The sequence below is a fragment of the Nocardia sp. BMG51109 genome (genome assembly GCF_000526215.1).
GTDB lineage: Bacteria > Actinomycetota > Actinomycetes > Mycobacteriales > Mycobacteriaceae > Nocardia.
The window spans coordinates 6,429,915-6,487,585 of sequence record NZ_JAFQ01000004.1 but is presented as its reverse complement, the minus strand read 5'-3'; the positions used below and the strand labels follow the sequence as shown (position 1 = coordinate 6,487,585).

General features: G+C 70.2%; 44 protein-coding genes (2 of these 44 cut by a window edge). 28 read left to right on the top strand and 16 right to left on the bottom strand.

Going from position 1 to position 57,671, the window contains the following annotated elements:
* Positions 1–2,302 carry the 5' portion of a hypothetical protein gene (locus D892_RS0130645; RefSeq protein ID WP_024804908.1) on the bottom strand. 38 nt of this gene lie to the left of the window's left edge, so 2,302 of the gene's 2,340 nt are visible here — the first part of the coding sequence; the start codon lies at positions 2,300–2,302; its stop codon lies beyond the left edge, outside the window.
* Positions 2,303–3,036: 734 nt separating this feature from the next.
* Here D892_RS0130645 and D892_RS0130640 point away from each other — a divergent pair.
* From D892_RS0130640 to D892_RS0130610, 7 genes are read left to right on the top strand one after another with little or no spacing between them, the layout of a single operon-like run.
* Positions 3,037–3,309, top strand: a complete 273-nt coding sequence (locus D892_RS0130640) for an acyl carrier protein (protein WP_024804907.1) — start codon at positions 3,037–3,039, stop codon at positions 3,307–3,309.
* Complete coding sequence (locus D892_RS0130635; RefSeq protein ID WP_024804906.1) at positions 3,306–4,307, top strand: acyl-CoA desaturase; 1,002 nt, start codon at positions 3,306–3,308, stop codon at positions 4,305–4,307. The genes D892_RS0130640 and D892_RS0130635 overlap by 4 nt, the downstream gene beginning before the upstream one ends.
* On the top strand, positions 4,304–5,968 hold the full coding sequence (locus tag D892_RS0130630) for an AMP-binding protein (protein ID WP_024804905.1): 1,665 nt from the start codon (positions 4,304–4,306) through the stop codon (positions 5,966–5,968). Before D892_RS0130635 ends, D892_RS0130630 begins: the two co-directional genes overlap by 4 nt.
* On the top strand, positions 5,965–6,996 hold the full coding sequence (locus tag D892_RS0130625) for an SDR family oxidoreductase (RefSeq protein ID WP_024804904.1): 1,032 nt from the start codon (positions 5,965–5,967) through the stop codon (positions 6,994–6,996). The genes D892_RS0130630 and D892_RS0130625 overlap by 4 nt, the downstream gene beginning before the upstream one ends.
* 17 nt (positions 6,997–7,013) lie before the next feature.
* Positions 7,014–7,955 (top strand): SDR family NAD(P)-dependent oxidoreductase, encoded by a 942-nt coding sequence (locus tag D892_RS0130620; RefSeq protein ID WP_024804903.1) that lies wholly within the window; start codon positions 7,014–7,016, stop codon positions 7,953–7,955.
* Positions 7,952–8,824, top strand: a complete 873-nt coding sequence (locus D892_RS0130615) for a cyclopropane-fatty-acyl-phospholipid synthase family protein (RefSeq protein ID WP_024804902.1) — start codon at positions 7,952–7,954, stop codon at positions 8,822–8,824. The genes D892_RS0130620 and D892_RS0130615 overlap by 4 nt, the downstream gene beginning before the upstream one ends.
* Before the next feature lie 19 nt (positions 8,825–8,843).
* Positions 8,844–9,842: a 3-oxoacyl-ACP synthase III family protein gene (locus tag D892_RS0130610; protein WP_024804901.1), complete on the top strand. Its 999-nt coding sequence runs from the start codon at positions 8,844–8,846 to the stop codon at positions 9,840–9,842.
* Positions 9,843–9,853: 11 nt separating this feature from the next.
* Here D892_RS0130610 and D892_RS44090 read toward each other — a convergent pair whose 3' ends face one another.
* Entirely contained in the window at positions 9,854–10,666 is an 813-nt protein-coding gene (locus tag D892_RS44090; protein WP_024804900.1) for a MaoC family dehydratase, read from the bottom strand.
* Positions 10,667–10,725: 59 nt separating this feature from the next.
* On the opposite strand from D892_RS44090, the gene D892_RS0130600 reads away from it, so the two are divergent.
* The 6 genes from D892_RS0130600 to D892_RS0130575 are packed head-to-tail and all read left to right on the top strand — an operon-like array spanning position 10,726 to position 23,689.
* Positions 10,726–11,922 (top strand): acyl-CoA dehydrogenase family protein, encoded by a 1,197-nt coding sequence (locus D892_RS0130600; protein ID WP_198037015.1) that lies wholly within the window; start codon positions 10,726–10,728, stop codon positions 11,920–11,922.
* Between the two features lie 21 nt (positions 11,923–11,943).
* A complete protein-coding gene (locus tag D892_RS0130595) occupies positions 11,944–13,323 on the top strand; it encodes an FAD-binding oxidoreductase (protein ID WP_024804898.1) in 1,380 nt (459 codons plus the stop codon).
* 41 nt (positions 13,324–13,364) lie between these two features.
* Positions 13,365–18,998 carry a type I polyketide synthase gene (locus D892_RS0130590; protein WP_024804897.1) on the top strand — a complete coding sequence of 1,878 codons (5,634 nt, stop codon included), beginning with the start codon at positions 13,365–13,367 and terminating at the stop codon, positions 18,996–18,998.
* Positions 18,999–19,013: 15 nt separating this feature from the next.
* Positions 19,014–22,241, top strand: coding sequence for a type I polyketide synthase (locus tag D892_RS42480; RefSeq protein WP_024804896.1), 3,228 nt, complete (start codon positions 19,014–19,016; stop codon positions 22,239–22,241).
* A 4-nt stretch (positions 22,242–22,245) separates the two neighbouring features.
* Entirely contained in the window at positions 22,246–23,253 is a 1,008-nt protein-coding gene (locus tag D892_RS0130580) for an acyl-ACP desaturase (RefSeq protein ID WP_024804895.1), read from the top strand.
* A complete protein-coding gene (locus D892_RS0130575) occupies positions 23,243–23,689 on the top strand; it encodes an SRPBCC family protein (protein ID WP_036567574.1) in 447 nt (148 codons plus the stop codon). The genes D892_RS0130580 and D892_RS0130575 overlap by 11 nt, the downstream gene beginning before the upstream one ends.
* Here the strand turns inward: D892_RS0130575 and D892_RS0130570 are convergent.
* Positions 23,677–24,564 carry a MaoC/PaaZ C-terminal domain-containing protein gene (locus D892_RS0130570; RefSeq protein WP_051499212.1) on the bottom strand — a complete coding sequence of 296 codons (888 nt, stop codon included), beginning with the start codon at positions 24,562–24,564 and terminating at the stop codon, positions 23,677–23,679. The genes D892_RS0130575 and D892_RS0130570 overlap by 13 nt on opposite strands.
* 936 nt (positions 24,565–25,500) lie before the next feature.
* The gene (locus D892_RS0130565) at positions 25,501–26,697 is read right to left on the bottom strand and encodes an epoxide hydrolase family protein (RefSeq protein ID WP_036567573.1); all 1,197 of its coding nucleotides are present in this window, start codon (positions 26,695–26,697) and stop codon (positions 25,501–25,503) included.
* 103 nt (positions 26,698–26,800) lie between these two features.
* On the opposite strand from D892_RS0130565, the gene D892_RS0130560 reads away from it, so the two are divergent.
* The 3 genes from D892_RS0130560 to katG all read left to right on the top strand — a co-directional run bounded on the left by D892_RS0130560 (position 26,801) and on the right by katG (position 30,449).
* Entirely contained in the window at positions 26,801–27,376 is a 576-nt protein-coding gene (locus D892_RS0130560; protein WP_024804891.1) for an ABATE domain-containing protein, read from the top strand.
* Positions 27,377–27,731: 355 nt separating this feature from the next.
* Positions 27,732–28,172: a Fur family transcriptional regulator gene (locus D892_RS0130555; protein ID WP_024804890.1), complete on the top strand. Its 441-nt coding sequence runs from the start codon at positions 27,732–27,734 to the stop codon at positions 28,170–28,172.
* Positions 28,173–28,214: 42 nt separating this feature from the next.
* A complete protein-coding gene (gene katG, locus D892_RS0130550; RefSeq protein WP_024804889.1) occupies positions 28,215–30,449 on the top strand; it encodes a catalase/peroxidase HPI in 2,235 nt (744 codons plus the stop codon).
* Between the two features lie 246 nt (positions 30,450–30,695).
* On the opposite strand, the gene D892_RS0130545 is transcribed toward katG, so the two are convergent.
* Positions 30,696–31,565, bottom strand: a complete 870-nt coding sequence (locus tag D892_RS0130545) for a P1 family peptidase (protein ID WP_024804888.1) — start codon at positions 31,563–31,565, stop codon at positions 30,696–30,698.
* Positions 31,566–31,721: 156 nt separating this feature from the next.
* On the bottom strand, positions 31,722–32,465 hold the full coding sequence (locus D892_RS0130540; protein ID WP_024804887.1) for a hypothetical protein: 744 nt from the start codon (positions 32,463–32,465) through the stop codon (positions 31,722–31,724).
* A 276-nt stretch (positions 32,466–32,741) separates the two neighbouring features.
* Between D892_RS0130540 and D892_RS0130535 the strand changes: the two genes are divergently transcribed.
* The 3 genes from D892_RS0130535 (at position 32,742) to D892_RS0130525 (ending at position 36,342) form a co-directional block, all read left to right on the top strand.
* Positions 32,742–34,991: a serine/threonine-protein kinase gene (locus D892_RS0130535; protein WP_024804886.1), complete on the top strand. Its 2,250-nt coding sequence runs from the start codon at positions 32,742–32,744 to the stop codon at positions 34,989–34,991.
* A 40-nt stretch (positions 34,992–35,031) separates the two neighbouring features.
* The gene (locus D892_RS0130530; protein ID WP_024804885.1) at positions 35,032–35,742 is read left to right on the top strand and encodes a metal-dependent hydrolase; all 711 of its coding nucleotides are present in this window, start codon (positions 35,032–35,034) and stop codon (positions 35,740–35,742) included.
* Between the two features lie 105 nt (positions 35,743–35,847).
* Positions 35,848–36,342 carry a phosphoribosyltransferase gene (locus D892_RS0130525; protein WP_024804884.1) on the top strand — a complete coding sequence of 165 codons (495 nt, stop codon included), beginning with the start codon at positions 35,848–35,850 and terminating at the stop codon, positions 36,340–36,342.
* A 79-nt stretch (positions 36,343–36,421) separates the two neighbouring features.
* Here D892_RS0130525 and D892_RS0130520 read toward each other — a convergent pair whose 3' ends face one another.
* From D892_RS0130520 to D892_RS0130505, 4 genes are all read right to left on the bottom strand, one after another.
* Complete coding sequence (locus D892_RS0130520) at positions 36,422–36,913, bottom strand: peptidylprolyl isomerase (RefSeq protein ID WP_024804883.1); 492 nt, start codon at positions 36,911–36,913, stop codon at positions 36,422–36,424.
* A gap of 235 nt (positions 36,914–37,148) precedes the next feature.
* Positions 37,149–37,535, bottom strand: coding sequence for a VOC family protein (locus tag D892_RS0130515; protein WP_024804882.1), 387 nt, complete (start codon positions 37,533–37,535; stop codon positions 37,149–37,151).
* A gap of 168 nt (positions 37,536–37,703) precedes the next feature.
* The gene (locus tag D892_RS0130510) at positions 37,704–38,570 is read right to left on the bottom strand and encodes a fructosamine kinase family protein (protein ID WP_024804881.1); all 867 of its coding nucleotides are present in this window, start codon (positions 38,568–38,570) and stop codon (positions 37,704–37,706) included.
* 31 nt (positions 38,571–38,601) lie between these two features.
* The gene (locus tag D892_RS0130505; RefSeq protein WP_024804880.1) at positions 38,602–39,387 is read right to left on the bottom strand and encodes a helix-turn-helix domain-containing protein; all 786 of its coding nucleotides are present in this window, start codon (positions 39,385–39,387) and stop codon (positions 38,602–38,604) included.
* A gap of 162 nt (positions 39,388–39,549) precedes the next feature.
* Here D892_RS0130505 and D892_RS0130500 point away from each other — a divergent pair, with 162 nt between their 5' ends.
* The 6 genes from D892_RS0130500 (at position 39,550) to D892_RS0130475 (ending at position 43,582) form a co-directional block, all read left to right on the top strand.
* Positions 39,550–40,401, top strand: coding sequence for an SDR family NAD(P)-dependent oxidoreductase (locus D892_RS0130500; protein WP_024804879.1), 852 nt, complete (start codon positions 39,550–39,552; stop codon positions 40,399–40,401).
* Positions 40,402–40,461: 60 nt separating this feature from the next.
* Complete coding sequence (locus D892_RS0130495; RefSeq protein WP_024804878.1) at positions 40,462–40,971, top strand: GtrA family protein; 510 nt, start codon at positions 40,462–40,464, stop codon at positions 40,969–40,971.
* 80 nt (positions 40,972–41,051) lie between these two features.
* Entirely contained in the window at positions 41,052–41,840 is a 789-nt protein-coding gene (locus D892_RS0130490; RefSeq protein ID WP_084161796.1) for an SGNH/GDSL hydrolase family protein, read from the top strand.
* Positions 41,841–42,122: 282 nt separating this feature from the next.
* Positions 42,123–42,401, top strand: coding sequence for a hypothetical protein (locus D892_RS0130485; protein ID WP_024804876.1), 279 nt, complete (start codon positions 42,123–42,125; stop codon positions 42,399–42,401).
* A complete protein-coding gene (locus D892_RS0130480; RefSeq protein ID WP_024804875.1) occupies positions 42,398–42,727 on the top strand; it encodes a hypothetical protein in 330 nt (109 codons plus the stop codon). Before D892_RS0130485 ends, D892_RS0130480 begins: the two co-directional genes overlap by 4 nt.
* A 138-nt stretch (positions 42,728–42,865) precedes the next feature.
* On the top strand, positions 42,866–43,582 hold the full coding sequence (locus D892_RS0130475; protein WP_024804874.1) for a 5-formyltetrahydrofolate cyclo-ligase: 717 nt from the start codon (positions 42,866–42,868) through the stop codon (positions 43,580–43,582).
* A gap of 25 nt (positions 43,583–43,607) precedes the next feature.
* Here D892_RS0130475 and D892_RS0130470 read toward each other — a convergent pair whose 3' ends face one another.
* Complete coding sequence (locus D892_RS0130470) at positions 43,608–43,958, bottom strand: hypothetical protein (RefSeq protein ID WP_024804873.1); 351 nt, start codon at positions 43,956–43,958, stop codon at positions 43,608–43,610.
* Between the two features lie 322 nt (positions 43,959–44,280).
* Here D892_RS0130470 and D892_RS0130465 point away from each other — a divergent pair, with 322 nt between their 5' ends.
* Entirely contained in the window at positions 44,281–45,267 is a 987-nt protein-coding gene (locus D892_RS0130465) for a glycosyltransferase family 9 protein (protein ID WP_024804872.1), read from the top strand.
* A 69-nt stretch (positions 45,268–45,336) separates the two neighbouring features.
* On the opposite strand, the gene D892_RS0130460 is transcribed toward D892_RS0130465, so the two are convergent.
* Entirely contained in the window at positions 45,337–45,645 is a 309-nt protein-coding gene (locus D892_RS0130460; RefSeq protein ID WP_024804871.1) for a helix-turn-helix transcriptional regulator, read from the bottom strand.
* 183 nt (positions 45,646–45,828) lie between these two features.
* Here D892_RS0130460 and D892_RS0130455 point away from each other — a divergent pair, with 183 nt between their 5' ends.
* Positions 45,829–46,497: a M23 family metallopeptidase gene (locus D892_RS0130455; RefSeq protein ID WP_084161294.1), complete on the top strand. Its 669-nt coding sequence runs from the start codon at positions 45,829–45,831 to the stop codon at positions 46,495–46,497.
* 462 nt (positions 46,498–46,959) lie between these two features.
* On the opposite strand, the gene D892_RS0130450 is transcribed toward D892_RS0130455, so the two are convergent.
* A complete protein-coding gene (locus D892_RS0130450; RefSeq protein WP_156960018.1) occupies positions 46,960–47,310 on the bottom strand; it encodes a hypothetical protein in 351 nt (116 codons plus the stop codon).
* A 245-nt stretch (positions 47,311–47,555) separates the two neighbouring features.
* Here D892_RS0130450 and D892_RS0130445 point away from each other — a divergent pair, with 245 nt between their 5' ends.
* Positions 47,556–47,891, top strand: coding sequence for an RNA polymerase-binding protein RbpA (locus tag D892_RS0130445; protein ID WP_024804868.1), 336 nt, complete (start codon positions 47,556–47,558; stop codon positions 47,889–47,891).
* Positions 47,892–47,975: 84 nt separating this feature from the next.
* Here D892_RS0130445 and D892_RS0130440 read toward each other — a convergent pair whose 3' ends face one another.
* From D892_RS0130440 to D892_RS0130430, 3 genes are all read right to left on the bottom strand, one after another.
* A complete protein-coding gene (locus D892_RS0130440; RefSeq protein WP_024804867.1) occupies positions 47,976–48,758 on the bottom strand; it encodes an ABC transporter permease in 783 nt (260 codons plus the stop codon).
* Between the two features lie 122 nt (positions 48,759–48,880).
* Positions 48,881–49,867 (bottom strand): daunorubicin resistance protein DrrA family ABC transporter ATP-binding protein, encoded by a 987-nt coding sequence (locus D892_RS0130435; RefSeq protein WP_024804866.1) that lies wholly within the window; start codon positions 49,865–49,867, stop codon positions 48,881–48,883.
* Positions 49,864–57,671, bottom strand: partial view of a non-ribosomal peptide synthetase gene (locus D892_RS0130430; RefSeq protein ID WP_084161293.1) — the 3' portion only. 6,091 nt of this gene lie beyond the right edge of the window; the window shows 7,808 of its 13,899 coding nt (coding positions 6,092–13,899); its start codon lies beyond the right edge, outside the window; it ends in the stop codon at positions 49,864–49,866. The genes D892_RS0130435 and D892_RS0130430 overlap by 4 nt, the downstream gene beginning before the upstream one ends.

The following is a 57,671-nucleotide window of genomic DNA, read 5'->3' as shown; positions in this document are numbered from 1 at the left end:
ACAATGCGCGGCTGGACAGTTCGTCACGTTGCCAGCTGAACGCCGACATCATGCTCAGGCCGTCGCCCTCGTTGTTGTGACCGAGGACCACGCTGTACAGATCGATGCTCTGCGGCCGGGTCAGCCGGGCGAGGTCGATGTCGTCGAAGGACAGCACGCGGCGGTGACCGACGGTGAGCGGTCCGATGGATCGTTCCCAGTTGTCGCCGAGGAAACCGAGGACGCCGGTCTGGGTGCCGACGGCCGACAGCCGGTGGCTCTCGCGATACGTGCGGATCACCGAATGGCCGCCGTTGACGAAGCGGAAGATGCTCAGGTTGTGCGGGAACGGCGACCCGTCGACCGCGATCTGCTGGATCAGGGTCGGCACGATGTCGGCGGTCAGCGCGGCCGCGCCGTCACCGATGAACGCCAGGACATTGGTGCCGCGCCGGGTGATCACGCCCGGCAGTGCCTGCAATCCGTCGCCCATCAGCGCCCGGCCGAACCACCCCGAGTACCCGACCGTGGTCCGGGGCAGATTGCAGGTCGCCGACAGGCCCGCGCGGCCGACGTCGTAGACCCCGACGTAGTCGTATCCGTCGTTCTCGATGAGTTCGACCAGTGCGGTGCGGAGCCGGCGGACGAAGTAGTTGATCGTCATCGGCCGGATCGGCAGCAGCCCGACCACGTCGGATCGGGAATCGGACGTGGCGTCGATGGCGGCCCGGCGCAGGTCGAGGACCGCGGGATCCACCTCGAGCCGGTCCAGCAGGGCGCGCAGCACCTTTTCGGCGTGCCCGGACACGACGGTGCCGGCGAACGGCGCGCGATCGCGCGCGTCGGACACGATCTGCGCGGGCGCGAGCCGGCGCAGCGTCGGTTCGGAGAAAGGGGTGTCGATCTCGGCGATCGGCGTGTCGACGAACAGCAGTGCCTGCTCGGCGGCGGGACGCACCCGTCCGTCGGAATGCAGGTACTCGTAGACCCGCGCCGAGTATCCGTAGAGGCTCATCGTGCCGAGGAACTCGGGCACCGGCGCCCCTCGGTGATAGCCGCAGACCGTTCCGGGGCGCGCCAGCGAGTCCGCCAGGGCCACACCGGCTCTGGATGCGAGGGCGTACATCAGGTCGCGGCCGGTGCCGGTCAGCTCGGCGGGCTGGCACAGTATCCGCTTGGGTGCGGAATTGAGTAGGCCCACGAGATCCTCGAATGCGCTCGGGCGGACCTCCACCGGGTCGTGCGGCTGCGCGGGCGGGGTCGCGATCGGCTCGAGCTCACCGGTGACCCCCAGTGCGTCGCGGGAGGCGAGGATCATCACCGGGCCGCGCCCGGCCCGGTAGTGTGCGAACGCCTCGGCCAGGCCGCGCGGGACGTCGGCGGCGACCGCGATGTGAACCAGAGCGATCCCCTTGGCCCGCAGCGCTTCCCGCGAGTCCTCGTGATGATGGATCGTCCCCTGGAACGGATACCACTGCCCGGGGCGCGAATCGGCGCAGACGATGAACCCGGATGCGGCGGCGCGCTGCAGGTTGGCCAGCGTGCCACGGAACTCGTCGTGCATACCACTCGTCGTGACGATGAGGAAGGGTGCGCGATCCAGCGACCAGCGTGCCAGCGCGGAGCAGGCCAGACTGTGCTCGCTCGGTCCGCGTACGACCGGGTTGCCCTGGCGCCGTGCGTGTTCGGCGAGATCGTCGATGAAGGAGGCGACAACCGACCCGGTGTAGTAGTGCAGCCCCCATTCCCGGCCGGCCCGGTCGTCGAGGAACCGCGCCAAGGCGCCGGCCACGGCGCTGGATCCCAGATCCGGGCGGAATCTGTCGGTGCGGTGCGCCTGTACCGAATCGACTACGGCGCAGACGATGTCGGCGGTGATCACCCAGTCCGACTCGGGCCGCCACCGTGGCGTGAACCGTTCCAGTGCGACGAAGGGATCGACGTCCGGGTCGGTGTAGACCTGCACAGTGGTCGGAGAGGGCTCGAACTCGATCGACTCGGGCAGGACGGCCGCGAGCCCGGCCAGCCGCCGTTGCAGGGCTGCTGGGTCGGTGACCCGATAGCGGTGCTCGTCGTGATCGATGATCAGCAGCGTGAGCACGCACGGGCCGGGCAGCCCGGCCGCGGCCACCGACCGCGGGACCGCATCGAGCGAGGGTGCGGTGACGAGCCGGAACTCGTCGTCGGGGGTCGTCAGCGCCAGGAACCGGCGGGCCCGCGTGACGACCTGGCGGTACTCGTCGTGGTCCGGTGCGTCAGGGGCCGGCCGGCGGTCCGCCGATCCGGTGAGGTCGCGCAGTGCCTGCGCGGCGGCAGAGGTCACGGATTTGCGATCGGTGACAACGACGATCAGACGGCTGTGGGGTGGGGGCGACGGCGACAACAGCGACCTCCCCGAAATCTGTCCGTGGAACGAAGAACCTTCGCGCCATCCGGTACGAGTGAACCAGTCCGATCGGTTCGGAGTCAACCGGTCCTGCGCGCCGCCCGAGCTTCATTCTTAAGTGAAATTTATACGTTTAAACAATACGCCTATACGTTCGAACAATACGTCCAAATTGGACCTCACCGCACCGGATTCCAGCTTCAGAGATTGTTTTCCGGACCGTGCCCGGCGACGTTACCAGCGTTAGCTTCTGGCGGGCAAACAACTCGGGCACCCCCGGGGAACCCAGGCCGGTGAACAACTTTGTTCTGGTGCTATCGAAATGCGCTCACAGGCGCCCGGGGAACGCGAGAGGTGATGCACATCACCGGTTCCGTGCGCCTGGCAAAGTTCCAGATACCGGCAAAACAAGATCGTCGTTATACAGCAGATGCTCGTGGCGTGTCCAGCGTTGACACGTTCTTTCGTGCGCCAGTACCGTAGTTTTCGTCCGGCGTCACATTGTCCCGGGGGAGAATCAATGGCGGATATCGAATCTCCCGTTCGGCCTCTGCACTGAGGCGATCGTTCTCATCCGCGTCTGCAGACAACGCGGTCGGCAAATCCTCCGAGCCATATCGGCGTGCGTCACGATTCACGAATATTTCACGTACCTTCAAAGGGGCTGCTCAGTGATTACTCTGGACGAAGTCGAGACCAAGATCAAGAAGAAGCTCAAGGGGAACTACCCGGCCGGCCTGGTGCTGACCGAGGCGACCGCGCTGGAGGATCTGGGCCTGTCGAGCCTGCAGACGGCGGAGATCGTGTTCGAGATCGAGGAGGACTACGAGATCGAGTTCGATCCGGCGCGGGCCGCCGACGTGACCACGCTGGGTGCGCTGATCACGCTCGCCAACGAAATCCTCGCCGAGAAGTTCCCCTCGGAAGAGGAGGTACCTCGATGAACGGGCGCGAGCACTACATCTACATTCTCGTCGCCTCGATGCTTCCTTTCGTCGGTGTCGTCGGCGCTGTGGTGTTGCTGTGGAACTCACTGGTCGGACCGTCGGATGTCGCGGTATTCGTCATCATGAGCGTTGTCGGTGGTCTGGGCGTTTCCATCGGCTATCATCGCCTGCTCGCGCACCGCGCCTTCAAGACGTATCGGCCGATCAAGATCTTTTTCGCGACGGCGGGCGCCATGGCCGGTCAGGGCCCGCCACTCATCTGGGTCGCGCATCATCGCCGGCACCACCGAGTCGCCGACAAGCCGGGCGATCCGCATTCTCCGTACTTCGATGATCAAGCGGGTTTACGCGGTGTGCTGAAAGGTCTGTGGCATTCCCATCTGGGATGGCTTTTCGACAAGGACCTCAGCTCGGATCCGGTGCGATATTGCCCGGACCTCTGCCGGGATCCCGACATTCGCTTCCTGTCGATTCGGTTCGTGCCCGTCGTGCTGGCCGGGCTACTCCTTCCGGGTATTCTCGGATTCGCCTTCACCGGCACGCTCACGGGTTTTCTCACCGGAATTCTGTGGGGCGGCCTGGTCCGGATGTTCGTCGGCAACCACGTCACCTACGCGGTCAATTCCGTCGGCCACTACTTCGGCCGTCGGCGGTTCGACACCGCCGACGAGTCCCGCAACGTGTCCTGGTTGTCGATCCCCTCGTTCGGCGAGTCCTGGCACAACAACCACCACGCCTTCCCGCGCTCGGCGCGGCACGGGCTGCGCTGGTGGGAGATCGATCTGAGCGCGATCACGATCTACACCCTGGAAAAGATGCGGCTGGCCTGGGATGTCATTCGCATCGACCCGGTGAAGCTGCAGATGCGCGCCGACGGGCTCAGCCGGGTCGGCAGCGGTCGTGCGGCACCGCACGAGCCGTCCCGCCCCCTGGCCGAACGGGGCCGGGCGAGCACGAGGGACCAGGCCCCCATCGGCGTGGCGGATGTCGAATGAACCTGTGGCAGAAACTGATCGCCGATGCGCGGTCCTACGATTCATGCGCCAGATTCTGGGTCGACAACGACTATGTCTCGGCGACCTGGGGCGACCTGGTCGCCGAGGCACAGCGGACGGTGCCGGCGCTGCGCCGGTTGGGGGTGGGCCCGGGCTCGCGCATCGCGGTGGTCCTGGCGAACGGCCCGGGCGCGGCCCGGGCGCTCGCCGCGGGCTGGATGGCCGGCGCCGCGGTGGCCTCCCTGCCGGTGCGCGTGGCCGGCACCGACGCCGCCGCCTACGCGGAGCAACTGCGGTCCATCTGCGATCATCTCGAACCCGTTGTGCTGCTGGCAGATTCGGCAACACTGGCGGCCCTGCCGCAGCCGCTGCACCACACGGTGCCGGCGTACTCGTTCGAGTCGTTGCCGGCCGACGGCACCGCCGCGGATCCGACGCCACCGGGCGACGACGATGTGGCGTTCATCCAGTACTCCTCGGGCAGCACCGGAACGCCGAAGGGCTGCATGCTGACACCGCGGGCGATCGCGGCGCAGCTGGACATGCTGGCACAGCTGACCGCCGCCGAACCGGGGGAGACCGGAGCCACATGGTTGCCGTGGTCGCACGACATGGGACTGTTCGGCGGCCTGCTCAGCGGCTGGTGGAACGACGTCACCACGTATTACTCCACGCCGCAACGGTTCCTGATGTCGCCACGCACCTGGTTCGAGGACATCGCCCGCTACGGCGCCCACTACACGGCGGGCAGCCCGACGGCCCTGCAGGTCGCCGCGCGCGTGACCGCGCTGCGCGCCAAACATCTGCCCGGCTCGCTCGGGCAGCTGAAGGCGGCCATCATCGGCGCCGAACGGGTGCACTGGGAGGTCCTCGAGGACGCGGTGGCCAACCTCGGCCGTTTCGGGCTGCGCCGGCAGGCCCTGATGCCGGCCTACGGCCTGGCGGAGGGCACGCTGGCGGTCACCGCCACACCGATGGACGAGGAGCCGCGGTTCGTCGCCATGGACTCGGTGGCCCTGGCCGCCGGTCGGCTGCGGCGAGCCGCACCGGATGATCCCGCCGCGACCCGAGTGGTCAGCGCCGGCCCCGTCTGCCGGGGCATGGAACTGATCGAACCGGAGCCCGGTGGGGACCGGCTGGCGCCCATCAGGTTCCGGTCGCAGTCGCTGGCGACCGGCTACTACGGTGACCCCACGCGCACCGCGGAACATTTCGTCGACGGCGTGTTCGACACCAGCGATCTCGGTTTCGTCATCGACGGCCACCTGTATCCGGTAGGCCGCAGCGACGACATGATCTCGGTCGCCGGCCGCAACGTCTATCTGCGGGAGGTCGAAAAGGCCATCGAAGAGGCCAACGACCTGCGATTCGGATGTTCGACCGTCGTCGACGCCCGCCTGCCCGGACGCTCCCGGCTGACGCTGCTGGTCGAAACCGGCGGTGCCCGCGTGGATCACGGCGCGGTGGCACGCCGCGCCGCGACGGCCGCGATGTCGGCCGCCGCGCTGCCGCTCGACGAGTGTGTCTTCCTGCGGCGCAACGCCTTACCTCGCACACCCAGCGGAAAGATTCAGCGGCACCGCTGCCGTCAGCTGCTTGCCGAAGGGGGATTCGCGCCGGTCGCGAGCGTGCAACTGGCCGAACAGACGGAGGCCGTATGAAAGATGTGGCAGCACAACGCAAACGACACATCCTGGTGACCGGTCCGTCCGGCGTGATCGGGCGGGCGCTGACGGCCGAGCTGTCGCACCATCACGTCACCGGACTGGTGCACACCGACACCGAGCAGCCGGAGGTGGCCGAGGTCGTGCACGGGGATCTGGCCCGGCCGTGGCTGGGGCTGACCGAGGCCCGCTGGCACGAGCTGGCCGAACGCACCGACGTGGTGGTGCACTCGGGCGCATTGACCACGTGGGGTCTGGAACGCGCCCGCTACCAGGACATCAACATCGACGGCACCGCCCGGGTGATCGAGTTCGCCCGCCGGGCCGGTGCGCCGGTGCACTACCTGAGTACGTGTTTCGTCCACGGTATCGAACGCACCGGCCTGGCCGACGTGGCGGAGGACAATGTGGTCCGGCCCTACGTCTGGTCCAAGCTCGAGGCGGAAAGGCTGCTCGCCGCCGCCGGAGTGCCGTATGCGATCTTCCGGCCGACCAACCTGGTCGGCGACTCCCGCACCGGGGCCAGCAGCAAACGCCAGATCGTGCAGGTGATGTCGGAGTTCATCTGTCGCGGCAAGGCGCCCTACCTGCCCGCGCATCCGACCAACCTGCTCGACTTCGTTCCCCTCGACGTCACCGTCGACGCGGTCGTGCGGGCCGTCGACGCGGACGATCTGCGGGGGCAGATCTATTGGCTCACCTACGGCGGCGACGCCATGACGGTGCCCGAGGGCCGCGAGATCCTGCTCGACCACGCGGCGTCGCTGGGCCGCCGGCTCACGGATCTGACCATCGTCGATCCCCGCCTGCCCCTTCCCGTCCCGCTGGCCGAGCTGCACCCGCTGTCCCGGTCGTTCATCAAGGTGCTGATCGACGTCAGCGAGATGACCTACGCGGCGGGCGGTGTCCTGCCCACCTCGAAAACCGAACTGGCGCAACGGCTCGGCGTCGAGTTCCCGTGTGATCGCGACGCCTACCGCAACAGCCTGAAGTACTGGGCGGACGAATCCGCCTCCGCGACCTGACGAAAAGGACCTGAGCCATGACGACGAGCGGAAACTGGCAACCACCGGACCTCTCCGGCCGGGTCGCCCTGGTGACCGGCGCGAGCCGCGGAGTGGGGCTGGGCGTGGCGCTGGCGCTGGGCGACTGCGGTGCGACGGTCTACGTCACCGGCCGCAGCACCCGCGACGGCGGCAGTACCGAGGGGGTCCCGGGCACCGTCGAGGAGGCCGCCGAGCAGGTGAGCCTGCGCGGCGGCAAGGGCATCGCGGTGCGCTGCGACCACACCGACGACGCCGACAACGCGGCGCTGGTCGAGACGATCGCCGCCGAAGGCGGCCGGTTGGACCTGCTGGTGAACAACGCGTGGGCCGGCTACGAACGGTTCAGCGAGGAGGCGCCGTTCCACGCGCCGTTCTGGAAGCAGCCGATGTGGCGCTACGACCTGTTCGCCGGATCGCTGCGCGGCCAGTTCGCGGTCAGCCGCCTGGCGGCCCCGCTGCTGATGCAGGCGCCCGCCGGGCTCATCGTGAATGTGTCGTTCACCGACGGTGACGTCTATCTCGGCCAGACGCCCTACGACATCTGCAAGTACGCCTCCGACCGCATGGTCGTGGGGATGACCTACGACCTGCGCAAGACCCCGGTCGTGGCGGTGGCACTGCATCCCGGCTTCGTCCGCACCGAAAGGGTCGCGGGCGCATGGGATCTCGTCGGCGAGGGACCGGCCCGGATCGCGCACTCCCCGGAGTACGTGGGCCGAGCCGTCGCGGCGCTGGGCGCCGACCCGGACCTGGCCTCGTACGCCGGCGCGCGACTGTCGGTCGGTGATCTGGCAGCGAAGTACGGCTTCGACGACGTCGACGGGAGACGGCCGCCGCCGTTCCGGCTGGAGGGCACCATCACCCTGGCGGCCCGCATGGAACGGCTGGGACGCATCGCGCGTACCGGCCCGGCACCGGCCCGCGGGGGTGGGAAATGACCACCGGCACCGGCTATCTGGGGGCGTCGGCCTCGGCCATCCAGCACCACTACGACGCCGGCAACGAGTTCTACCGGCTCTGGCTCGATCCGAGCATGACCTACTCGTGCGCGCTGTGGGAAGAACCCGGCGACACCCTCGAACGCGCCCAGCAACGCAAGCACGACTATCTCGCGGCCGCCGCCGGCGCGGCCGGGGCCGCGCGGGTGCTCGACGTCGGATTCGGCTGGGGCGCCATGGTGCGGCGGCTGCTCGGGACCCACGGCGTCGAGCACGTCACCGGGCTGACCCTCAGCGCGGCCCAGCTGGCCACCACCGGCGCGTGGTCCGACGACCGCTGCGATCTGCGGCTGGAGAACTGGAACGAGCACCGCCCCGACCGGCCCTACGACGCGGTCGTCTCGATCGGCGCGATGGAGCATTTCGCCAATCTCGGTATGAGCAGGGAGCACAAGATCGAGGCCTACCGGCAGTTCTTCACCCGTTGCCGGTCCTGGCTGGTCGACGACGGGCGCCTCGGGCTGCAAACCATTGTGCGCGGCCACAATACGAACGCCGACTGGTCGATCCAGCGCGAGATGATCAGGGTCAATCGCTGGATCTTCCCCGAATCGGAGGTCCCCTGGCTGGCGGAGGTGTTCGCGGCGAGCGAGGGCCTGCTCGATGTGGTGTCGGTCCGCAACGACGCCGCGCACTACGCGCGGACCTGCGGTGTCTGGCTGGATCAGCTGCGGGCGCACCGGACGGAGGCGGTCGATCTCGTCGGCGCGGAGATGGTCGAGCGCTACGAACGCTACCTGGACGTCTCCGTCCAGGTGTTCCGCCACAGACACGCCGGCCTGGCCCGAATCATCTTCCAGCGGTGCTAGACCCAGAACGGACGACGATATGCCCACAGGTATCCACGACTTCGGAAGCTATCTGCCCGGCCCACCCGTTCCAGCGACTTTCTTCTTCACCGAGGAGGAGCTGGCCAGTCCGATCGCCGCCAATCCACTGTTCAAAGCGCCCACCACCCGCCACCACGTGACAAGCGAACGCGCCGCGGACATGATCGCCGCGGCGGCGCGGCCGATGTTCGACCGGCTGGGTACCGAACCGGCCGGCGCGGTCGATCTGCTGATCACCAACGTCATGCTGCCGGATCACCCGATCACCGGTTCGGGCGCCGAAACCGCCCGGCTGCTCGGCTGCACACCACACTGGATCATCGACCTGCACAACGGCGGCTGCGCGTCGTTCGGCTACATGCTGAAGCTGGCCGACACCATGATCGGCAGCGGGGCGGTGCGCACCGCGCTGCTGTGCAATGTGCAAAACGGTGCGGGACAGTTCTTTTCCCAGCCCCACGTCCGCAAGAGCCCCTACGCGGCGGTCGCCGGCGACGGCTGCGGCGTCGCCTACCTCAGCGCGACCGGCGGTGCGCAGCTGATGGGCGCCAGCGTGATTCACGCACCGGAGTACGCCCCCGATCTCGGCCTGTCGGGAACCAGGAAGTACTGGGAGCCGGGAACCGAGGAGCTGATGGTGAGCTTCCCGCCCGACAAGCTCGGCGACATCATCGAGCGCGGCAACCGGCTGGTCCCCGAGGCGGTGACCGACGTGTGCAAGCAGATCGGCGTGGCCACCGAAGATATCGACGTGCTGATCACCAACCAGCCGAACAAGATGTTTCTGCAGAACTGGCGCCAGGCCCTCGGCGTCCCCGCCGAGCGGCACATCGACTCCTTCGACGACTACGGGAACCTGTACACGGCCGGAGTCCCGGTGACCTTCGAACGCGCGCTGCGCGCGGGGTCGGTCGCCGACGGCGATCTGGTGGTGTTCGCCGGTTTCGCGCACGCCGGCGATATGGCCTCCGCGGCCGCCGTGCGGTGGTCGGGATGACCGCGGCCGGATCAGTCGACCGGCCGGTCCAGGGTGAAATAGGTATCGCGCAGTACCTGCCGCCCGTGCTGCTCCACCGACACCGTCAGCAGGCCCGGCTCGCCGGTCCGCAGGACCCGCACCCGCAGGGCGTGCCCGGGGACGACGGGACGGGCGAAACGTACTCGCGAACCGACGATTTCGCGCCCCGAATCGGCCAGAGCCCCGCGAACGGCGGCCCACACGATCGCGTAGGTCGCCATGCCGTGCAGCACCACGCCCGGCAACCCGGCCGCCCGCGCGACCGCGGCGTCGAGATGGATCGGGTTGCGGTCGTCGGTGGCATCGGCGTACCGAGCGGGCAGCTCGGCCGGCAGCTCCACCACGCGCTCCGCGATCAGCGCACCCTGTCCGGCGCGGGGCGGGCGCGGCGAACGACGGTGCACCCGAGGCTGTTCGGGCATCAGCACGGTCGCGGAGCCGGTCGTCGCCTCACCGGCCGCCTCGGCACGCACCTCGAGCACCAGCGCGGCGGCCGGTCCGACGTCGACGACGTCGCGGATGCGCGCCCGGATGCCGATCGTGTCACCGATCCGCGGCACCGTCCCCACCCGCACATCCTGCGCGACGTGGATCAGCGTCGGCGCCGGATCACCGAGATGGCGGTGGCGTACCTGCTCGAGCGCCGGGCCGGCCAGCGCGCCGATCGCGAAAAGCGCTGGGGCCGCGCCGTTCTGCTCGACCCCGAGCTCGGCCTGCAGGGTCGCGGCGGAATAGGCGCGCACCTGCTCGGCCGTCACCGTGGCCGTGGTTTCGACGAAGGAAGTCGGCGTAACGATGTCCACTCTTGCCACCCCACCGGATCGTGCGTATCTGTCCCCACCATGGTGAACGAGGAGTCCCGTTGACTTCAACACACGAAACTACGCCACTGACAACAGATTTCGATTCCGTTCTGACCGCGGTAGGTGCTGCGGTCCCCGCGTTGCGCGACAACGGCATCCAGGCCGAAGCCGACCGCTGGCTACCCGAGGAGAGCATCCGGCTGCTCACCGAGGCGGGGGTGTTCCGGGTCGCGGTGCCCGAGCGATTCGGTGGCCTGGAACTACCGGTGGCTCAGGTCGCCCGGGTGCTGGCCGAGGTGGGCCGCGGATGCGGGTCCTCGGCATGGACCGCCAGCGCCGCGACCGAAGGCGCCTATCTCGCCTCCCTGCTGCCCGACCGGGCGCAGGAGGAGATCTTCGCCGACATCGACACCCGCTTCTCCATCAGCGTGGCCCCCACCAGCATGTACACCGAGACCGACGGTGGTTACAAACTCAACGGCGCATGCCCGTTCGCGTCCGGATGCCGCGGTGCCGAGTGGAGCTTCGTCGCGGGCGCGCTGCAGCGCGCGGACGGCAGCTGGGGCCAGTTACTGGGCGTCGTGCCGACCACCGAGCTGGTGATCGTCGACGACTGGCAGGTCAGCGCGGCCGCCGGAACCGGCAGCTGCACGATCACCATCGGCGACGTCTTCGTTCCGGCCCATCGCGTGATCACCGTCGACCAGATGTTCTACGGCGGCGACCCGAGCCGCGCCGGCGCCGCCCGGCCGGGCCGCACCTACGCCTTCATGGGCCTGCTGCTGGCCGAGTCGGCCGCCACGATCGTGGGAACCGCCCGCGGCGCCTACGAACTGTTCCTCGAACGGGTACCGGGCAAGCCGATCACCTTCACCACCTGGTTCGACCAGGCTCAGCACCCGATCACACACGCCCAGATCGGCACGGCCGCCGCCAAACTCGCCGCCGCGGAGGCGCTGCTCGACCGTTGCGCAGCGCTGCTGCAGGACCGCGCGGACGCCCGCGCCGAGCCGACGGTCGACGAGAAACTCGCCCTCCGCGGGCATGCCGGCTACGCGGTACAGCTCGCCCGGGAAGTGGTCGACGACCTGTACACCGCCTCGGGCGGTTCGGTGATCCGCACCAGCAACCACTTCCAGCGTTTCCACCGCGACGTTCTCGCGTTCGCGAATCACGGGCTGCTGCAACCGTCCGTCGGCGCGGAGGCCTACGGCCGTAGCCTGCTCGGGCTCGAGCCCACGATTCCGTTGATCTGATCCGGCAGTGGAGGGACACCGATGACAGATATCGCACCGGCTCGTACCGGCACCGAGAACACCGGGGTGAAACACGAAATCTATTGGCGGGAAACCGAACCCGTCGTTCCCGGCCCACCACTGCGCGACAACGTCACCTGCGATGTCTGCATCATCGGCGGCGGCTACACCGCGCTGTGGACCGCGCACTTCCTCCGAAAGGCCGATCCGTCCCTCGAGATCCACATTCTGGAGGCGGACTACGCCGGCGCCGGCGCGTCGGGCCACAACGACGGCTTCGTGACCCCGACCATCGGGCACAGCCTCGGCGCCCTGGTACACCGGTTCGGCACGGACCGCGCGAAACTCGCCTACGCCGCCGTGGGCAAGTCGATCCTCGAGCTGAACCGCTTCTGCGTCAAGCAGGACATCGACGCCGAGTTCGAATCCGCCGGCTACTACCAGGTGGCGGCCACCACCGACCAGATCCGCCTGCTCGAACGAGACCTCGAGCTGGCCGCACGCCTCGGCGCGAAATCCGGCTTGGATCTGCTCGACCGCACCCGGGCGCGGGAGCGGATCGGTTCTCCCGGCATCGAGGCGGCCGTGAAGGTCGGCGGGGCACTGATCAATCCACATCGGCTGGCCCGCGGACTGTTGCGCGCCGTCACCGCGACAGGGGTCTCGGTACACGAGCAGACCCCGGCGCTGACGGTGGAGACGACACCGACCGGGCACGTGGTGCGAACGCCACACGCGCGAGTGACCGCGAGCAAGCTGCTGTACGCGACCAACGCCTACCAGCACCAGTTCGCCGAGTTCCGGCGCAAGGTGGTGCCGGTGTGGAGCTACGCCGCGGTGACCCGCCCGCTGACCGACGAGGAACTGGGCGCGGTCCACTGGCCCGAGCGAGAGGGGTTCGTCGAGGCGGGCAACTTCATCGTGTTCGGCCGCCTCACCGCGGGCAATCGGCTGCTGTTCGGCGGCGGCCGCGCCCACTATCGCTTCCGCCGCAACATGGACGTCGCCGGCAACATCGACAAACCGGCGGCCACCGAGGCGCTGCGCGGTGTGCTGAGCCGCTACTTCCCGATGTGGCGGGATGTGCCGTTCACCCACACCTACGGCGGATGCGTCGCGATCACCCGCGAGGTCGTGCCGCATATCGGCGCGCTGGGCGACGGGCGATTCTACGCACACGGCTACTGCGGCAACGGAATCGCGCTCACCCACACCGCGGGCAAATCCCTGCGCGACCTGATCCTCGGCCGCGACACCTCCTACAGCAACCTGCTGTTCGTGCACGGCAAGGAGAAACCGTTCCCGCCCGAACCGCTGGCGTTCCTGGGCGCGGGTGCGGTCTCGTCGGTACTCGCCGCGCAGGATCGCCATCCGCGGCTGATCCGCACGCAACTCGTGTGACCGTCGGAGACACCACATTCCATCGGGGAGAGGGCACGAGGATGACAGACTCGCCGGACACCACAGCGCAGGATTCGGGATTCGTGCGCCGCGTCGTCGCCGCGGCGCCGGCCGACCGCTTCGGGCTCTGCCTGGACCTGGTGCTCACCGAGACGGCCGCCCTGCTCGAATGCCCGCCCAGCGAGGTGGCGCCGGACCGGGCCTACCGCGACTACGGCTACAACTCGCTGGCCGGGCTGGCGCTGACCGAGCAGCTGAAGCAGGCATCCGGCATCGATCTGCCGCTGACCATGCTGTTCGACCAGCCGAACCCCACCGCGGTGGCCGGCTACCTGCTCGAGCGAATCCGCACCGGCGCCGGCCTCGCGGACTCCTCGGAAACCGCCGGAGATCCTGCACCGCAGGAACATCCGGATGTCCCCGGCACCGGTGACGAGGACATCGCGGTGGTGGGGATGGCGTGCCGGTATCCGGGCGGGGTGCGGTCGCCGCTCGAGCTGTGGGAGCTGGTCGTGCAGGGTCGTGACGCGATCGGTGACTTTCCCGGCGACCGGGGCTGGGACCTGGACGCCCTCTACCACCCCGACCCCGCCCATCCGGGCACCAGTTCCGCGCGTCACGGCGGATTCCTGTCCGGCGTGGCCGATTTCGACCCGCAGTTCTTCGGCATCAGCCCGCACGACGCGGTGGCGATCGATCCGCAGCAGCGGCTGCTGCTGGAGGGGACCTGGGAACTGTGCGAGCACGCCGGAATCGACCCGGCCACGCTGCGCGGCGACACGGTCGGTGTCTTTCTGGGCGTCTGCGGCAGCGACTACAGCTACCTGACCCGGCCACCGGCGGCGGGACTCGAGGGCCGCTGGGGGCTGGGCATGATGAGCAGCGTCGCCTCCGGACGGGTCGCCTACACCTTCGGACTCACCGGCCCGGCCCTGACCGTCGACACCGCGTGCTCGTCGTCGCTGGTGGCCGTGCATCTGGCGATGCAGTCGCTGCGGCGCGGGGAGAGCAGCATGGCGATCGCGGGCGGCGTGCAGGTGCTCGCGACACCCAGCCTGTTCATCGAGTTCTCCCGGCAGCGCGGGCTCGCCCCCGACGGCCGCTGCAAGTCCTTCGCCGACGCGGCCGACGGCACCGGATTCTCCGAAGGCATGGGCCTGGTGCTTCTCGAACGGGTAGGCGACGCGCGCCGCAACGGGCACGAGATCTACGCCGTGCTGCGCGGTTCCGCGGTCAACTCCGACGGCGCCAGCAACGGCCTGACCGCACCGAACGGCCCGGCCCAGGAGCGGGTCATCGGGGCCGCGCTGGCCGACGGCGGGCTCACCGCCGCGGATGTCGACGCGGTGGAGGCGCACGGCACCGGCACCACGCTCGGCGACCCCATCGAGGCCAACGCCGTACTGGCCACCTACGGCCACGGACGGCCCGCCGACCGTCCACTGTGGCTCGGCTCGATCAAATCCAATATCGGCCACACCCAGGGCGCGGCCGGCGCCAGCGGCCTGATCAAGACCATCATGGCCCTGCGCCACAACACATTACCGCGCACCCTGCACGTGGACGCGCCCAGCCGCACCGTCGACTGGAGCACCGGAGGAGTGGCGCTGCTGACCGAACCACAGCCCTGGCCACCCGATCCCGGCGGGCGAGTGCGGCGCGCGGGGATCTCCGGCTTCGGGGTCAGCGGCACCAACGCCCACCTCATCGTGGAAGAGCCACCGGCCGACGACCGCCCGACACCCTCGGCACCGGACCGCGACGGCGACACCCCGCTGCTGTGGGTACTGTCGGCGCGCACCCCCGGCGCGCTGTCGGCGCAGGCCCGGCAGCTGCACGAGCGGCTCACCGCACACCCCGACCACCCGCTCGACGTCGCCCACAGCCTGGCGACCACTCGGGCGCATCTGGAACATCGAGCCGTCGTGATCGGCAGCGGCGACAGCGAACTGCGCGCCGGGCTCGAGGCCGTGGCCGGCGGCCGCGCCGGAGGCTCGGTGACCACCGGCCGCATCCGCCTGGACGGCCGGTCGGCGGCGGCGCTCATGTTTCCGGGACAGGGCTCCCAGTACCCGGGCATGGGTAGCGAACTGGCCCACCGGTATCCGGTGTACGCCACGACGTACCGGCAGGTGTGCGCCGAGCTCGACCGGCACCTGGACCGTCCGATCGAGACGATCATCGACGGCACCGCGCGGGACCGGGATCCGGACCTGCTGGACCGGACCGGCTACACCCAGGCGGCCCTGTTCGCGGTGGAGGTGGCGCTGTACCGGCTCCTCGAAAGTTTCGGTGTGCGACCGGCCTACCTGATCGGACACTCGATCGGGGAGCTGGCGGCAGCCCACGTGTCGGACGTGCTGGACCTGCCCGACGCGTGCCGGCTGGTGGCCACCCGAGCCCGGCTGATGCAGGCGCTGCCACCGGGCGGGGCGATGGTGGCGGTGGAGGCGACCGAGGAAGAGATCACCCCGGACCTGACCGGTTCGGGCGGCCGGGTGGCACTGGCCGCGGTGAACGGCCCTGCGGCGGTGGTGCTCTCGGGCGCACACGACGAGGTGGACGCCGTCGCCGAACGGTGGGCCGGGCAAGGCCGGCGCACCAAACGGCTCGCCGTCAGCCACGCCTTCCATTCGCCGCTGACCGAACCGATGCTCGCCGAGTTCGCCGATGTCGCCCGCACGATCACCCCGGGTGCCCCGCGAATCCCGGTGGTATCCAACCTGACCGGCACCCCGTGCGACGATTTCGGCACCGCGGACTACTGGGTCCGGCACGTGCGCGACACCGTGCGGTTCGCGGACGGTATCGGCTGGCTCGCCGACGCGGGCATCGACACCTTCCTGGAAGCCGGCCCCGGCGGCGCGCTGTCGGTGGCGGCCCGCGAATGCCTGGCCGAGGCCGACCACCCCGCGCTGGTCGTGCCGACCCTGCGGCCGCGCCGTCCCGAGGCGGTCACCCTGCTGACGGCGCTGAGCCGCGCCCACGTCGGCGGCCTGCCGGTCGATGTGGCGGCGACCCTCCCCGCGGGCGGACAGCGAATCGCGCTGCCGACCTATCCGTTCGAGCATCGGCGATTCTGGGCCGCCCCCGAACCCGCGGCCTCGGCGGCACCCGGCGTCGTCCCGGCCGGTCATCCGCTGTTCGACGGATCGCTCGAACTTCCCGACAGCGCCGACCGGGTGTTCCTGGGCAGGTGGTCGGTGGCCGGGCAGCCGTGGCTCGCCGAGCACACCGTATTCGGCAGCACCGTGGTCGCGGGCGCGGCGGTGGTCGAGCTCGCCGCGCATCTGGGCGGCCTGACAGGCTTCCCGACGGTGACCGAGCTGACCGCGGAGACACCGCTGCTGATCCCGCCCGACCGGACCGTCTCGGTGCAGGTCCGCATCGCGGCCCTCGACCGGGCGCGCCGCTCGCTGACGGTGCACACCGATGGCGGCGACGGATGGCGGCGGCACGCCTCGGCGATCCTGAGCGCCGAACCGGTTGCCGCGCAACGAGGTACGAGCGAGCCACCCGCCGACGCCGAAGAGATCGATATCACGGGCCTGTATGCCCGGCTGGCCGGGAACGGCCTCGGTTACGGGCCGCGGTTCCAGCGGCTGCGCGCGGCGTGGCGGCACGGTGACGACATCTACGCCCGCATCGACCCCGGGCCTGCCGACGAGTTCCTGATCCATCCCGGCACCCTCGACGCCGCCTTCCACGCGGCATTTCTGTCCAGGTCCGACGACGACAGCGCGTGGCTCCCGTTCGTCTGGTCGGGAGCCCGGATCCGGCCGGGAACGCCGGCCTCGCTGCTGGTCCGATTGTCGGCGGCGGGACCCGGCACCGTGGCGATGACCGCGGTCGACGAGTCGGGGGAGGTCGTCGCCGCCGTCGACGCGGTGCTCGCCCGCCCGGTGTCGCTCGCCCACCTGGCCGCGGCGCGGGCGGGCACCGACGAGGCGCTGTACCGCTGGTCGTGGAACGAGATCGCGGCGACGGCGGCATCTTCCGGGCCTTCGTTCGTCACCCTGGGGACCGCGGCGAACGGTGAACCGCGCTATCGGGACCTGGCGGCCCTGCTGCCGGACATCGAGGCCGGGACGGCCGCTCCGGACCTGGTACTCGTCGACCCGGCCGAACGGTTCCCGTCGTTCGCCGAATCCGCCGACGTGCCGGGGGAGACGGCCGCGATCAGCCGGCATGCCCTCGACCTGGTCCGGCAGTGGTTGTCGCACACCGCAACCGCCGCCGCGCGGCTGGTGTTCGTCACCCGCGGCGCGGTCCGGGCCCGGGACGACGAAGCGCCCGACCCCCGAGCCGCGGCGGTCTGGGGCCTGGTGCGCAGCGCCCAGAACGAACACCCCGACCGCTTCGCCCTCGCCGATATCGGGAACCACGACGATATCGGCGCTGCCGCCCACGCGGCGGGCTCGGGGATCTCCCAGCTCGCCGTCCGGGCCGGCACCGTACTCGTGCCGCGGCTACGGCCGATGCGCGTGCCGGCCGAGCCCCCGCCCTGGCGCGGGCTCGACGGCACGGCGCTGATCACCGGCGGGACCAGCGGTCTCGGCGCGCTGATCGCCGAACACCTGGTGGCACAGGGCGTCCGGAGGCTGACGCTGGTCAGCCGCCGCGGTCCACGGGCCGAGGGGATCGCCGGACTCGTCGCCGAGCTGACCCGCCAGGGCGCCGAGATCGACGTCGTGGCCTGCGACGTGTCCGACCGGGCGCAAGCCGCCGAGCTGATCGAGAAGATCCGTGCCCACGACCGGCTGCGCGTGATCGTGCACGCGGCCGGCGTCCTCGACGACGGGGTCGTCGAGGAACTGACCGAGCAGCGACTCGACCGAGTGCTGCGCCCGAAGGTGGACGCGGCCTGGCATCTGCACGAGCTGACCGCCGACCTGGATCTCGCCGCGTTCGTCGTGTTCTCCTCGGCGGCCGGTGTTCTCGGCGCGCCCGGACAGGCGAACTACGCCGCCGCCAACGCCTTTCTCGATGCCCTGGCGGCCCGGCGGCGCCGGCAGGGCCTGCCGGCGGTGTCGATGGCCTGGGGACTGTGGGCACAGGACGGCGGCATGACCGGACAGCTCGGCACCCCCCAGAAGGCCCGGCTCACCGCCTCGGGCGTGCTGGCCTTCGATCCGCCCGACGGCCTGCGGCTGTTCGACGCGACGGCAACCGCGACCGAGCCGGCGGTGATCCCCCTCCGCCTCGATCCGGACGCGCTGCGCCGGGCGCCGATCCCGGTCCCACCCGTGCTGTCGGACCTCGTCCCGGATGCTCCGGCCGCACCCGAGACCGGCGCGCTCCACCGGCGCCTGACCGAATGCTCACGCGCGGAACGCCTCTCGGAAATCCTGCGCCTGGTATGCACGGAGGTCGCCGCCGTGCTGCGCTATCCGTCTCCGGACGCGGTCGACCCCGAACGGGCATTCACCGACCTCGGGTTCGACTCGCTGGCCGCCGTGGAACTACGAAACCGCTTGACCTTCGAAGCAGGCGTGACCATTCCGGCCACGGTGGTATTCGACCACCCCACCCCCGAAGCGATCGCGCAGTACCTGGACGAACGGCTGTTCGCGACGCCGGAGCCCGAACCGGAGCCGGCCGGCCCCGCGCCCGCGGACGAACTGGACAGCATGGACGCCGAGACGCTGGTCCGCATGGCGCTGTCGGACGAGTGAAAGGACCTGCCCGCCATGGCCGTCGACACCGAAGAGCTGGTCCGCGCACTGCGGGCCTCGATGAAGGAGAACGCGCGGCTGCGCGCGGACGCCGACCACACAGGCGAACCGATCGCGGTGGTGGGGATGGCGTGCCGGTATCCGGGCGGGGTGCGGTCGCCGCTCGAGCTGTGGGAGCTGGTCTCGCAGGGTCGTGATGCGATCGGTGACTTTCCCGGCGACCGGGGCTGGGACCTGGACGCCCTCTACCACCCCGACCCCGCCCACCGCGGCACCTCCTATGTCCGCCACGGCGGATTCCTGTCCGGCGTCACCGATTTCGACCCGCAGTTCTTCGGGATCAGCCCGCGGGAGGCGCCCGCGATGGATCCCCAGCAACGGCTGCTGCTGGAGGGGACCTGGGAACTGTGCGAGCACGCCGGAATCGACCCGGCATCGTTGCGCGGCAGCAGAACCGGCGTATTCGCGGGACTGATGTACCAGGACTACACGTGGCTGGCGGCCCGGCACGCCGACGCCCTGCTGGGCCGGTGGGGCATGGGCATGATGAGCAGCGTCGCCTCCGGGCGGGTCGCCTACGTGTTCGGGTTCAACGGCCCCGCCCTCACCATCGACACCGCCTGCTCGTCGTCCCTGGTATCCACGCACCTGGCCATGCAGGCACTGCGGCGCGGCGAGATCGACCTGGCGGTCGCGGGCGGAGTCACCGTGATGTCGACGCCGACCGTCTATATCGAGTTCAGCCGGCAGCGCGGCCTGGCACCCGACGGGCGGTGCAAATCCTTCGCCGACCACGCCGACGGCACCGGCTGGTCGGAAGGCATGGGCCTGGTGATGCTGGAGCGGGTCGGCGACGCCCGCCGCAACGGCCACGAAATCCATGCCCTGCTGCGCGGATCGGCGATCAACTCCGACGGCGCCAGCAACGGCCTGACCGCACCCAGCGGGCCCGCACAGGAACGCGTCATCCGCGCCGCCCTCGCCGACGCGGGCCTGCGGCCCGACGACATCGACGCCGTCGAGGCACACGGCACCGGCACCGCCCTCGGCGACCCCATCGAGGCGAACGCGCTCCTGGGCACCTACGGCCGCCACCGGCCGCCCGAGCGGCCGCTGCGGCTCGGCTCGGTCAAATCCAATATCGGCCACACCCAGGGCGCGGCCGGCGCCAGCGGCCTGATCAAGACCATCATGGCCCTGCGGCACAACATCCTTCCCCGCACGCTCCACGCCGACGTCCCGAGCAGCAAGGTCGACTGGAGCGCCGGCACGCTCACCCTGCTCACCACCGAACACCCCTGGCCCGCCCGCCCGCAAGCACCGCGGCGGGCCGCCGTGTCGGCATTCGGGGTCAGCGGCACCAACGCCCACCTCATCGTCGAGGAGCCACCCGCGCCGCAACCGGTGACCCGGCCACCCGCCGCACCGGGCACCGCGCTCGTCTTCCCGCTGTCCGCGCGCACAGCGCGGGCGTTGTCCGCTCAGGCCCGGCAGCTCGAGGACCGCCTCGGCACGCTGCCGCAGGACCGCCTGCTCGACCTCGCGCACGGCCTGGCCACTGCCCGCGCCCACCTCGAACACCGCGCCGCCGTCGTCGCCACGACCGTCGCGGAACTCCGCGCCGCGCTCGGCACCGTCGCGAGCCGGCCCGCTCCGGCACGGGCGGAACACCACGACGGCATCGCCCGCGGGGCGGGCATCAAGGGCGGACACCGCGTGGCCTTCCTCGTCGGCGCCCACCCGGGCTGGCACCGCGCCGCGGCCGACCTGCTCACTGCCGCACCGGTTTTCGCCGAACGATTCCACGCATGCGCGCGGGCACTCGCCGCCGCCGGGGGAGCGGACCTCGTCGCGGTGGTGGCCGGCGCACACGGGGCGCCACCCGCCGATCGAGAGGATGTCGCGCGACAGGGGGTGTTCGCGCTCGCCGTCGCGTCGGCGGCGGTCTGGCAGGCACACATTCCCGGCGCCCACCCGGTGGCCGGCTCCGGTGCGGGCGCGGTGGCCGCCCGGGTCATCGACGGCTCGGCGACAGTGGAAGACGGTGCGCGGGAAGTAGTTTCGGAGACGGCCGCCACCGATTCCGGGAACCGGGCCGCAGAGCTGGCGACGGCAGGATACCGTACCTTCCTCGAGCTGGGACCTCGTTCCGGACCGCCCGGGCCGACCGGCGACACGATCGATGACGCCGACGACACGGTGGTGATCGGCGGGCTCGCACCGTTCGGCCCGGCGGGTACGCGGGACATCGAGACCGCCGTCGCCACCGCGTACGCCGCGGGCGCCCGGATCGACTGGGCGGCACTGTATCCGAGCAGCGACACCTATCACCGGATCGAGCTGCCGACCCATCCGTTCCAACGGCGGCGATTCTGGCTCGACGCCCAGGGCCCCCGGGTGCCATCCCGCCGGGAGGACGGGACGCCACCCCGCGCCACCCAAACCCTCAGCGCGCTCGTGCGACGCGCCGACATGGCCGATGACCTGGTCGGAGCCGCGACGATGCTGGCGGCGGCGGCACGCTACCAACCCACCTTCGACACCACCGAGGGGCTCCCGCACAGCAGGTTCGCCCACCTCGTCTCCGAGGGCACCGAGCCGGTGCTGATCTGTGTGCCGTCGTTCCTGGCGGGTTCGGGCCCGCACCAGTTCGCCCGTCTGGCAACGTCGTTCGCGCCACGACCGCGCGCCTTCGCGCTGACCCTGCCGGGTTTCGCGGCGGCGACGGCGCAACCGTCGTCGTGGCCGGTGGCGATCGACGCCCTCGCCGAGACGATCGGCGCGACCTGTGGCGACGCTCCGTTCGTTCTCCTCGGCCACTCGATCGGCGGTGTGCTCGCACATTCGGTGACCGAACACCTCGAGCGCATCGGACGGCCACCGCGCGGGCTGGTCATGATCGACACCTTCGATCCCGAGCCCGGCGGCCGCAACGACACGTTCAGCTGGGCGATGCGCCAGATTCTCGCCCGCGACCCCGACGGCGTCGTCGTCACCGACGCCAACCTGCTGGCCATGGCCAACTACCTGCGCCTGTTCGACGAGTGGAAGCCGGCGTCGATCACCACGCCCAGCCTGGCCGTGAACGCCGCCCGGGCCGTCGATCCCACCGCGCCGCACCGGCATTGGACCGCATCCGACGACGAGGTCGACATCGACGCCGACCACTTCTCGATCCTCGAACAGCACGCGCCGCACGCCGCCGCGGCCATCGAACGATGGCTGCGCAGCACCGAGGGGTGAACACATGACTGCCGGCCCGACCCGACTCGCGCTGCTCCGCGAGCTGGAACCGACCGTCGAGGAGAACCTCCGGCGGCACCTGTCCCTGGCCAAACCGTGGCATCCGCACGACTACGTGCCCTGGGACGACGGCCGCAACTTCGCGGCGATGGGCGGAATCGACTGGGAGCCGGGACAGTCCCGGTTGAGCGAGGTCGCCAAGGCCGCGATGATCACGAATCTGCTCACCGAGGACAACCTGCCCTCCTACCACCGCGAGATCGCGGAGAACTTCTCCCGCGACGGCGCGTGGGGTCACTGGGTCGGGCGCTGGACCGCGGAGGAGAACCGGCACGCCATCGTCATACGCGACTATCTGGTGGTCAGCCGCGGTGTCGATCCGGTCGCCCTGGAACAGGCGCGGATGGAGCAGATGACCGCGGGGTTCTCGTCCGCCGGTGTCGGCGCGGACCGCAGCGTCCTGCACTCGGCCGCGTACGTGACCTTCCAGGAGCTGGCCACCCGGGTCAGCCACCGCAATACGGGCAAGGTCTGCGAGGACCCGATCGCCGACCGCATGCTGCAGCGCGTAGCCGCCGACGAGAACCTGCACATGATCTTCTACCGCAACCTGTGCGGCGCCGCCTTCGACCTGGTCCCCGAACAGATGATCGAGGCGGTGTCGACGATCGTGCGCAACTTCCGGATGCCCGGCGCCGGCATGCCGAACTTCCGCCGCAACGGCGTGCTGATGGCCAAACATGGCGTATACGATCTGCGACAGCACCTGGAAGAGGTCGTCATGCCGATGCTGAAGCACTGGAAGGTGTTCGAGCGCACCGATTTCACGGACGAGGGCGAGCGGAGCCGCGACGGGCTCGCCCGGTTTCTCACCGAGATGGAACAGGTGAAGATCCCCCGGTTCGAGGAGCAGCGCGACCGGATGCTCGCCCGCGAGGCGCAACGGTCCGAGCGGCCGGCCCCGCCGATGGCGGCGGCGACCACCGCACGATCGGATCGCGATGACACATAGCACACGCGTCGATGTCGAGTTCACGGTGCACGCTCGCCCCGAAACCGTGATGGCGGCCCTCGCCGACCTGCGGCGGCTGCCGGAATGGTCGTCGCTGCACCGCAGCGTGCGGATCGAGTCGGCCGATGCGCAGGGGCGCCCGGTCCGCGCGTCCGTCGATGCGGCGTTCGGTCCGCTCACCGACCCGGAGCTGATCGAGTACGAATGGTACGGCCTCGAGCGGATGAGCTGGAACGTGCTGACGAGCACCTACCTGGCCACCCAGCGCGGCTCCTACACGCTGCGGCCCGAGGCGGCGGGCACGCACGTGACCATGTCGATGGAGATCGAGGCGAAATTCCGCGCACCGCGGCTGATGGTGCGCGGACTGCAGACAGCGACGTCGAAGACCGCGAGCAAGCAGTTCAAAGCCTTCGCCGAAACCTATTCGCTCTGAGACGGATTCGCCGTCAGGGTGGCGGTCAGGTGTACCGCATCGTTCTTCGGGCTTCGCAGCGACAAACGCCAGTCACCGCCGTCGCCGGGGCGGTCGGCGAACAGGTGGACGGTGCCCGGGAGCAGGAGCGGTCTGCCGAACGCGACCTCGTACCGCGCGGCCTCGGGGACATCGTTCCCCAGTGCGCGCAGCACCGCCGCGGCCTCCCACATCCCGTGCGCGATGGTGCTCGGAAAGCCCAGTAGGCGGGCCCCGATCGTCGACACGTGAATCGGGTTGCGGTCGCCCGAGGTGGCGGCATAGTCGTCGATGGTTCGCTGCGTCACCCGGATCGTCTCCTGCGGCTGGGCCGGGGTCTGCGCCGATTGCTCCGTCGTCTTCCGGCCGGGTGGCTTCCCCTGCTGTTTCAGAAACGTCGCGGTCTGCTTCCACACCGGCTCCGCACCCACCGACACCGCCGTCACCGCATCGAAGACCTTGCCCCGTCGATGATCCCGCAGATTCTCCAGATATACTGCGACGGACAGTGTTTCGCTCACCTCGAGGGGACGCTGCTGCTCGATGACATTGTTCAGGTGAACCAGCCCGGGCAGTGCGAACGGAAACGTCCGCGACACCATGAGCTGCATCGTGAGGGGGTTGGCCGACACGAACGGATAGGTCAGCGGCACCGCACCATTGGACGGCAGCCCGCACACCTCGGTGTAGGCGGCGAGATTGTCGCGATCGATCCGAAGCTCCGGCAGCCGGACCGTCGTGGTAGGAATCTGCCCGGCTCCGCTTCTCAACAGCGGGAACATCCGCACCAACGCCCGCAGGTAGAGATCGCGAATCCGAGGGACGCGCTCCAGTTCCACGACCGAATGCTCCGTCACAGCAGTCCTCCCCGAGCTTTTGTTTTTCCACCTGCGTGTCTAGGGGCGCCTCAGATGCTACACCTTGATCGACTACCGAAACACGCTGTCCCACGGTTGAATACACGCAGCCTCCGGCTCGAATTCCCCGTCGACCGATGCACCTCAGGGCCCATGCCAGCACCTTGACGGTCGACCGCCTATCTGCACGGCCCAGGTTTCCCGGGGGGCCGGTCGACTGGCTCCCCGTTATCGAGTGCCGCGGCCGCCGGCAAGCGGCAGTCGTGTCGACCCTCGACAGCACGCACCAACCCCCACCCAAGCCCGACATTACGTCACTGTGACGATTTGATGTCTTGACCCGGAGGGAGTCACCCCAGGGGAGCGGGCCCTTCCACATTCCTTCCCACCCCGGACATCGCGGCCCCGGCGCCGCCCGCCGCCACACGACGTCAGGTCGACCCGTAGTCGGCTGCGCCGGAGTTCGATGCCGGCCCGGGGCGGTCCAACGGCAGCCGCACACCGACTCGGCCCGTCGCAAGACGGGAAGCGCCCAGCTACTCGACATCCCGCAGTCTTCATCGGCAACCGCTGCTTTCTCCCCCCGCCGGGAACCAATACGTCACAGTGACGTATTCATCCAGGGCGGGAGCCTTGCGGCCACCGAGCCGCGGACAGCCACATAAAGGGAGATCAGAGCCCTGAAGGCCGGGCGCAGCACACCCCGGCGATTCACAACATTCGCGGCCCGGACATGCGGCCGACGCAAAGACCCTGCCACGTATGCGACAAACCAAACCGCGCACTCGGCCCCGAATGACTGAGCATCGACAGCAAACCCGATGCGGCACAACCTACTTCGCCACTATCGGCAGCTCTTCCTGTAACGCCGATAATCTACATTATGTCAAGTCAACTGTTGCGTAGCGCCTCCGAGTCCCCGGCACCCAGCCGCGTTCACCGGCTGGCGGCCAGCACTGCTGCGAGGCCTTCTTGCAGGTCCTTGACGAAATACTCGGGAACCTCCAGCGACGGGAAGTGTCCCCCGGTTTCGGGCGACCTCCATCGGACGATCTGCCGGTACCGCTCCTGTGCCCAGGGGCGCGGGCACTTCTCGACGTCGCGGGGATACATGGTGAGTGCCGACGGGACGTCGACCCGGAGTTCGGGGTCGAGCGAGTTGTGGCTTTCGTAGTAGATGCGGGCCGCCGATGCGCCGGTCCGCGTCAGCCAGTACAGGGTGACGTCGTCGAGAACGCGGTCTCTGGAAATCGTCTCGAACGGACTGTCTGCCGTATCCGACCACTCGGCGAACTTGTCGAGGATCCAGGCGAGAAGCCCGACCGGTGAGTCGACGAGCGAGTAGCCGATGGTCTGCGGCCGGGTCGCCTGCTGCTTCGCGTACGCCGCGCGGTGACGCCAGAAATCGCGGGTTTCCTCGGTCCACTTGCGCTCGACCGCCGTTAGCCCGTCCGTTGTCAACCCGGGCGGCGCCTCCGCGAACGTGGTGTGGATGCCGAGAACGTGCTCCGGGAACCTGCCGCCGAGAACCGTGGTGATATTTCCTCCCCAGTCGCCGCCGTGGGCCGCGAACTTGCCGTAGCCGAGCCTTCCCATCAGCTCCACCCATGCGGCCGCGATCTTTTCGGTTCCCCACCCGGTGGTGGCCGGCTTGTCGCTGTAACCGAAGCCCGGCAGCGACGGGACCACGACGTGGAACGCCGGCGCGTCCGCCTCTGTCGGATCTGCCAGCTCGTCCACTACATCGATGAACCGGGCAACGCTGTCCGGCCAGCCGTGCGTCAAGATCAGCGGAGTGGCATCCGCGCGTGCGGATCGGCGGTGCAGGAAGTGGATTCCCAGATCGTCAATGGTCGTGCGGAACTGGCCGATCCGGTTGAGGCGCTCTTCGAACGACCGCCAGTCGTACCCGGTGCGCCAGTAGTTCACGACATCGACGAGGTCGGCGAGAGGAACGCCCTGTTCCCATCGGCGAGGGCCGGGTGCGGCGCGATGGACCGTCTCGGCCTCCGGCAGCCGCGCCGCGGCCAGTCGCGCGCGCAGATCGTCGAGGTCGGCCTCGGTTGCGTGGGTTTCGAATCCTTCCACGTCGCTGGTTGGACGGTTGTCGCCGAGGCGGCCGAGTGCGGGCATGAGACCTCCTGGTCATCGGGAAACCGGCTGCGATCCATCGAGAACCGGCTAAGACGGTTCTAACATGTGTTCACGACAGCGTGCAACCAGCTAAGGTGGTTCCATGCCTGCTGGGTTCCCCGACTTTCGCCTCGGTAGCGTGCTGGCGACCAGCTTCACGGCGACGCTGACGGAGCGGCGTGGCGACGCTGTGGAGCGCATTCCCACGCCGCAGCGACTCGTCGACTGGCTGGCAGTGAACGGCCTGGCCGTGGACTCCTGCACCACCGCCCAGCTGGAACTCGCTCGGGAACTGAGGGAATCGATTCACGCCGCCGCGACAGCGGCCGCGATCCACGACACTCTCCCTGCGTCTGCCGTCCGAGTCATCAACGACTGCAGCATTCAGGGCCGGGCCGCGGCCGTCCTGACGCCCGAGAGCAATCGGCGATGGCGGCTCAGCTCGGCTTCCTGCGTAGAAGATGCCCTGGGCGTGATCGCCGCCGACGCGATCGGCATCATCGCAGGCGAACGAGACGGAAAATTGGCCCTGTGCGCATCGCCGACCTGCCGGGCCGCCTTCTTCGACACCAGCCAGAGTCGCACCCGCAAATGGTGTGACATGAACACGTGCGGGAATCGCCAGAAGAAGGCGCGCTTCCACGCCAACCAGCGCAAAAACCCCAGATCAGCGGAGTGACACAGCACCACCGCGGCGCCGGCGGCGCCACACGGGGCCGGGCCCCGGCATCCCGGAACCGGTCCGGCGCGCAAGTTCTCGAGAGAGCGCGGCGACCGCGCAGATCCGTCGCGCCCCTCGGCGGAGGTCGGATCCGACGTCGGCGGGTCGGTGCCATACCACCCGTCGAGGCCCTCCACTGCGCCGTTGCAGCCTGTCGCCGTTGACTTCGGCCTGCGGAAACGACCTTCTCCAAAAATAGTAATACTATTTCCGCAGCAAGGGCAAGCGGCGGACATCCGTTGTCGGGCAAGATCGAAAATCTGTTTACCGAAAACACTCCTACTGGACTCTTGAATAAGTCATACTTCGGATCGTGTCCAGCAAGTCGGACTTCGAGCGCCTGATCCGCGGCACCGCGCTGCGAGTCACGGCGCCGCGCGTGGCCGTGCTCGAGGTGGTGCACGACAACCCGCATTCGGATACCGACACCATCCTCGGCCTGGTCCGCGAAAGCCTCGGCACCGTCTCCCACCAGGCGGTCTACGACGTGCTGCGAGCGCTGACCGAGGCCGGCCTGATCCGGCGCATCCAGCCGATGGGTTCGGTGGCGCGCTACGAGACGCGGGTCGGCGACAACCACCACCACGTCGTATGCCGCGGCTGCGGCGCCATCGCCGACGTCGACTGCGCCGTCGGCGACGCCCCCTGCCTGACCGCCTCGAACGACAACGGCTTCGCCCTCGACGAGGCCGAGGTCATCTACTGGGGCCGCTGCCCCGACTGCTCGACCACCCCGACGCGATCACAGCCGTGATCACAGCCCGATATAAACGCAGTGTCCCGAAAGGAAATGCCCGTGTCTGAGGAACATCCGCCCATCGGAGAGGCCAACACGGAGCCGGCCGCGAACGGTTGCCCCGTGGTGACCGGTCGCCTCAAGTACCCCACCGAGGGCGGAAGCAACCGCGACTGGTGGCCCAATCAGCTCAACCTGAAGATCCTGCAGAAGAACCCGCCCGTCGCCGACCCCATGGGTGCGGACTTCGACTACGCGAAGGAGTTCGCCACCCTCGACCTGTCCGCCGTCAAGCGCGACATCGAAGAGGTCATGACGACCTCGCAGTCCTGGTGGCCCGCCGACTTCGGCCACTACGGCCCGCTGTTCATCCGGATGGCCTGGCATGCCGCGGGCACCTACCGGATCAACGACGGCCGCGGCGGCGCCGGCGCCGGCATGCAGCGGTTCGCCCCGCTCAACAGCTGGCCCGACAACGGCAGCCTGGACAAGGCGCGGCGGCTGCTGTGGCCGGTCAAGCAGAAGTACGGCCGCACGCTGTCGTGGGCCGACCTGATCGTCTACGCCGGCAACGTGGCCCTGGAGTCGATGGGCTTCCAGACCTTCGGCTTCGCCGGCGGCCGCGCCGATCAGTGGGAGCCCGAGGAGGACGTCTACTGGGGTCCCGAGCACATCTGGCTCAACGACGAGCGCTACAGCGGCGACCGTGATCTGGAGAACCCCCTGGCCGCGGTCCAGATGGGCCTGATCTACGTGAATCCCGAAGGCCCCAACGGCAATCCGGATCCGCAGCGGGCCGCCGTCGACATCCGCGAGACGTTCCGCCGGATGGCGATGAACGACGTCGAGACCGCCGCGCTGATCGTCGGCGGCCACACCTTCGGCAAGACGCACGGCAACGGCAACCCCGACCTCGTCGGCCCCGAACCCGAGGCCGCCCCGCTCGAGGAGCAGGGCCTCGGCTGGCGCAACGCCAACGGCACCGGCGTCGGCGGCGACGCGGTCACCAGCGGCCTCGAGGGCATCTGGACCGCCACACCGACCAAGTGGGACAACAGCTTCCTGGAAACCCTCTACGGCTACGAGTGGGAGATCTCCAAGAGCCCGGCCGGCGCCTGGCAGTGGATCCCGAAGGACGGCGCCGGGGCGGGCACCGTGCCCGACGCGCACGATCCGTCGAAGACCCACACCCCCACCATGCTGACCACCGACCTGGCCATGCGGGAGGACCCGATCTACGCGCAGATCACCCGGCGCTGGCTCGACCACCCCGACGAACTCGCCGACGAGTTCGCCAAGGCCTGGTACAAGCTGACCCACCGCGACATGGGTCCGAAGGTCCGCTACCTCGGCCCGCTGGTGCCCGAGGAGACCCTGCTGTGGCAGGACCCGATCCCCGCGGTGAGCCACGACCTGATCGGCGCCGCCGAGATCGCCGACCTGAAGCAGCGGATCCTGTCGTCGGGTCCGACCGTGCCGCAACTGGTTTCGGCCGCATGGGCCGCGGCCTCGTCGTTCCGCGGCAGCGATAAGCGCGGCGGCGCCAACGGCGGCCGCCTCCGCCTGGAACCGCAGAGCGGCTGGGAGGTCAACGAGCCCGACGAGCTCGCCCTGGTGACCCGCACGCTGGAGGGCATCGCCGAGGCGTTCAACTCCGCGCAGACCGGCAACATCCGGGTGTCGTTCGCCGACCTCGTCGTCCTCGGTGGCGTGGCGGCCGTCGAAAAGGCCGCCGCGGACGCCGGATTCGACGTCACGGTGCCGTTCACGCCGGGCCGCGCCGACGCCACGCAGGACCAGACCGACGTGGAGTCGTTCAGTGCGCTGGAGCCGTCGGCCGACGGCTTCCGCAACTATCTCGGCAAGGGCAACCGGCTGGCGGCCGAATACCTGCTCATCGACAAGGCCAACCTGCTGACACTCAGCACCCCCGAGATGACGGTGCTGGTCGGCGGCCTGCGCGTGCTGGGCGCGAACTACCAGCAGGCGCCGCTGGGCGTGTTCACCTCCTCCCCCGGGTCGTTGACCAACGACTTCTTCGTGAACCTGCTCGACATGGCCACCAAGTGGGAACCGTCGCCGGCCGACGACGGTACCTACGTCGGCAAGGACCGCGCCACCGGCGAGGTCAAGTGGACCGGCAGCCGCGTCGATCTGGTCTTCGGCTCGAACTCGCAGCTGCGGGCCGTGGCGGAGGTCTACGCGACCGACGACGCCAAGCGCAAGTTCGTCGACGACTTCGTCGCCGCCTGGGACAAGGTGATGAACCTCGACCGGTTCGACCTGAAGAAGTGATCGCGGACCGCGTTTCCCGTTAGCTTCGCCCACGGTGCCCCACGAACCGAGTGCCCCACGAACCGACCCGGTTCGTGGGGCACCGTGCTGTCGACAGGAATCCCGAACTACGGCCATCCCTCACCGGGCTGTCACAGGGATAGACGAGGCGACCCGAGCATCGGGGCGGGGCGGAAGAGCGTCGCGGAAGCGGAGTGGCCGGTACCCGTGGTCCGACCTGAGCAAGTCCGGCGACGATATGACAGTTCAGGATTCGACGGCGACCGACCGGATCACGTCGGTGACCGCGGCCAGGGCCATCAGGCGAACCACATCGACGTGCGTGTCGACCTCGCCGGTCGCGGCGGCGATGAAACCGTCACCGTCGAAACGCGTGTGCGGCGGAGTGAGCGCCCGCGAGAGGCCGTCGTGGGCGCCCTGCGCGACGATCCGGCACGACGGTTTGTCCAGCCGCGCATTCGTGACGACGGCGCCGATGGTGGTGTGCGTGCGGGATTCGGCGAAGTCGAACGGCTGGGTCAGCAGCGCGACCGCGTCGAGGGAGACCTCGCCGCGGCCGTCGTCGATATCGCCGAAGGCGTTCACGACGCACAACGCACCCACCACCAGATCCCCCAGGCGCCGTTGCGCATACGCCAGTCCCCCGGGCCGGCGGCCGTCCGGGCCGCGCCAGTGCGAGGTGTAGGCCCCGGCTCCGGCGCCGATCCGCCCGTGCAGCCGCTGATCTCCCGAAACATCCTGGGCCGCGGCATATCCCGACTCCGCGGTGGGCCGGGCGGTCGCGTCGCCGACACTCAGATCGAACAGCGCCAGGGTGGGCGCGATCGGCACCCGCCCGGCCGGAGTAAGCACGCCGCGACCCTGCTCCTCGAGGTAGCGCATCACCCCGTCGGCCGCGGCGAGGCCGAATGCCGAACCGCCGGTCAGCACGATGGCGTCGACCTCGACCACCGTCTTGTCCGGCGCCAGCGCGTCGAGTTCGCGGGACGCCGGAGCACCGCCGCGCACCTCACAGGAGGCGACCGTGCCCGGTGGCAGCGTGACGACCGTGCAGCCGGTCTGCCCGGCGGTGTCGGTCCAGTGCCCCACGCGCACACCGGAAATCTCGAGACCCATACCGAACTCCGTTCCCGCCCGTCGTCGCCGCGGCGGCACCGGCGCTGCGAGCGCCAACTCGAACACCGGGAAGCCGGTGTCCGCCCGCTCGGCGCGGTGGCGTAGTTGCCGAGGTCTAGATCATCGCACCGCCGTCACCCGGTATGCGGAGCGGGCTCACCGTCCGCCGAAGACCACCTTGTGCGCCTGGTCCAGCAGCCGCACCAGCTCGTCCCCCGACCGCTCGTCCAGGCCCGCGAAGGCGGGCGCGATGAGCCGGTCGGTCAGCGCCTCCGCCGCGTCCCAGCGCTGCCGCAGCGCCGCCGTGATCTCCTCGAACGGTTCCGGCCAGCCGAACAGCCGGGCCTGATCGGGCCCGCTGTTGCGCGGCGATCCCCCGATCAGCACCGCCTGCCGCGGCGTCACGCCGCCGGCGCGGATCGCCAGCAGGTGCAGCCCGCCGCGCAGTTCGCGCACCACGTGGATCAGCTGCAGCGCCCGCGCCGCGTCGTCGTCGGCCAGGGGCAGTGCCCGCCACCCGGCGAACAGCGGCAGCCCCGCGACATCGGCCGCCGCGACGACCGACCGCAGCAGTTCGGCGAGCCGCCCGGCCTCGTCGAACCCCGCCAGCTTGCGGCGGCCGAAACCCTGGCAGGCGGCGAGATACGCCGCGGCGGCATCGCCGGGCGGCATCGGCACCGATTCCCATGCCGCGCGCACGGTTTCGGGCCGGAAGAAGCCGAAGGCGGCCGTCACCACGTCGGCGTCCACATCGCCCAGCACCCCGCCGCGACCGCGGGTGTAGGGGCCGAGGAACCCCGCCACGCCGGTCGCGTCGCCGAACGCCTTCGTCTCCCGGGAGAACATGAATCCCCCGCCGATCTCCTGAATCTGCTGTTTGACCGCGGCAGCCACCGACACGGGCCAACCCCTTTCGCCGAGAACGGAACTCGCGCGCAGCATATCTCGCTATCGTCCACTGATGCCAGAACCTCGAGCCATCGGCGCGGGAAAGACCCAGGGCAAAGACCCAGGGCATAGGAACAATGGGCTTGCGCGGGCCACACCTGCGAGCCGATGATTGCGGACGACAATCGAACTCCGCGCAACGGTGTCGGCCGAGCGCCGACGAAGGGTGGGTAAGATCGAATATTCCCGGGGCCGGGCCCGGAATATTCCAATTCGAAGCGAGCGACGATGGATGGTCACCTCGGCGCGACCGCACCCGATCCCGGGGCCGACCGCGCCATGGCAACGCAGACCGCGTTGTCGAGTCTGGTCGCGCTGTTTGCCGAAAAATGGCAGTCCGGCGACAATCCGCCCGACCTGTCCGAGCATCTGCCGGCCGAAGCGGCCCTGCGCCGCACCGCACTGATCGAACTGATCAAGGTCGACCTGCAAGAACGCTGGCAGCGCAGCGACGGCGCGCTGCGCCTGGCCGACTACAGCGCGCAGTTCCCGGAACTGGCCGCGGCCCCGCTCCCCCCGGATCTGATCTACGAGGAGATCACGGCCCGCAGCCACCGCGACGAGATCGACCTGAGCGAGTACGAGCAGGACTACCCCACCCAGATGGCCCGCATCACCGAGGGTTTCGACGTGGACGGCCTGCGCACCACCATGCTCGCCGACCCCACCGCGCTCGACGCCCTCGACACCATCAACCCCGGCGCCACCATCGACGACTTCGACCTGCTGCTGCCGCTCGGGCACGGCGCCTTCGCGCGCGTGTTCCTCGCCCGCCAGCGCTCCCTGGGCCGCCTCGTCGCCGTGAAGATCTCGCACGACCGCGGCAGCGAACCGCAGACCCTCGCCCAGCTCGACCACGACCACATCGTCCGCGTCTTCGACCAGCGCCAGATCACCGACCAGCACCTCAAACTCATGTACATGCAGTACGTGCCCGGCGGCACCCTGCTCGGCGTGCTGCGGCTACTGCGCCGCACGCCCCCCGCGCGGCGCACCGGACGGCTGCTGCTGGAGGCCATCGACGCGGCGGCCACCACCGGCGGCGTCCTCGCACCCCAGCCGTCGGCCACCCGCGCCGAACTGGAGCGGCTCAGCTGGCCGGAAACCGTGGCCTGGCTCGGCGCGCGCCTGGCCACCGCGCTGGACTACGCCAACCACCGCGGCGTGCTGCACCGCGACATCAAACCCGCCAACGTGCTGCTCACCGCCGACGGCCAGCCCAAACTCGCCGACTTCAACATCAGCTTCAGCCGGCACCTGCCCGGCGCCAACCCCGTCGCCTACTTCGGCGGCTCGCTGCCCTACATGTCGCCCGAACAGCTCGAGGCCTGCCACCCGCAGCGCGACACCACCGCCGCCGACCTCGACACCCGCAGCGACCTCTACGCGCTCGCCGTCGTGCTGTGGGAACTGCTCACCGGCCGCGTCCCCTTCGACGACGGCCACGCCGCCGGCGAGACCGAGGAATCGCTGCACGCGATGATCGAGCGCCGCCACCGCCCCGTCGAACCGGCCACCACGGCCACCCTGCCGGAGGACTGCCCGACGGTGCTGCGGCACGCCCTGCTGACCTGCCTGTCCCCCGAACCCGACGACCGCTACGCCACCGGCACCGACCTGGCCCAACAGCTCGAACTGAGCCAGGACCGGGCCGCCCGCGACCTGGTGGATCCCCCGGAACACAGCCTGCGTGGCCGCCTCAAGATGCGGCCCATGCCGGTGGTGACGCTGTCCAGCCTGCTGGGCCAGCTGCTCGGCGGGCTCTACCTGACCTCGCACAACCTCATCCTGATCCGCCACGAGCTCGGCGCCGACGCCGCCGGGCAGATCGCCCGGCTCGGTGCCCTCGCCATCCTCATCGGATACCCGGCGGCCATCGCCGTACTGCTGTTCTGGTGCCGGCTGGTACTGCTCGTCCCCGACGGGCTGCGGCGAGGCAGGCAGTTCGACGAACGGGTACTGGCCAAGGCGCGCGGCGATACCCTCGCCTGCGGCGACCGCATCGCGGTGGTGACCTTCGCCGGATGGCTCGCCGCCATGGGCGTCTTCCTGGCCGAACTGCACTCCCTCGGCACGGTGCCGACAGGGCTGGCGGTGCACCTGATCGCCGCGAACCTGGTGGCCGCCGCGGTCGCCGTCGTCTACAGCTTCTTCCCGGTCACCTTCTTCATGCTGCGGTGGTATTACCCGGGCCTCGTCGCCGCGGGGCACACCACCGAGGCCGACGCCGCGCGGCTGCACCGGCTCGTGCGCCGCAGCCGCGTGTATCTCGGTGTGGCGGCCTCGGTTCCGCTGGTCGGGGTGCCGGCCGGGCTGATGTTCCTGTCCCCGCAACAGCAGCAGGCGGTGCTGGGCACGATCGTAGGACTGTGCGTCGGCGGACTTTTCGCGTTCATGATCGCCCTGCGCACCTTCTACGCCCTGGAATCCGACCTCACCGCGCTCGACCGGATCGTGAGCCCGCACCGCCACGCATGACCGTTGGTGATCGACCACCAAGATCGACTAATCTTCCGGGGTGCTAGGACATTCACATGCGACCAGTGGCGCGCTGGCGTGGGCGGGAGCCGCTGCGCTGCTACCACTTTCGGTACTCACCTACCCCATGCTCCAGGACGGCGAACTCGGCACCGTCGACCTGCTGATGGGCACATTCCTCACCGCGGGCGCCGCGCTGCTCCCGGACGCCGACCATCCCAACGGAACGATTTCGCATGTGCTGGGGCCGATTACACACACCGCCTGCCGCCTGATCTCCGCCGTGTCGGGTGGGCACCGCCACGCCACCCATTCCCTGGCCTTCGTCGTCGCGGCCGCCCTCGGCACCTGGGCCGGCGAACACTGGCTCGGCCGGTGGTTCACCCTCGGACTGGTGTTCTTCCTCCTGGCACTGGCGCTACGGGCGCTCAACCTGTGCCCACCGGGCGAGGGCTTCCGCTCCTACTTCTCGGTCACCGTGCTGGCCGCCGCCGGTACCTTCGCGATGGACCACTGGATCTCCGACAAGCCGTCCTGGCTGCCGTTCTCGGTGGGCCTGGGCGCGCTGGCCCACCTGATCGGCGACTGCCTCACCGACCGCGGCTGCCGCCTGTTCTGGCCGCTGAAGCTGCGCACCAGCGTCCCGATCATCGACCGCACCGGCAACAAGGTCGAAACCTGGATTCTGTCACCGCTTTTCGTGCTCGGCACGCTGGCCGTGCTCTGGTACATCGTCACCCACAAGCCCTGACATCACCCGCCGGCCCCAACAGGCCGCCGCGTCGGCCGGACACCACTACCGGCGCCGCCGCGGGCGTGGTCTAGGTTGCTTCCATCGGAGACGGAAGGGGCGTACATGTCGGACCGGGAAGAGCTGTCCTGGGAGCTGTTCGGCTCGGCGAGCCGGGAACTGGCCGAACAGGTCGCCGGCGACGGGTTCGACCCCGACCTGATCCTGTCGATCGCCCGCGGCGGCCTATTCGTCGCCGGAGCGCTCGGCTACGCCCTCGACGTGAAGAACCTGCACGTGATGAACGTCGAGTTCTACACCGGCGTCGACCAGCGCCTGGACCTGCCGGTCATGCTGCCCCCGGTCCCCCAGGCCGTCGATCTGGCGGGTGCGCGCGTGCTGGTGGCCGACGACGTCGCCGACACCGGCGCCACCCTGAAACTGGTGCGCGACTTCTGCGCCGACAAGGTCGCCGAGGTGCGCTGCGCGGTGGTCTATCAGAAACCGCGTTCGGAGGTGGACTGCGAGTACGTGTGGAAACGCACCGACCGCTGGATCAACTTCCCCTGGTCGGTGCTGCCGCCGGTGACCGCCCGCGACACGCACGTCTTCGAGGCGTGAGAACGCCTGCCCCGCAGGGCATGTACGGGAGGCGGCGACCGCACCGACGGCCGGCCGCCGCCTCCGCTCGGCGCATCGGTCAGGCCAGCTGAGCCGACAGGATGGTGATCGGCTCGACCGGCACGTCCTGGTGGCCGGCCCGCGACCCGGTCCGCACACCGTTGATCGAGTCCACCACATCGGAACCGTCCGCGACGCGGCCGAACACCGCGTAGCCCCAGCCGTCCTGGCCCGGGTAGTTCAGGAAATCGTTGTTCGAGGTGTTGATGAAGAACTGCGCGCTCGCCGAATGCGGATCGGAGGTGCGCGCCATAGCCACCGTGTACTTGTCGTTGCGCAGCCCGTTGGCCGCCTCGTTCTCCACTCGGTTCGGCGCCGGCTTCTGCTGCATGTCCGCGGTCAGCCCGCCGCCCTGCACCATGAAGCTCGGAATCACCCGGTGGAAGATGGTCCCGTCGTAATGACCGGACTTCACGTAGTCCAGGAAGTTCGCCACCGTCTTCGGCGCCTTCGACTCGTCCAGTTCGAGAGTGATGTCCCCGGCTGAGGTATTCAGCAGCACTTTGGTCATCCGGACATCGTATGGGAGCCGGCTCGCTCGCGGGCCGCCGCCTCGGATAGCGGCTTCGGTGATCCGTCGGAGTCGGGTGCGTTGGTTGGGTCGAGTCGGTGTGTGGTTCTGTTGTGAGTCGATTTTTCATGCATAAATACGCATGTCACCATGTCCTAATTTAAATACTCCAGCCACACCGATCCGAGCATCCGGACGGTTCCCCCACTGCGGCCCACCGGTTTTCGCGAGACCGTCATGCCTCGTACAACTCCAGCGGCAGGTCGTCCGGGTCGAAGAAGAATGCGAACCGCTTCCCCGTGTACTCGTCCACCCGCAACTCCTCGGTGCGCACTCCCCTCCCCCGCAGCTCGGCGACGGCCGCGGCCACATCCGGCACCGCGAACGCCAGATGCCGCAGCCCGCATGCCTCCGGCCGGGACGGCCGGACCGGCGGGTCCGGGAAGGAGAACAGCTCCACCTGCCCGCCGTCCGGAAGCGCGAGATCCAGTTTGTACGAACGCCGTTCGGCCCGATAGTTCTCGTCCACCACCCGCAGCCCCAGGATCTCGACGTAGAACGCCCTCGACCGCTCGTAGTCCGAGGCGATGATCGCCGTGTGATGGATCCGCAGCAGGTCCATACCTCCGACGCTAGAGCACCGTGACGGCCGGCCCCGCCACTCCCCTCCCTCAGTGCTTCTTTTGCCGTCGGTTCGTCGGCGGCAACATGATCGAGCCACATGCTCAGATGCGCATATTTCCGTTTAGATATTTTTTATCGGCCGAAGCGGACCCGCTGACGCCGGCACTCAGGCTCGCAACGCCGCCTCCGCCGCGGCGACGGCCGACCCTCGATACGTGCCCCCGAACAGCACCACGTGCACGAGCAGCGGATACAGCTGATGCAGCGGGATACGTTGCCGCCAGCCGGGTTTCAACGGGGCGGCCTCCTGATAGGCGGCCAGGATCCGGTCCAGGTGCGGCGTGCCGAACAGGGCCAGCATGGCCAGATCGGTTTCCCGATGGCCCCCGTGCGCCGCGGGGTCGATCACCTTGACCCCGCGGTCCGTCCAGAGGAGATTGCCGGACCACAGGTCACCGTGGATACGACCGGGTGGTTCCGGTTCGCCGGCCAGTGCGTCGATCTCGGCTATGACCCGTTCGATCAATCGCACCCCGCTGCCGCCCAGATCCCGTGCGGCCGCCGGGAGCAGCGGCGCCAGCCGCCGACCGGCGTACCACGGCCCCCACTCCCCCGTCGTCGGCGTATTGTCCTGCGGGACAGTGGCGATGAAGCCGTCCCACGGCGCTCCGTAGGAATCGGGCGCGGCTCGATGCAGTGCCGCAAGCCCGCGGCCGAATGCCTCGGCGGCCGCAGCGCTCGGCGCCGCCGCGGCCAGCCACGGGAGCACCAGCGTCCGCCGATCGGCGCCCGACACCGCCGGCACCAGCCCATGGGCGTCGCCCTCCCCCAGCCAGCGCAGCCCGGCCGCCTCGGCGTGCAGGGCCCGGCCGGCATCCGGATCCGCGTCGTCGTCAACGGCTTTCACGAAGACCTCGTGCCCGTCGGCCACGGCGGCGCGGTGCAGCGTCCACGCGTGGCTGCGCCCGTGATCCGAGATCGCCCGCACGGGCGTGCCGAGGAGTTCTTCCACGCGTGCCGCCGCATCGCTCATGGCCTCGATTGTCCAGCCACGGGCGCGCGGGCTATCCGAGGGGCATGCTGTCGCGCAGGTATGCCGCGGTGACCGGATCGGCGGGGAAGAACGACTCGATCGCCAGTTCGGCGACGGTGACGTTCATGGGGGTACCGAAAACGGTCATGGCGCTGAGGAAGGCGAGTTCGGTGCCGTTGTGGCACAGGCGAAGCGGGACCACCGCCTGTTCCGGTTCGGGCAGGCCCGGTGGATGCTCGCCGCCGGGATAGTCGCGCACCTCGGCCAGCAGCGCGCGGAGGTGGTCCGAACCGGTGATCTCGATCTGGCGTTGCAGGCGCTCGAACAGGTGCCCGCGCCACTCCGCGAGATTGCGGATGCGCGGAGCCAGGCCGTCGGGATGCAGGCTCAGGCGCAACGCGTTGACCGGCGGCGCCAGCAGCTCGGCCGCGACGTCCTGGAGGAACAGCCCGGCGCTCGCGTTGGCGTCGACCATGTTCCAGTGCATGTCGACCGCGAGCGCGGGATGCGGGTCGTGGCCGGCCAGGATCCGCCGCATGGCGTCGCGCACGGGTTCCATCTGCGGTGTGTCCAATCCGGGTTCGGCGTAGACGGGTGCGTAGCCGGCGGCCAGCAGCACCCGATTGCGTTCGCGCAGGGGGATTTCCAGCTGCTCGGACAGGTGCAGGATCAGCTGCCTGCTCGGCGTGGAGCGGCCGGTTTCGATGAAGCTCAGGTGGCGGGCCGAGGTTTCGGCGCGCCCGGCCAGCTCGAGCTGGCTGAGGCGGCGGGTGACCCGCCAGTGCCGGAGCAGGTCGCCTGCGGTCTGGGTTCGCACAGCTCGATCGTAGGGAGGCGGCAGCGGTCCGGCGATTACCCGTGAGGTAATGACGGCGGGTCGGACGGCCCGGTCCCCGCGGGCATTTCGGCCGGTGAACAAGGTCCGGCCATCGTCCGGTGCGCAGGACAGCGGCGTGTTGATCTGGCATGGTGTAGGAGCATGAAGACGATCCTGATTACGGGGGCGACATCAGGCATCGGGTTGGCGGCGGCGTGCCGGATCGCCGCGGGGGGCGATCGATTGGTCCTGGTGGGCCGCGATCCGGACCGGCTCGCGAGCGCCGCGGACCACGTGCGCGCGTCGGGGGCCGGCGCGGTCGACACCCAGGTGTGCGATATCGCGTCGCAGGAGGCCGTGCGGCGGCTGGCGAGCGCGGTGCTGGAGCACTATTCGCACCTGGATGTGCTGGCGAACAACGCCGGCGGGTTCTTCCTGCGCCGCGACGAAACCGGGGACGGGGTGGAGGCCACCTTCGCCACCGATCACCTGGGCGGGTTCCTGCTCACCGAACTGCTGCTGGACCGGCTGGTGCACAGCGCGCCGGCGCGGATCGTGTTCACCTCGTCGGTGATGCACTACGGCACCGCCCTCGACCTCGACGATCTCGGCTGTGCGCGCGGATATTCCGGGCAGAAGGCCTACAGCCGCTCGAAGCTGGCGAACGTGCTCTACATGCGGGAGCTGGCGCGGCGGCTGGCGGGCACCGGGGTGACGGTCAACGCGTTCCATCCGGGTGCGGTGTCGACGGGGATCTGGGATTTCGCCCCCTGGTTCGCGAAACCGGTGATGGCCGCGGCGAAGCGGATCTTCATGGTTCCCGCGGAGGAGGGCGGGCGGCGATTGGCCGCGCTGGCGACAGATCCCGACCTCGGTGCGGTGACGGGCTGCTACTTCCAGAAGGATCGGGTGCGGACGCCGTCGCGGGTCGCTCGGGACGATGCGCTCGGCGTCCGGCTGACCGAGGTCTGCGCGAACCTGGTGGGTCTGCCGACACCGTCGGGGACACGCTAGCGGCCCGGTCGTTTTCGCGCCGCGGGTGCCGCCGGGGGCGGGCCCGGTTATGGTGGTGCCGTGTCGTTCGTGCAGCCCGTACTCGACCGGCTACCGGAGGCCTACCGCGCGGTGCTCGTCCGGCATCAGGAGCTGATGAAGTTCGCGGTGGTCGGGGCCCTCACCTGGTTCGTCGATACCGGCGTCGTGTACACGTTGAAACTGACCGTGCTGCAGGACAAGCCGCTCACCGCGCGGGCATTCGGCGTCCTGATCGCCACCATCGTGTCCTACATCCTCAACCGGGAGTGGTCGTTCAGCTCTCGCGGCGGGCGGCAGCGGCATCACGAGGCGGCGCTGTTCTTCGCCGTGAGTGCGCTGTCCATGGGCGTCACGCTGGTCCCGCAGGCGATCTCGCTGTACGTCTTCGATATCCGGGTGCCGCACGTCGCCGCGCCGACCCAGGCGGTGGCCAACTTCCTGACCGGGCAGATCCTCGGGGTGCTGCTGGCGATGGCGTTCCGGTTCTGGGCGATGCGCCGCTACGTGTTCCCGAACGATCTCCGGGAGACGGAGCTGGAACTGCTCTGACCACGTCCGCTCGTGGATGCTCCTCGTTTCCTCAACCGTCGTACTATGTGCTCGCCGTCAGGGCGTGCGGGAGGTTGAAGGTGACGTCGGATTCCATAGCAGCGCAGCCGATCAGGCGCTTCGTCGCGCTCGGTGACAGCCAGACCGAGGGTATCGGGGACCCCGACGGCCGCGGTGGGCACCGCGGCTGGGCCGACCGGTTGGCCGACCGGCTCGCCGGAGGCTATCCGCGGCTGGCCTACGCCAACCTGGCGGTGCGGGGGCGGCGGGCCGCCGAGATCCGCGCCGAGCAGCTCGCGCCGGCGCTCGCCCTGGAGCCCGATCTGGCGACGGTGGTGGCCGGGATGAACGACGTGATCCGGCCTCGTTTCGATCAGGAGACCGTGGTCGCCGACATCGATGCCATGTTCGCCGCGCTCACCGCCGCCGGGGCCCGGGTGGTGACGTTCACGTTCCCGGATATCGGCGGCATCGCGCCGATCATCCGGCCGCTGTCGGCGCGGGTTCGGGCGATCAATGCCCGGATGCGGGAGCTGGCGCGGCGGCCCGGTGTCACGCTGGTGGATTTCGAGCCGGTCGCCGCGACCATCGATCCGCGGGTGTGGGCGGAGGACCGGTTGCATCTGAGCCCGCTCGGCCATGATCTGGTGTCCCGCGCCGTTGCCGATACGCTCGGGCTGCCCGGAACCGAGGGCGACTGGCGGTTGCCGCTTCCTCCGCTGCGGCGCGACCTGCCCGAACTCGTCGCCGCCGAATTGCGCTGGGTCGCATTCCATATGGCCCCGTGGATCGGGCGTCGCCTGCGCGGGGTGTCATCGGGGACCGGTCTCACGCCCAAGCGCCCGGATCTGCTGCCGGTCGTCGACTGATTCGCGGCGGGGGCCGGCCACGCCGCCTCGTCGTGCCGGTCGGCCGAGCCGCTCTCCGGCAGGACGGGAGCCGCGAACACGCTGCGGGCCGGGTCTGTCGGCCTCGTTCGCGCGCCGGGCCGGATCGGCCGCGGTTCTGCACGGCATTTCGTGCCGTTCGGCACCGGCCGCATTCCGGCATCGCCTGCACGGCGGCACGGACGGAACTCACGGTGGCCGATTCCTGGTTCTCCCACTCGTAACGCCGCCAGCTGCGGTTACTACGCGCGTAGTATGAGGCTCATGGGTTTCGAGTGGCCGGATTGGGCGCTGGCGCACCTGATCGGCATCGAAACCGCCGAGGTTCGGCAGATCCTCGCGAGCACGCGGCGGTGGCCGCGGCAGGCCGACGACGGCACCCTCTCGGTGCTCACGCTGTGGGGCCGCACCGACGCCGGCCGGCCACTCATCGTTGCCGTCCACCGCCGGGACGACTGGATGTGGCTGATCATCGGCGCCCGCGACATGCGCGGCGACGAGCTGACGGTGTTCGAGCAGTGGGAACAGGAGAACCGGCGATGAGTGAGAAGAACGTACCGTCCACCCCGCAGGAGGTGACGACCTTCCTGGATCGGCTGACCTTCGGCGAGGATCCGGTGCCCGCGGAGCAGGTGCCGCCGCCGCTGCGGCCGGACGACGACATCATGATCACCAGCTCGATCCGGCTGCCCCTGCGCCTGCACGCCAGACTGAAGGAGCTCGCCGCCGAGCGCGGTATCGGGCTGTCCACCCTGGTGCGCGAATGGCTCGAGGCGGCCATCGTCGAACTCGACGACGACCAATTGATCTCCCGGGCCGAGGCGCGCATGGCGCTGGCCCGCTTACATTCGGCCCGGCGGGCGGGCTGAGCCGCCTTCGCGCCGCTGTCCCCCGTCCGGGCCGAGGTCGACAGCGCACGGCGCTCGGCCGCGCCGGTCGTCGGGACGATCGGCGGACCGCCACGGGGCACGCCGATGCCGGACGGCTACGAGACGAGGAGTGGCGCAGTGAGTGTCGATCAGGCGAAACAGGCCGTACGCGAGAGTATTTGGGCGTTGTTGGCGCGGGCGCGCGCCGTACCGCCCGACGCCCCGCGCAACATTCCCGAGTTCGCGGGCAATGATGCCGCGGCCGGCCTGCTGGCCGCGCTGCCGGAGTGGCGGGCCGCGAAGGTGGTCACGATCGTGCCCGACACCGCGCAGCTGCCGGTGCGACGGCGCGCGCTGCAGGCCGGGCTGCTGATCTATATGGCCTGTCCCCGGCTCGAGGCACCGAAGCCGTTCTATCTGATGGACCCCGAGGACCTGACGGTGCCGGCGGCGCAGGCCGCGCGCAAGGACACCGCGCCCCTGGTCTCCCGCAATGTGGAGGTGGACGAACTGCAGCCGATCGATCTGATCGTGCTGGGCAGTGTCGCGGTGAACCGCCGGGGTGTGCGCCTCGGCAAGGGCGCCGGATATTCGGATATCGAGATCGCGTTGCTGCTCGAGGCCGGCGTGATCGATGAGCACACCACCATCGCCACCACCGTGCACCGGCTCCAGGTGGTCGACGGCGAACTGCCCGAGGCCGAGCACGACTGCCGGGTCGACCTGATCGTCACACCGGAGTCGGTGATCCGTTGCGAGGAGCCGCGGCGGCCGGCGGGCCTGCTGTGGGATGCGCTGCCCGCCGACAAGATCGCCGCGATTCCGGCCCTGGCGGCCCGGTACGCCGCGCGCTGACTCCGGGACCGGCCGCTCCGCTCGATCAGGTCCACAGCACGGCGACGAGCACGTTGGCGATCGCCAGCCCGCCGGCGGCGTGTGCCATCCAGCCGATGGCCTTGCCGCGCTTGGCATCCGCGTGCGCGACCTCGGCGAATCCGGCCACCGCGACCGCGATCACCAGTTTCACGATCACCTTGGCCATGGACAGGTCCTTGTCCAGGGAGTCGATCCCGTCGGCCATGCCGACCAGCACCAGGCCGCTGATGATCTGCGCCCGTGCGCCCCACACCATCACCGCGTTCACCGTCGGCTGCCCCGACGCGTATCCCCCGATGACCGCGGCCAGGCCGAGCAGGTGTGTAACGACCACCACGTTGTAGACGAATGTCATGACAGCACAGCCTAGTTGACCTACCGCCGGTCAACGACACCAAGTAGTAGAAAAGTTCTCGCTGCTCGGCCCGGGGCCGCGAGGGCTCGCGAAACTCGCCGGAAGCCGATAGCGTCGGTGTGCCGTCGCAGATCGCCCGCCGGGGTGCCGGAGCCGCGCCGTCGGCCGCGCCGGATCTCGCTCGGATTGCGAGTTTCGGCTTGGCATACCTCGGGTAGTCCTCTCCAAGTGGCTCTCTCAAGTCCATGCCGTGCTCGCGGGCGCGGGGGGCGAAGTGGGTCGGGTTGTCGTGGGTCGCTTGGTGGATGGCTAGGAGAAGAGGGTGGCGGTTGTACTCGTGCTGCGCGCACGCGGACTGGGTGATCTCCTCACCGCGGTCCCGGCACTTCGCGCGCTGCGCCGGGCCAGGCCACATGATCACATCGCGCTCGCCGCGCCGCATCGGCTGAAGCCGATCGTGGATCTGATCGCGTCGGTCGACGAGATGGTGCCGACACCGGACGCGGAGAGTCTGCGCTATGACGGCGAGGCGCCCGCGCTGGCGGTCAATCTGCACGGCGCCGGCGCCGAGGGCATCGTGGAGTTGGTCAAGACCGATCCGCGGCGCATCCTCACCTATCGCAATCCCGCCTTCCCCGACCTCGACGGGCCGGACTGGCAACAGGACATGCACGACGTCGACCGGTGGTGCCACCTGCTGGAATCCGACGGCATCGCCGCCGATCGCCGCAATCTCGGACTAGTGCCGCCGGTGGCCACCACCAGCCACCGCGACTGCGTGGTCGTGCACATCGGGGCGGGCTCCCCCGCCCGGCGCTGGCCGCCGGAACGGTTCGCCGCCATCGTGCGGCATCTTCTCGTGCAGGGTCGCGAGGTGGTGCTGACGGGCGACGAATTCGAACGCGAGATCGCCCTGAACATCGCAGCCCGGGCGGGCCTGCCACATCGGCAGGTGCTCGCCGGGCAGCAGAACCTCATCGAGCTGTCCGCCACCGTGGCCGAGGCCGGGCTCGTGGTGTGCGGCGATACCGGGGTCGCGCATCTGGCCACCGCCTTCGGCACCCGGACGGTCCTGCTGTTCGGTCCCACCGCGCCCAGCCACAGCGGCCCGCCGCCGCATCTGCTGGGCCGGCACGTGGTGCTGTGGGCCGGCCGCACCGGCGACCACAATGCCGACACACCCGATCCCGGCCTGCTCGAGATCAGCGTGGCCGAGGTGGTCGACGCGCTCGACAAGCAGCTGCGGAAGCGGCCGTGGCCCGGGACCAATATCGATCGCCGCCCGGCCGCGTACCGCCGCGTCGGCTGAGTTCCGGCCCCGCCCTTTACTCGGCACCCTGCCTTACTCGGCGGCACTGCCCAGCTCGGCGGCACTGCCCTACTCCGCCTCCGACAGCGCGGCCGCGTATGCCGCCAGCGCGCTCGGCCAGAACTGCTCCAGGTAGTCGCGGGCGTCGGCCAGTCCGCGCGGGTCCAGGGAGTACAGCCGGCGGTTGCCGCGGTGCCGCACGCTCACCAGCCGGGCCTCGCGCAGCACGCGCAGATGCTGGGACACCGCCGAACTGCTCACCCCGACCGCATCGGCCAGCTCTCCGACCGCCCGGGGTGCCTGCGGCAGCGCCTCGAAAATCGATCGACGAGTCGGATCCGCCAGGGCGCTCAATGCCCTGACTCCATTAGTGACCACTAAAAGAGACTGCCCGTTCGATCACGAGGTGGTCAAGATCGGACGGTGCGGAATCGCCCCCGGTCGTCGCCGCCCACGGCGCGTGTCCCTGGCCATCCGCGGTATTTCAACTGGTACTTTGCCGCCTGTGATGGTCACAACACGATTACGGAACCCCGGCGGATCTGCCGTAGTTTCCCCGCCATGCCCGTGATCGTTCCGTTACCTTCTCGCCGCGCCCGCCGGGCCGTGGCTCATGCCTTCGCGATCACCGCCGTCGTCGGCGCCTCGGTCACCGCGCTCACCGCCGCCGACCGTCACGGGGGCACTCCCGCCCCCGGCCTCGCCGCACTGCAACAACCGATGGCCCCCGCCCCGGCCGCCGCGGCACCGATGGCCGCGCCCGTCGCCGCACCCGAGCCGCCGCCCGAGATCTGGCCGACGACCAAGGCCGCCAAGGAGATGCGGCCGCTGACCGTGCGGCCGGTGGCGGGTGCGCTCAGTTCCCTGTTCGGCACCCGCTGGGGCACACTGCACGGCGGCATCGACTTCGCCCAGACGCTGGGCACCCCGATCGCCTCGGTCACCGACGGCGAAGTGGTCGAGGCCGGGCCCGCGTCCGGATTCGGGCAGTGGGTGCGGGTGCGGCAGGACGACGGCACCATCGGCGTCTACGGGCACGTCAACGACATCCTCGTCGTCCCGGGGCAGCAGGTGCGCGCCGGGGACACGATCGCCACCGTCGGCAACGGCGGCTTCTCCACCGGACCGCATCTGCACTACGAGGTGTGGGCCCAGGAAAACGGCGACAAGATCGACCCCCTCCCGTGGCTTGCCGCGCGCGGTATCGATCTGGGGGACGTGTCCTACTGATTCCGCCCGAACCGCCCACTATCGGGCGACTTCACTCCGACCGTGGCAACCTGCCACCCGCGAGCTGTCGAAACTCATACGCCACCACTCGAATTCCGGTCACCGGGGCCGCGTCGACCGCGGGCACCTGCCGCACGGCTGCCTCACCATGCCGGGCCGGATTTCGGCTCCGCCTCGTGGAGCGGAATCCGAGGGGCCGGACGACACCGGGCCGGGGGAACGAGGTGCCGGAACGGGTCCGGGCGCGCGTTCGGCCCGCCGCGCGAGCGGTCGGCCGCATCGGGGTCGAGGGATGCGCGCCCGGTCCCGTCCCTGCACCCGCCCGGTGGCGGCAGGACCGAGGTGGCGGTCCGCCGTTCGATGGATCCCGGGAAGGATTCGGCCTCATCGCGATCGGCACAAGTGACACCGGATGCCGCGCGAACTCACAGTGCCTTCGGCGAGCCCGCCTCTCGGCAGGCCTCAGCGCAACCGCTCGGCGTCCTTCGTCAGGGCGACGAGGGTGTCGGTCAACTGGGCCAGTTCCGCGCTGTCCGCGCCCTCGGCGACGGCGGTGGCGACATCCTCGGCGGCGCAGCGGGCGGCGAACCAGCGGTCGGCCAGGTCGGCGGCCTCCTGGGCGCTGAGCACCACGGAGTCCTCCGGAATTCCGGTGCCCTCCAGGCTTTTCCGGTGTTCGTAGGCCCGCTGGCGGCAGGACTGCCGACAGTACCGGCGGCGGCGACCCACCTCGGAATCGGCGATCTCCCGCCCACACCATAGGCAGGACAGGCGGCGGTCCGAAACGTTACGGCCTGACCAGGGCGAACACAGCACGCCGGACACGATAGCGGCGCGGCGGCCGAACGCAAACGACCAGGCCGCGACAAGACATGTCATATTTCACCGCGCGCCGGGCGCGGCGACACCGCCGATCGGACCGGCGCACACCCCGGCGCCGCGCGATGACCGAAACCACTAGAATGGTGGGGTTGACCGTCGCCGGGAACTGAATTAGGCCGTCGCGCGTTATCCCTTGTGTTGGAGCGTTGCCGACAGGCTGGAGAGGACCGCACACCATGGCAGATCGCGTACTCCGAGGCAGTCGGCTCGGAGCGGTGAGCTACGAGACCGACCGCGACCACGACCTGGCGCCGCGTCGGATGGCGCGGTACCGGACAGACAACGGCGAGGAATTCGAGGTTCCGTTCGCCGACGACGCCGAGATCCCGCCCACGTGGCTGTGCCGCAACGGGCAGGAGGGCATCCTGATCGAGGGCACGTCCCAGGAGCCGAAGAAGACCAAGCCCCCGCGCACGCACTGGGACATGCTGCTGGAGCGGCGGTCCAAGGACGAGCTCGAGGAGCTGCTGCAGGAGCGCCTGGAACTGCTCAAGACCCGCCGCGGCCGGTAGCCGCGCCGGACGGTACACCGCAGGCCCCCTCCCGTGCGGGAGGGGGCCTGCGCATGTCCGGGCCGTGGCCCGCGGCAACCGCTGCTAGTGACTGGCCACCTTGCGGTACTGCAACAGGGCCAGGGGCACCACGACCGCCAGGATCACCAGGGAACAGCCCACGGCATATTCCACGCAGTGGTCGGCGGCCCACCCCTGTGGCGGGGTGAACGACGGCGGGGCGCCGTTGTCGAACAGCGTGCGGCCGGCCGCGGACACGGCGGTGATCGGATTCCAGGCCGCGATGGTGCGCAACGGTCCCGGCAGCGTCTCGCTCGAGATGAACGCCGAGGAGATGAAGGCCAGGGGGAACATCCAGATCAGGCCGGCGCTCTGGGCCACCTCCACGCTGGGTGACAGCAGACCGGTCAGCGCGCCCACCCACGACATCGCGAACGCGAACAGCAGGATGATGGCGAAAGCCAGTGCCGCCTCGCCGATTCCGCCGTGGATACGCCAGCCGACCAGATAGCCGCAGGCGACCATCACCGCCAGCGACAGCACGTTCACCACCAGGTCGGACAACGTGCGGCCCAGCAGCACCGCCATCCGGGACATCGGCAGCGTGCGCATCCGGTCGATGATGCCCTTCTGCAGGTCGTTGGCCAGGCCGACCGTGGTGAATGCGGCGTTGAAGGCCACCGTCTGGGTGAAGATGCCGGCCAGCAGGAACTCCCGGTACTGCCCGCCGCCCAGCGACGCACCGAAGATGTAGGCGAACAGGAACACGAACATCAGCGGCTGGATGGTCGCCGTCACCAGCAGCGTCGGCACCCGCAGGATGGTCAGCAGATTGCGGTAGGCGACGATGGCGCTGTCGCGGAACACCCGCACCGGCGCCGCGATATCGGCAGCCGCCCCGGAATTCGGCCCCGCCCCGCCCGATGTCCGTTCCGGCGCCGGGATACCCCGCGCCGCAGCCGGATCCGCGGCCGCACGTTCGGCGGTCTTCACGACATGATCTCCTCTGCTACGTCTTGCTCTTCGGATTCGGCTGCGGGAGTGGGTGTTCCGGTCAGCGACAGGAATACGTCGTCGAGGCTGGGCCGGTGCACCGTCGCGTCCACCACGCACACGCCGGCGTCGTCGAGCCGGCGCAGCGCCTCGACCATGGTGCGCGTGCCGTCGCCGACCACGACCGACACCTCGTCGGTGCCCGCCTCGTGCGCGGGCTCGCCGACACCGACCTGCGCCAGCACCGACGTGGCCTGCCGCGGATCCTGCCCGGAGGCCAGGGTGACGGTGAGCCGGTCGCCGCCGATGGAGGTCTTCAGCTCGTCGGCCGAGCCGCGCGCGATGACCCGGCCGCGGTCGATGACCGTGATCCGGTCGGCGAGCAGGTCGGCCTCCTCCAGGTACTGCGTGGTGAGCAGCACCGTGGTGCCGTCGTCGACCAGGTCGCCGATCACCCGCCACATGTCCTGGCGCCCACGCGGATCCAGGCCGGTGGTCGGCTCGTCCAGCACCACCACCGCCGGCCGGGCCACCAGCGCGCCCGCGAGGTCCAGCCGCCGCGCCATACCGCCCGAGTAGGTGCCCGCGCGCCGGCCCGCCGCGTGGTCGAGGCCCAGCGCCGACAGCAGTTCGGTGGCGCGGGTGGACGCCCGCCGCGGGTCCATCCCGTACAGCCGCGCCACCATGCGCAGGTTCTCGAAGCCGGACAGGTTGGCGTCCACGGCCGCGTACTGCCCCGACAGCCCGATGCGCTTGCGGGCGCGCGCCGGATCGTCCAGCACGTCGATCCCCGCCACCCGCACCGCGCCCCGCGTGGGCCGCAGCAGCGTGGTGACGATCCGGACGGTCGTGGTCTTGCCGGCGCCGTTCGGGCCCAGCAGGCCCATCACGGTGCCGGACGGTACCTCCATATCCATTCCGTCGAGCACGCGCACGCGGCCGTAGTGCTTCACCAGGCCGCCGACCTCCACCGCCAGACTCATGTCCGCGTCTCCTTCGCGTCGCCGGCTCCCTCGGACACCGGCAGCTCTCCGGCGGCACCGATCGCGGTGCCGCCCAGGTGTTCTCGCAGTACCGGGCCGATCACGGCGAGCGCCTCCGGTGTGGTCATGCCGGAGTGCCGGCAGCGGACCTTCTGATCGTGGATCGTGCCGGTCACGTGCGGCCGCCAGGCCGCCGCGCACCGGGTCGGGTCGGCGCGGTTGATCTCGTCGTCGGCGGCGGTGAAGAACAGCAGGTCGCCGTCGAAGACGCGCGGCCGGAAGCCGTGTGCCAGCACGGTGCCGTTGGCGTAGCCGTTGTACAGCCGCTCCAGGTGTTCGACGGTCAGCGCCGCGAACGGGCCCGGCCGGTTGCGCAGCAGATCGGCCGCGTCCCGCAGGGTCAGCCGCGGATCCACCGGGTGGTCGCCGCCGAGCAGGTCGCTGCCGAACTCGCCGATGATGTCGGCGACCCCGGGGATCGCGTATTCGAGCCATTCGTCGGACAGCCGGTAGCTGTCCATCATCGCCAGCAGGGCCACCCGCTCCCCCGCGTGCTGCAGCTGCACCGCGATCTCCTGGGCGATCAGGCCGCCCAGGGACCAGCCGAGTAAGTGGTAGGGGCCGTGCGGCTGCACCGATCTCATGTGCGCCACATACTGTTTCGCGGCGTCCACGATCGAGTTGTCGTCGTCGCCGCCGCTCACGTGCGGCGCCTGCAGCCCGTAGACCGGCCGGTCGGCGGGCAGCTGGGCCAGCAGGCCCGAATAGCACCACGACAGCCCGATCGCCGGATGCACGCAGAACAGCGGCGGCACCCCGGAGTCGGTGGCCGGCCGGATCGGCAGCACCGGTTCCAGCGCCAGCGCCAGCGCGTCCTCGGCCGAGACCGCCAGGCGGCGGGCGATGGCGGCGGGTGTGGATTCGCCGAACATCAGCTGCACGGGCAGTTCGATGCCGGCGGCCCGGACGTGCGCCACCACCTTGGTGGCCAGCAGCGAGTTGCCGCCCAGTTCGAAGAATCCGTCCTCGGCGCCCACGGTGTCGACGCCCAGCGCCTCCGCGAAGGCCGCGCACAGCGCTGCCTCCACCGGTGTGGCCGGGGCCCGGTAGCCGGACCGGTCGCCGAACACCGGTTCCGGCAGGGCCCTGCGGTCCAGTTTGCCGACGGCGGTGAGCGGCAGTTCGTCCAGCAGCATGATCGCCTGCGGCACCATGTAGTTCGGCACCAGCTCGGCCAGGTGGGTGCGCAGGTCGGTGGTCGTCGGCGCGGCCTCGCTGTGCGGCTTCACGTACGACACCAGTGCCGTCGCTCCCGCCGGGGTGCGGTGGCCGATCGTGGTGGCGAATTCCACCGCCGGGTGCCGGGTCAGTGCCGCGTCGATCTCGCCGAGTTCGATCCGGAAGCCGCGGATCTTCACCTGGTGGTCGGTGCGGCCGACGTATTCCAGCTCGCGACCGCCCTCTCGGTCGACCCAGCGCACCAGATCGCCCGTGCGGTAGAGCCGTTCGCCCGGCTTGCCGAACGGGTTGGCGACGAAGCGTTGCGCGCTCAGGCCGGGCCGGCCCAGATATCCGCGGGCCAGTGCCGGGCCCGCCAGATACAGCTCGCCGGTCACGCCGACCGGCGCCGGATGCAGGCGCGAATCCAGCACGACGGCCGCGACGCCGCGGATCGGGCCGCCGATGGTGATCGGGGCGCCGGGCGCCATCGGTCCCGAGATGATCGTGACGATGGTGGTTTCCGTCGGGCCGTACACGTTGTGCAGTGCGCGGCCGGGTTCGGTGGCCCAGCGGTGCACCAGCTCCGGTGGCAGTGCCTCGCCGCCCGCCAGCACGTGCCGCAGTTCGGTGACGCCGGCCGGATCCGCGGTACCGAGGGCCGAGGTAGTGATGAAGGCGTGCGTAATGCGCTCCTCGATCAGCACCCGGGTCAGGTCGGTGCCGCCGTACACGCCCGGCGGGGTGACCACCAGGGTGGCCGCGCCGCCCAGCGCGAGCAGGAGGTCGAGCATCGCGGCATCGAAACTCGGTGTGGCGAAGTGCAGGACGCGGCAGTCCGGCCGCACCTCGAACCGCCGTGCCGTCTCGGCGGCGAAGTTCGACAGGCCGCCGTGGGTGACGACCACGCCCTTCGGGGTGCCGGTGGATCCGGACGTGTAGATGACGTAGGCCGGGTTCTCGGTGCGCAGCTCGCTCGGGCGCTCGGCCGCGGTGATCGGCGCGTCGGAGGTGCGCAGGACCCGCCGCCGGAACGCCGGCGCGTCGAGCACCGTCCAGTCGACGCCGCCGGGCATCCGCTCCCGGTGGTCCGTGAGGGTGATGCCCAGTGCCGCACCGGAATCGGTGAGCATGTGCCGGATGCGGTGTTCGGGATAGTTCGGGTCGACCGGGACGAACGCCGCGCCCGCCTTCGCCACGGCCAGGGTCACCGCCACCGATTCCACCGACCGCGGGATGCCCAGGGCCACCAGCGTCTCCGGGCCGGCACCGAGCGAGATCAGCACCCGGGCCAGCCGGTTGGTCCAGCGGTCCAGGGCGCCATAGGTGACCTGGGTGTCGCCCGAGCGCACCGCCACCGCGCGCGGGTTCACCGCCACCGCGGCCGCGAACACCTCCGGGAAGGTGGCGGGCCGATCGGCGGCCGCGCCGCGCACCGGGGCCAGGCTCGACCATTCCGCGGCGTCCAGCAGTTCCAGATCGCCCACGGGCAGCGTCGGATTCGCGGCCGCCGCGGTGAGCACGCGTACCAGCCGGCGGCCGAGCCCGGCCGCGGTCCGTTCGTCGAACAGGTCGCGGGCGAAGTTCACCGAGACCGTGATTCCCGCGGGTTTCCGATCGCCGCCGGCAGCCGCGTTCCAGGATTCGGTCAGCGTGAACTGCAGGTCGAATTTGGCGATGCCCGGATCCGCGGCGGCGGCCTCGATGCGCAGCCCGGGCAGCTCGAGTTCGCGCACCGGCTGGTTCCGCACCGACAGCATCACCTGGAACATCGGGTGGTGCGACTGCGAGCGGGCCGGATCGAGCACCTCGACCAGCCGTTCGAACGGCACATCGGCGTGTGCGAACGCCTCCAGGTCCGTATCGCGCACCGTGTTCAGCAGCTCGGCGAAGGGTGTACCGCCGTCGATCCGGGTGCGCAGCACCAGGGTGCCGACGAACATGCCGACCATCGGGTCCAGCGCCGGATGCCCGCGCCCGGCGACCGGGGTGCCGACGGTGATGTCCTCGCCCGCGGTGAGCCGATGCAGCAGCGCCGCCAGCGCGGCGTGCAGGACCATGAACATGGTGACGCCGTGCCGGGCCGCCACCGCCTGCAGTTCGCGGTGCGTCCGCGCGTCGAGGGTGCAGTCGACCGTGCCGCCGCGATGGGTCGGCACCGGCGGCCGCGGCCGGTCGGCCGGAACCGACAGCAGTTCGGGGATGCCGTCGAGGGTCCGGCGCCAGTACTCGAGCTGCCGGGCGGCAGCGGAGTCCGGATCGTCCTCGCTGCCGAGCATGTCGCGCTGCCACAGCGTGTAATCCGCGTACTGCACCGGCAGTTCGGACCACTGCGGGGCCTCGCCGGCGTGGTGCGCGCGGTACGCGGTGGCGACGTCGGCGGCGAGCGGTTCCAGCGACCAGCCGTCGGTCGCGATGTGGTGCACGACCAGCACCAGCACGTGGTCGCCGGTGTCGATCCGCAGCAGTTCGGCGCGGATCGGAGCCGTCGCGGTCAGGTCGAATCCCGTTGCGGCGGTTCGGTGTATCGCAGCCTCGAGCTCGTCCTCGGCGATGTCGGTGACGGCGAGCCGGATCGCCGCGTCGGCCGGGCCGAGCACCCACTGGAACGGTTCGCCCTCCAGTTCGGGGAACACCGTGCGCAGCGTCTCGTGCCGGCCCTGCACCGCGTGCAGGGCCGCCCGCAGCGCGTCGACGTCGAGCCGGCCGCGCAGCCGCAGCGCCACCGGGACGTTGTAGGCGCCCGCGACCTCGTCGCCGCCGGATTCGTTGAACCGGTTGAGGAACCACAGCCGCCGCTGCGCCGCCGACAGCGGCACCCGCCGCGGCCTGGTCCGCCGTGACAGCTCCGGTGTGCTGTCGGACGGGCCGCTCGCGTCCAGCCGGGCCGCCAGCGCGGCGACCGTGGGCGCCGCGAAGACCGCGCGCACCTCGAGCCGGGTGCCGGTGGCCGCGGCCAGCCGGGCCACCAACTGGGTTGCCAGCAGCGAATTGCCGCCGACGTCGAAGAAGCCGTCGTCGAGGCCCAGTCCGCCGGCCCCGACCAGGTCCGCCATCACCCGGGCGACCAGCCGCTCGGTCTCGGTCTCCGGTTCTCGCGCGGTGGTCGCCATCGGCTGCGGCTGCGGCAGCGCGGCCCGGTCCAGCTTGCCGACCGGGGTCAGCGGGATGGTGTCGAGCATCGTGAGGCTGCCGGGAACCATATGCGCCGGAAGGTGGTCGGCGACATGGTCACGGAGCTGCTCGAGGTCGACCCCGGCGGCCGCGTCGGACGGTTGCACGTAGGACACGATGCGGTCGGTTCCCGCGATGTCGCGGACTTCGGTGTGCGCGAACCGGACCGCTGGATGCGCGGTGAGCACCGCGCTGATCTCGCCGAGTTCGATGCGGAATCCGCGCATCTTGACCTGGTGGTCGGTGCGGCCCAGATACACGATCTCACCGCGGTCGTTCCAGCGCACCACGTCGCCGGTGCGGTACATCCGGGCGCCCTCGGGCCCGAGCGGATCGGCGACGAAACGCGCCGCGGTGAGCCCGAAGCGGTCGAGATAGCCGCGGGCCAGGCCCTGTCCGCCCAGGTACAGCTCGCCGGGCACGCCCACCGGCACGGGTCGCAGCCGCTCGTCGAGGACCAGGGCGCGCGCACCGCGCACCAGCGTGCCGATCGTGATCGGTTCGTCCACGGCCAGCGGGCCGGCGATCGTGATCACCACGGTCGTCTCGGTGGGGCCGTAGCCGTTGAACAGCATCCGGCCGGGGCCCCACCGCGACACCAGTTCGGCGCCCAGCGCCTCGCCGCCGGCCATCAGTGCCGTCAGGTGCGGCAGCGGCCAGCGCTCGTGATCGATGGTGGCCAGTGCGGCGGGGGTCATGAAGGTGTGGCTGACCCGTTCGCGGTCCATGAGCTCGGCCAGCTCGTCGCCGCCGTACACGCCGGCCGGGCAGATGATCATGGTGGCGCCCGCACCGACGGCCAGCAGCAGATCGAAGATCGCCGCGTCGAAGCTCGGCGTCGCGAAATGCAGTGTGCGCGAGTCGCGTTCGACGCGCATCCGGTCGCGGATCTCGTCGGCGAAGTTGGACAGGCCGGCGTGCGTGACGGCCACGCCCTTGGGCTTGCCGGTGGAGCCGGAGGTGTAGACCAGGTAAGCCAGATCGGTGGTCCAGACGGTGCGGATCCGGTCGGCATCGGTGACCGTGGTCTCGTCCAGGCTCTCGATCTCGGCCGCGAGGTCCGGATCGTCGAGCAGCAGCCAGCGGGTGTCGCGGCCGTCGACCGCCGCCTGCCGCAGTCGGTCCCGGTGCTCGGACAGCGTGATGCCGGTCCGGCAGTCCGCATCGGTGAGCATGTGCCGCACCCGGTCGGTCGGATAGTTCGGGTCGACGGGAACGAACGCCGCGCCCGACTTGGCCACGGCCAGCATCGTCAGCACCGATTCGAGCGAGCGGGTCAGGCCCATCGCCACCCGGTCGCCCGCGCCGAGGCCGCGGCGGATCAGCACCCGCGCCAGCCGGTTCGAATACTCGTGCGCCTCGGCATAGGTGAGTTCGGTGTCGCCGGAGCGCAGCGCGACGCGCTCCGGATGCAGGTGCGCGGTCGCGGTGAAGTAGTTCGCCAGGCTGCACTGCGGGGTGGGCGGCGGGCCGTACGCCGGGGCGAGGAAGGTGCGCTCGGCGGCCGTGCGGGCGTCGATATCGCGCACCCGCACCCGCGGATCGGCGACGACGGCGGACAGCACCAGGCCCAGCCGGTCGGCCAGGGTGGCCACCGTTTCGGCATCGAAAAGCTCGGCGGCATAGACGAATTCGAAGCGCCGGCCGGTCTCCTCGCCCGGCAGGACGCGCAGTTCCAGATCGAACTTGGCGGTCGCGATATCGAGTTCCTCGGCACGCAGCCGCACACCGGGCAGCTCCAGCGGCGGCGCCGGCGTGTCCTCGACGGTCAGCGCCACCTGCAGCAGCGGGCGCGCGACGGCACCGGCCGCCGACCGGCCGCCCTGTGCCGGGGTGGTGTGATCGGTGCGCGACAGTTCCTGCACGATGCGCTCGAAGGGCAGCTCGGCGTGCCCCATCGCGGCCAGCTCGCCGTCGCGGTCGAGCTGTAGCTGTTCGGTGAAGACGCGGTCGGGGTCCACGTCCGAGCGCAGCATCAGGGTGTTGACGAACATGCCGACCAGATCGTCGAGCCGGGTGTCGGTGCGCCCGGCGACCGGGGTGCCGACGACGACGTCGCGGCCGCCGGTGACGATGCGCAGCAGCACCGCCAGCGCCGAGCGCAGCACCATGAACAGGCTCACGCCCTGGGCGCGGGCCAGCGCCTCCAGGCCCCGCTGCAGCTCCGCGGACACCTCGACGGCGGCGGTGCCGGCGCGCTGGGTGGGCCGTTCCGGCCGCGGCCGGTCGTAGGGCAGCGGCAGTTCGTCGGGCAGCTCGGCCAGCGTCTCGCGCCAGAACCGCAGCTGGGCGGCGGCGGGGCTGGCCGGATCGGAGACGTCGCCGAGGCATGCGCGTTGCCACAGGCCGAAATCGGCGTACTGGATCGGCAGCGGCGTCCAGGCCGGCGCGGCCCCGCCCTGACGAGCCGCGTAGGCGACCGCCAGATCCCGCGTCAGCGGGGCCAGCGACCAGCCGTCGGCGGCGATGTGGTGCAGGACGACGCCGAGCAGATGCCGGCGTGAACCGGTGCGCAGCAACGTCGTTCGCAGCGGAGTGTCGCGGGTCAGGTCGAAGCCGCGCCGCGCCAGCTTGCGCAGCGCCGCCCGGGCTCCCTCCGCGTCCGTGTCGATCGGCTCCGGCACCAGCGGCGGGCAGTGGTCGATATCCAGCACCCGCTGGTAGGCGCCGTTCTCGTCCTCGGGGTACACGGTGCGCAGCACCTCGTGCCGCGCGACCAGGTCGCCGAGCGCGGCGCGCAGCGCGCCGACGTCGGGGTCGCCCTCGATCCGGAGTGCGAACGCGATGTTGTAGGCGCTGGATTCGGGCGCGTACCGGTTCAGGAACCACACGCGCTGCTGCGGCAGCGACAGCGGAAGGCGTTGCGGGCGCGGGTCGGGTGCGATCAACGGCACCCGGCGGGTCCGGGGTGTCTGTGCCAGGCGCGCGGCCACACCGGCCACGGTCGGCGCCTCGAAGATCTCGCGCACCGGGAGTTCGGCGCCGAACTCGGCATGCAGCGCGGCGGTGAGACGGGTGGCGAGCAGGGAGTTGCCGCCCGCGTCGAAGAAGCTGTCCTCCGCACCCGGGACCGGATGGCCCAGCACCGCGGCGAACACCTCGGCGACCTGCTGCTCGAGGCCGGATTCGGGCGCCCGGGACGGGCCCGCGACACCGAATTCCGGTTCCGGCAGCGACTTGCGGTCGAGCTTGCCGGACGGGCCGATCGGCACCTCGTCGAGCACCGTGATCGCGGCCGGCACCATGTAGCCGGGCAGCCGCTGCCGGGCGGTCGCCAGCACCGCGACCGTATCGATCCCGGTCTCGGTGTCGGCGGTGAGATACGAAGCGAGCCGGGCGTTTCCGTCCTCGGCGTGGTGCACGACGGTCAGAGCGAACCGGACGCCCGGATGCTCGCGCAGCACATGGTCGA

Bases quoted from the DNA above. Each gene is read 5' to 3' on its own strand.
- D892_RS0130635 (WP_024804906.1), top strand. From the start codon at position 3,306: ATGAACGGGCGCGAGCACTACATCTACATTCTCGTCGCCTCGATGCTT.
- D892_RS0130630 (WP_024804905.1), top strand. From the start codon at position 4,304: ATGAACCTGTGGCAGAAACTGATCGCCGATGCGCGGTCCTACGATTCA.
- D892_RS0130625 (WP_024804904.1), top strand. From the start codon at position 5,965: ATGAAAGATGTGGCAGCACAACGCAAACGACACATCCTGGTGACCGGT.
- D892_RS0130620 (WP_024804903.1), top strand. From the start codon at position 7,014: ATGACGACGAGCGGAAACTGGCAACCACCGGACCTCTCCGGCCGGGTC.
- D892_RS0130615 (WP_024804902.1), top strand. From the start codon at position 7,952: ATGACCACCGGCACCGGCTATCTGGGGGCGTCGGCCTCGGCCATCCAG.
- D892_RS0130610 (WP_024804901.1), top strand. From the start codon at position 8,844: ATGCCCACAGGTATCCACGACTTCGGAAGCTATCTGCCCGGCCCACCC.
- D892_RS0130595 (WP_024804898.1), top strand. From the start codon at position 11,944: ATGACAGATATCGCACCGGCTCGTACCGGCACCGAGAACACCGGGGTG.
- D892_RS0130590 (WP_024804897.1), top strand. From the start codon at position 13,365: ATGACAGACTCGCCGGACACCACAGCGCAGGATTCGGGATTCGTGCGC.
- D892_RS42480 (WP_024804896.1), top strand. From the start codon at position 19,014: ATGGCCGTCGACACCGAAGAGCTGGTCCGCGCACTGCGGGCCTCGATG.
- D892_RS0130580 (WP_024804895.1), top strand. From the start codon at position 22,246: ATGACTGCCGGCCCGACCCGACTCGCGCTGCTCCGCGAGCTGGAACCG.
- D892_RS0130575 (WP_036567574.1), top strand. From the start codon at position 23,243: ATGACACATAGCACACGCGTCGATGTCGAGTTCACGGTGCACGCTCGC.
- D892_RS0130565 (WP_036567573.1), bottom strand. From the start codon at position 26,697: ATGCCCGCACTCGGCCGCCTCGGCGACAACCGTCCAACCAGCGACGTG.
- D892_RS0130560 (WP_024804891.1), top strand. From the start codon at position 26,801: ATGCCTGCTGGGTTCCCCGACTTTCGCCTCGGTAGCGTGCTGGCGACC.
- D892_RS0130545 (WP_024804888.1), bottom strand. From the start codon at position 31,565: ATGGGTCTCGAGATTTCCGGTGTGCGCGTGGGGCACTGGACCGACACC.
- D892_RS0130535 (WP_024804886.1), top strand. From the start codon at position 32,742: ATGGATGGTCACCTCGGCGCGACCGCACCCGATCCCGGGGCCGACCGC.
- D892_RS0130525 (WP_024804884.1), top strand. From the start codon at position 35,848: ATGTCGGACCGGGAAGAGCTGTCCTGGGAGCTGTTCGGCTCGGCGAGC.
- D892_RS0130520 (WP_024804883.1), bottom strand. From the start codon at position 36,913: ATGACCAAAGTGCTGCTGAATACCTCAGCCGGGGACATCACTCTCGAA.
- D892_RS0130515 (WP_024804882.1), bottom strand. From the start codon at position 37,535: ATGGACCTGCTGCGGATCCATCACACGGCGATCATCGCCTCGGACTAC.
- D892_RS0130510 (WP_024804881.1), bottom strand. From the start codon at position 38,570: ATGAGCGATGCGGCGGCACGCGTGGAAGAACTCCTCGGCACGCCCGTG.
- D892_RS0130500 (WP_024804879.1), top strand. From the start codon at position 39,550: ATGAAGACGATCCTGATTACGGGGGCGACATCAGGCATCGGGTTGGCG.
- D892_RS0130485 (WP_024804876.1), top strand. From the start codon at position 42,123: ATGGGTTTCGAGTGGCCGGATTGGGCGCTGGCGCACCTGATCGGCATC.
- D892_RS0130480 (WP_024804875.1), top strand. From the start codon at position 42,398: ATGAGTGAGAAGAACGTACCGTCCACCCCGCAGGAGGTGACGACCTTC.
- D892_RS0130470 (WP_024804873.1), bottom strand. From the start codon at position 43,958: ATGACATTCGTCTACAACGTGGTGGTCGTTACACACCTGCTCGGCCTG.
- D892_RS0130455 (WP_084161294.1), top strand. From the start codon at position 45,829: ATGCCCGTGATCGTTCCGTTACCTTCTCGCCGCGCCCGCCGGGCCGTG.
- D892_RS0130445 (WP_024804868.1), top strand. From the start codon at position 47,556: ATGGCAGATCGCGTACTCCGAGGCAGTCGGCTCGGAGCGGTGAGCTAC.
- D892_RS0130435 (WP_024804866.1), bottom strand. From the start codon at position 49,867: ATGAGTCTGGCGGTGGAGGTCGGCGGCCTGGTGAAGCACTACGGCCGC.